Here is a 57671-nt window from a genome sequence, read left to right on the forward strand (position 1 = left end):
GGGGCGCCCAAACGGCGCCCCCACGATCCGATAGTGCTTTGCCTTAGCGCTCGCGCAGTACCTTGAGCATACGCTTGAGCGGCTCGGCGGCGCCCCACAAGAGCTGGTCACCGACGCTGAAGGCGCTGAGGTACTCACCACCCATGTTCAGCTTGCGCAGACGACCCACCGGGATGCTCAGGGTGCCGGTGGCGGCAGTCGGCGTCAGCCCATCGATGGTGGCGTCCTTGTCATTGGGGATGACCTTGACCCACTCGTTGTGGCTGGCGATACGCTCTTCGATCTCGTCGAGCGGCACATCCTGCTTGAGCTTGATGGTGAACGCCTGACTGTGAGAGCGCATGGCGCCGATACGCACGCACAGACCGTCGATGGGGACCGGGCTGTCCTGGCGACCGAGAATCTTGTTGGTCTCGACGTAGCCCTTCCATTCCTCGCGGCTCTGACCGTTATCCAGCTTGGAATCGATCCATGGCAGCAGGCTGCCGGCGAGCGGCGCACCGAAGTTGTCGGTGGGGATGGCGCCAGTACGCATCGCCTCGGTGACCTTGCGGTCGATGTCGAGGATGGCGCTGGCCGGATCCTTGAGCTCGCTTGCCACGCTGTCACGCAGGCCGCCCATCTGGTTGAGCAGCTCGCGCATGTGCTTGGCGCCGGAGCCGGATGCGGCCTGATACGTCATGGAGGTCATCCACTCGATCATGTCCGCCTCGAACAACCCGCCGAGGCCCATCAGCATCAGGCTGACGGTGCAGTTGCCGCCGACGAAGGTGCGCGCACCGGCGTCGAGCTGGGCGTCGATCACCTTGCGGTTGACCGGGTCGAGCACGATGGTGGCGTCATCGCTCATGCGCAGGGTGCTGGCAGCGTCGATCCAGTAGCCCTTCCAGCCGGCACCGCGCAGGTCTTCATAGACCTTCTTGGTGTAGTCGCCGCCCTGGCAGGTGATGATCACGTCCAGCGCCGTGAGCGCCTCGATGTCGAAGGCGTCCTTCAGCGGAGGCACGTCCACACCCACGTCGGGGCCGGCCTGACCGACCTGGGAGGTGGTGAAGAAGACCGGCTCGATGCCGTTGAAATCTCCATCTTCCACCATCCGCTGCATGAGCACGGAACCCACCATGCCACGCCAACCGACGAAACCGACTTTCAACATGTGAAGTCCTCCAGAAATCGAGTGAGGCAATCATTATACAGAAACCGGCAGCACCTTTCAGATGCCACCGGCACAGTCAGGATGGGCGACGCCCGATTGCCGGGCGCCAGCACCACTAACAAAGGCGTTAAAGCGCCGCCAGCACCGCATCCCCCATCTCACTGGTGGACACCTGGCGGGTGCCCGGATAGGCGATGTCGGCGGTGCGCAGGCCCTGATCCAGCACCTTGCCCACCGCAGCCTCGATGCGCTCGGCCATGGCAGGCTCGTTGAGCGAATAGCGCAGCATCATCGCCACCGAGAGGATGGTGGCCAGCGGATTGGCGACACCCTGGCCAGCGATATCCGGGGCGCTGCCGTGGCAAGGCTCGTACATGCCCTGGCCGCTTTCGTTGAGCGAGGCCGACGGCAGCATACCGATGGAGCCAGTCAACATGGCGGCGGCGTCGGACAGGATGTCGCCGAACATGTTGCCGGTCACCACCACGTCGAACTGCTTGGGCGCGCGCACCAGCTGCATGGCGGCGTTGTCCACGTACATGTGCGACAGTTCCACGTCCGGGTACTCGGCGGACAGCCGCTCCATCACCTCGCGCCACAGGATGGTGACCTCCAGCACGTTGGCCTTGTCGACGCTGCAAAGCTTCTTGTCACGCTTGCGCGCCATCTCGAAGGCCACCCGGCCGATGCGCTCGATCTCGCTCTCGCTGTAGACGTAGGTGTTGAAGCCGACGCGCTCACCGTCACGCTCCTCGACGCCGCGCGGCTGGCCGAAGTAGATACCCCCGGTCAGCTCGCGCACGATCATGATATCGAGCCCGGACACCACCTCGGGCTTGAGGGTCGAGGCCTCGGCCAGCTGCGGATAGAGGATGGCCGGGCGCAGGTTGCCGAACAGCCCCAGCTCCTTGCGCAGCCCCAGAAGCCCCTTCTCCGGTCGCTTGGAAAGGTCCTCGATGGTGTCCCACTGGGGGCCGCCTACGGCCCCCAGCAGGATGGCGTCCGCCGCACGCGCCTTGGCCAGGGTCTCCTCGGGCAAGGGCACGCCGTGGACGTCATAGGCGCCGCCGCCTACCAGCGCTTCCTCCACGTCCACGTCGAGCCCCTTGGCCTTGAGCGCCTCGAGCACGCGGCTGGCCTGGGCGGTGATCTCGGGGCCGATGCCGTCACCGGGAAGGACAAGAATCTTGCGGGTCATGAGCTGGGGTTCCTGAAAGCTGGCAGAAAGATGAAGATCGAGAGAATCGTAAGCCCCGCCATCGGGCGGGGCCAGCTGTCGATGAGAGACAGGTCTACGCCTTGGCCGGCTCGCGGAACAGCCAAGGGCGAGCGGTGCGATGACGCGCCTCGAAATCGGCGATGGCGGCCTCGTCCTTGAGGGTGATGCCGATATCGTCGAGGCCTTCGAGCAGGCAGTGCTTGCGGAAGGCGTCCACCTCGAACTCGAGGATCTCTCCGCCAGGGGTCACCACACGCTGGTGCTCGAGGTCGATATCGAGACGGTAGCCCTCGTTGGCCTCGACCTCGGCGAACAGCCGGTCGACCTGCTCTTCGGGGAGAGTAATCAGCAGGATGCCGTTCTTGAAGGCGTTGTTGTAGAAGATATCGGCGAAACTCGGCGCGATGACCGCGCGGAAGCCAAAGTCCTCCAGCGCCCAGGGCGCGTGCTCACGGGAACTGCCGCAGCCGAAGTTGCGCCGTGCCAGCAGCACCTGGGCACCCTGATAACGCGGCAGATTGAGTACGAAATCCGGGTTCAACGGGCGCTGGCTGACGTCCTGACCGGGCTGGCCTTCGTCGAGGTAGCGCAGTTCATCGAACAGGTTGACGCCGAAGCCGGTACGCTTGATCGACTTCAGAAACTGCTTGGGAATGATCAGGTCGGTGTCGACGTTGGCCCGATCCATCGGCGCGACCAGACCCTCAAGGCGTTCGAACTTTTGCATGGCTCAGGCCTCCTGGCGAGCGGTGGTGGAATCAAACTGGCGCACATCGACGAAGTGGCCGGCGATGGCGGCAGCGGCGGCCATGGCAGGGCTGACCAGGTGGGTGCGACCACCGTAACCCTGACGCCCCTCGAAGTTGCGGTTGGAGGTGGAGGCGCAGTGCTCGCCGGCACCGAGCTTGTCGGCGTTCATCGCCAGACACATGGAGCAGCCGGGCTCACGCCACTCGAAGCCGGCCTCGATGAACACCTTGTGGAGCCCTTCCTCCTCGGCCTGACGCTTCACCAGACCGGAGCCCGGGACGACCATCGCCAGCTGGATGCTGTCGGCGACCTTGCGACCACGGGCCACCTTGGCCGCCTCACGCAGATCTTCGATGCGTGAGTTGGTGCAGGACCCGATGAACACCTTGTCGAGGCGGATATCGGTGATCTTCTGGCGCGGTGACAGCCCCATGTACTCAAGCGCCCGGGTGATGCCGGTGCGCGCGGTGTCGTCATCGGCCTCGGCGGGATCCGGGACCTCACCGCTGACACCGGTGACCATCTCGGGGCTGGTGCCCCAGCTGACCTGAGGCTCGATGGACGCAGCGTCCAGCGTCACCACCTTGTCGAACACGGCGTCGGCATCGGAGACCAGCTCGCGCCAGTCGGCCACGGCGGCGTCCCACTGCTCGCCGCTGGGAGCAAAGGGGCGCTCGGCCAGATACTCGATGGTGGTGTCGTCCACCGCGATCAGGCCGACCCGGGCTCCGGCCTCGATGGCCATGTTGCACACTGTCATGCGACCTTCCATCGACAGGCTCTCGATGGCGCTGCCGGCAAACTCGATGGCGTAGCCGGTGCCACCGGCGGTACCGATCTCGCCGATGATCGCCAATACAACGTCCTTGGCGGTGACGCCCTCGCCCAGCTCGCCTTCGACGCGAACCTGCATGTTCTTCATCTTCTGCGCCAGCAGACACTGAGTAGCCAGCACGTGCTCGACCTCGGAGGTGCCGATGCCATGGGCCAAGGCGGCAAAGGCGCCGTGGGTAGCGGTATGGGAGTCGCCACACACCACGGTCATGCCCGGCAGCGTCGCACCCTGCTCGGGGCCGACCACGTGGACGATGCCCTGGCGCGGGTCATTGATGCGAAACTCCTCGATGCCGAAGGCCTCGCAGTTGTCATCAAGCGTCTGCACCTGGATCAGTGATACCGGATCCTTGATCCCGCTGTTGCCCTCGGAACGCTCCTTCACGGTGGTCGGCACGTTGTGGTCCGGGGTCGCCAGGTTGGCGTCCAGCCGCCACGGCTTGCGCCCGGCCAGACGCAGACCTTCAAAGGCCTGGGGCGAGGTCACCTCGTGCAGCAGTTGACGATCGATATAGATCAGCGCGGTGCCATCGTCGCGCTCCTTGACCAGGTGCTGCCGCCACAACTTGTCGTAGAGTGTCTGGCCTGCCATGCGGTGTCTCCTCCGGGGGCTTGGCTCCAGGCGCCACGCTGGCGGTGGGCCTGTCGGTCGTTCTGAAGCCGCCCCTCTCGATTGATCGAAAACGGTCGTTTGCCGGTCCCGCGGGCCTTGCCCGGGGATGGGATAGGTCGAGTGTCGCGCCACTCGCCAATAAAATCAATTCATGTTATTTATTCAAACGATTCCCAAGTGGAATACATCATTACCCGGCAAATCGTCGCCACTTTCCCTCGTCATCCGCCCCGGGAGCACTGCCATGGATACCCAGAGCCTGCAGGCCTTTCTCGCCGTGGCCGACAGCGGCAGCTTCTCCCGCGCGGCGGAGCAGCTGCACCTCACCCAGCCGGCCGTCAGCAAGCGTATCGCCAGCCTGGAGGCACTGACGCGCGCCCGACTGTTCGACCGTATCGGCCGCCGCGTCAGTCTGACCGAAGCCGGGCGGCTGCTGCTGCCGCGGGCACGCCAGATTCTGGTCATGGTCGACGACAGCCGCCGGGCCCTGAGCAACCTGAGCGACGAGGTCAGCGGCGAATTGACCCTGGCCACCAGCCATCATATCGGCCTGCACCGGCTGCCGCCGGTGCTGGGCAGCTACGTCAAGCGCTACCCGGAGGTGCGCCTCGACCTGCGCTTTCTCGACTCCGAGCAGGCCTACCAGGGCGTGCTGGACGGCGATATCGAGGTGGCCCTGGTGACCCTGTCGGCCCACCCCGACCCTCAGCTTCGCGCCACCAGAGTGTGGGTCGACGACATGACCTTCGTTGCCGCCCCGGAGCATCCGCTCGCGCGGGAGAGCCGCGTAACCCTGGCGACCCTGTGCGAGCATGACGCCCTGTTGCCGGGCCCACTGACCTTCACCCGCCAGCTGATCCTCGAGCGCCTGGCCAGGCACGGTCTGACGCCGCGGGTGGGACAGTCGACCAACTATCTGGAAACCCTCAAGATGATGGCCACGGCCGGGCTTGGCTGGAGTCTGTTGCCCGACCCCATGGTCGAGCGGGACATCGCCAGCGAAAGACTGGTCCGGCTGGCCCTCGAGGAGCCTGCGATACAGCGCCCGCTCGGCTACCTGGTGCACCGCGACCGCACCCTGTCCAACGCCGCCCGCTCGCTGCTCGAATGCCTCGACCAGGAAGCCGTGGCAGACCCCGCCTCGCCTTGAGCGCACCACCACAGGGACGTCTGAATGACTCGCATGCCTCTCCCTCCACCGCGACACCGCCTGGCCGGCGCACTGACGTTGGCGGGCCTGCTGACGCAGATCGCGGGCCTGGGCCTCGACGGGCTGCCGAGCTGGAGCGTCAGCCTGCCCTTGTGGGCCGCCAGCCTGCTGATGTGGCCGGACATTCCCCGGCGCAATCAGTGGCAGGCCGGCGTGCTGGCGGTGCTGGGGCTTGCCTTTCTGGCGTTGGCGGTGGTGGGCTTCGACGCCACCCCCGACATCACCACCTTGCTCGATGGAAACGCCTTCGTGGTGGCCATGCTGGTAGGGGTGAGCTTTATCGCCTTGATCGGGCGCCCCTCGGAGGGGCCACCGAACAGCGAACCGGTGACCGGGCGCCGAGGTCTGGCCGGGACCTGGCTGGGGGTGCAGCTGCTCGGGGCCATCCTCAACCTGTCCGCGGTCTTCATGGTCGGCGATCGCCTGGAGCGCCGCGGTCGTCTGCTCGACGTTCAACTACTGGGGCTCAACCGAGGGCTTTCCAGCGCCGCCATGTGGTCGCCGTTCTTCGCCGCCATGGGCGTGGCGGTCTCCCTGGCTCCATCGCTTGAATACACCACGGTGCTGGCCGCCGGACTGCCGCTGGCCTTTGCCGGCGGCCTCTACAGCGTGTTCGAACTGTCACGCCGCTTCGACGTCAGCGAGGTCCCTGGCTTTTCACTGTCCCCCCGCAGTCTGCTGATGCCGGCCAGCGTGGCCGGACTGGTGATGGTGTTTCACTACGTCATCACACCGTCTCTGACCATCGTCAGCATCATCACCTTCCTGATGCCGACACTGGCGCTGGCCGCCAACCTGGCCAGGGGCGCTGCAGCGACCCGAGAACGCCTGGTACGTCACCTTCACTACCGACTGCCGGGCATGCGCGGCGAAATCACCCTGTTTCTGTGTGCGGGACTTCTGACCAAGGGACTCTCGATCCTGGTCGCCGCCGCCACCAACGGTGACTGGACGCTGTTTGCCGACTTTGGTGTGGGGCCCGCCATGCTGAGTTATGTGGCCATCGTTGCCAGCGCCATTGCCGGGTTGCACCCGATCATCGGCATCTCGGTGCTGGCCTCGATGCTGGATCTGGATGGCCCCCACCAGACCCTGTTCGGTTTCGTCGCCCTGGCGTCCTGGGGCGTGGGCACCGCCGTCGGCCCGCTGTCGGGCATCAACCTGTCACTGCAGGGGCGCTACGGGATCAGTGGCTATCGCATGATGAAGCACAATCTACACTACGCTCTGGTCATGTCGGCGCTGGTGCTGGTGGCGATCGCCTGCCTGGCCCAGGCCGTCTCGGCCTGAGCCGCACGCCAGACGATTGCCACCTGATATTGCGCCGACGGCGCGGTCGGCGGACGTCAGCCGACACGTCCAAAGTAGCGATGGCCGCATTGATGGCAGGGCTCGATGCGCTTGACCCCGTGCAATTCGACCACGGCGTCGCAGTGCACGCAGGACATGCGTCCCGGCGCCGCCAGTTCGCCGGCGGTGTAGTCGGCACGGGAGGCCTCAAGGTCGTCCTCGAGCTGCTCGCGCTCGATCACGCTGCGATCGGCGATCGACAAGAGCGAATCGACCACCTTGCGCGACAGGATGGTCAGGTCGATGCCGAGCCAGCTGGCCACGCCCTCGCCGCCGGCAGCCAGGTAGCGGCGCATGTCCTTGAGATCACGCTCGACCCAGGCCCTCAGCAGCGCCAGTTCGTCCTTGGTGTACTCCTCGAGCTCCGCCTCGAACTCCACGGCGTCGTCGAGATCCTTCTGCAGATTGTCCCAGGTGAGGTCCTCGGCCCCTTCCTTGAGCCGGGCCAGTACCCGCTCATAGCCGTCGCGCAGACGATGTTCGCCGGACGAAGAATGTTGATCACTCATGACGGTGTCCTCCTTGATGCAGACAAGGACCGCTCGGGGTAACCCGAACGGAACACTGGCGGCCCACCATAGCCGGACCCCGGGCTGCTGGGGTATCCTTGCGGGCATCATTGCCGCGCCGGTGACAGGGCCGCATCAACCTTGATTCTGCACAACCCTGCCGCCGGACGATACCCATACCCTGCGCGCCGCCTTGGGCGCGCCTTGATTGCAAGGTACTCGAAGACCGCGATGGACGCCCAGTACAAGCCCCACGAAATCGAACACGACGCCCAGCAGTTCTGGAATGAAAACCAGTGTTTCAAGGCGATCGAGGATCAGGATCGCGAGAAATTCTACTGCCTGTCGATGTTCCCCTACCCCAGCGGCAAGCTGCACATGGGGCATGTACGCAACTACACCATCGGCGACGTGGTCAGCCGCTTCCAGCGCATGCAGGGCAAGAACGTGATGCAGCCGATGGGCTGGGACGCCTTCGGCATGCCGGCCGAGAACGCCGCGATCAAGAACCAGGTACCGCCGGCCAAGTGGACCTACGAGAACATCGACTACATGCGTGCCCAGCTCAAGGCGCTGGGCTTCGCCTATGACTGGGATCGTGAGTTCGCCACCTGCGACAGCGACTATTACCGCTGGGAACAGTGGTTCTTCACCAAGCTGGTGGAAAAAGGCCTGGTCTACAAGAAGATGTCCACCGTCAACTGGGACCCGGTGGATCAGACCGTGCTGGCCAACGAGCAGGTCATCGACGGCTGTGGCTGGCGCTCCGGTGCGCCGGTGGAGCGCAAGGAAATCCCGTTGTGGTTCTTGAAGATCACCGACTACGCCGATGAGCTGCTGGCGGATCTGGACAAGGTCGAGTGGCCCGAGCAGGTCAAGACCATGCAGCGCAACTGGATCGGCAAGTCCAAGGGGGTCGAGCTGGCCTTCGACGTCGATGGCGACGAGCCGCTCAGGGTCTACACCACCCGTCCCGACACCCTGATGGGGGTGACCTACGTGGCGGTGGCCGCCGGCCACCCGCTGGCGATCAAGGCCGCCGAGGACAAGCCCGAACTCGCCGCCTTCCTCGAGGAGTGCTCCCACGGCGGCACCTCGGAAGCCGAGCTTGCGACCATGGAAAAACGCGGCATGGCCACCGGCTTCGAGGCCATCCACCCGCTGACCGGCGACCGTGTGCCGGTATATGTCGCCAACTTCGTGCTGATGGAATACGGCACCGGTGCGGTGATGGCGGTGCCCGGCCACGACCAGCGTGACTGGGAGTTCGCCACCAAGTATGACCTTCCGATCCGCGCGGTGATCGCCGACGCCGATGGCCAGGCCCCGGACCTGTCCCAGGGCGCCTGGGTCGAGCACGGCAGCCTGATCAACTCCGGCGAGTTTGACGGCCTCGACTTCCAGGCGGCCTTCGACGCCATCGCCAGCCGCCTCGAGCGCGACGGCCACGGCGAGGTCAAGACCAACTACCGCCTGCGCGACTGGGGCGTGGCCCGCCAGCGCTACTGGGGCGCGCCGATTCCGGTCAAGTACGGCCCCGAGGGCCAGACCGTGCCGCTCACCGACGACGAGCTGCCGGTGGCGCTGCCGCTGGAGGTCACCGTGGACGCTTCCGGCTCGCCGCTCAAGAAGATGCCGGCGTTCAGCGATCTGGGCGATGGCTGGACCCGCGAGACCGACACCTTCGACACCTTCATGGAGTCCTCCTGGTACTACGCGCGCTTCTGCTGCGCCGACAACCCGGAGGCCATGCTGGACGAGCGCGCCAACTACTGGCTGCCGGTGGATCTGTACATCGGTGGCATCGAGCACGCCATCCTCCACCTGCTCTACGCCCGCTTCTTCCACAAGCTGATGCGCGACTTCGGTCTGGTCGACTCCGACGAGCCGTTCCAGCGCCTGCTGACCCAGGGCATGGTGATCGCCGAGACCTTCTACCGCCCCGAGGCCAACGGCGGCAAGGAGTGGTTCAACCCCGCCGACGTCGAGGTCAAGCGTGACGACAAGGGACGCCCGCTCAGCGCCACCCTGATCAGCGATGGCCAGCCGGTGGAGATGGGCGGCATCGAGAAGATGTCGAAGTCCAAGAACAACGGCGTCGACCCCCAGGCCATGATCGATCGCTTCGGTGCCGACACCGTGCGCCTGTTCATGATGTTCGCCGCCCCCCCGGAGCAGTCACTGGAGTGGTCCGACTCCGGCGTCGAGGGCGCCCACCGCTTCCTCAAGCGGCTGTGGCGTCTGGTCGCCGAGCATCTGGAGGCCGGTACGCCGGCAGCGCTGGATGCCGCCGCCATCGCCTCGCTCGACGACGCCCAGCGCGAACTGCGCCGCAAGACCCACGAGACGATCAAGAAGGCCGGCGACGACATCGGCCGCCGCACCACCTTCAATACCGCCATCGCCGCGGTGATGGAGCTGACCAACGCCATCGCCAAGTTCGGCGATACCAGCCCTCAGGGCCTGGCAGTCAGCCGCGAGGCGATCGAGGCCTGCGTGCTGCTGCTGGCACCGATCACGCCCCACGCCTGCCACGCACTGTGGCGCTCACTGGGCCATGACGGCGCGGTCATCGATGCCACCTGGCCGGCGTTCGACGAAAGCGCCCTGGCGCGCGACAGCATCGAGCTGGTGGTGCAGGTCAACGGCAAGCTGCGCGCGCGCCTCGAGGTGCCCGCCGACGCCGACAAGGCCGCCGTCGAAGCGCTGGCATTGGCCAACGACAACGTCCAGCGCCATACCGACGGCAAGACCCTGCGCAAGGTGATCGTTGTGCCGGGCAAGCTGGTCAACATCGTCGCCAACTGACAGCTCGCGGCGGGCGTCTCGCCCGCCGCGTCAGACTGTCGGTGATACCAGGACATGATGCCGAAGGCTGTGCCTTCGGTTTTTCCCTCACGCTGGACAAGGAGTTCCCATGCAGCGTCGTCACTTCCTTGGTCTGACCCTGGCCTCCGGCGCCGCCCTGCTGCTCGCGGGCTGCGGCTTCCACCTGCGCGGCGTCGGCGGCGAGGTGCTGTCCCTGGACAGCCTGGCGCTCGACGGTGCCGACACCCCCTTCGCCGAGCAGTTGACCAAGCGTCTGGAAAGCCTCGGCACCCGCGTCGACGAGACCGCGTCGCTGCGTCTCAACCTGGGTGGCGAAGACGTCAGCATCCGTCAGGTCGGCGTGCTCGACACCGGCTCTCAGGACCAGCAACTGGTGCTGCGGATTCCCTACTCGATCCAGCGCGCAAGCGATGGCGCCTACCTGGCCGATCGCCAGGCGGTGGAGGTGCTCGAAGAGTTCTCGATCACCGACGACAACCTGCTGTCCCAGGATGAGCTACGCGCCGATGCCCTGGAAAACGCCCGCCGCGAGGCCGTACGCCAGATGATCGACCGACTGCGCGCCATCGAGGAAGTCTGATTCACCCATGAAGGTCTTTGCCGACAAGCTGCCGGACGCGCTTTCGAAGTCCGTGCCCCCTGTCATCATCGTCGCCGGTGATGAGCCTCTGCAGCACATGGAGGCCTGCGACCAGGTCCGGGCACGTGCGCGCGAGTCGGGCGTCGAGGAACGTGAGGTGCTCCACGTCGAGGCCAACTTCGCCTGGGGCCGCCTCACCGAGTCCGCGGCGAGCCTGTCGCTGTTCGCCTCGCGCAAGTTGATCGAGCTGCGTCTGGGCAGCGCCAAGCCGGGGCAGGAAGGCGGCAAGGCACTCAAGGAGTACGCCGAACAGGCACAGGGCAGCGACAACATCCTGCTGGTCAGCTGCGCCAAGCTCGACGCCCGCGAGCAGAAGAGCGCCTGGTTCAAGGCGCTCGACAAGCTGGGGCTGTTCGTTCCGGTGTGGCCGGTCGACCCTTCCCGCCTGGGTTTCTGGCTGAGGGACCGCGCCCAGCGCCACGGTCTGTCGATGTCGCTGGACGCCGCCCGGCTGCTGGGTGAACGCACCGAGGGCAACCTTCTGGCCGCCGACCAGGAACTGCAGAAGCTGGCCTTGATGCTTCCTCCCGGCGCTCAGGTATCCCCCCGTGACGTCGCCGGAGGGGTCGAGAACAGTGCCCGCTACGACGTCTTCACTCTGGTCGATGCCTGCCTGAAAGCCGAGCGCGAGCGCGTCCTCCGTATCCTCGCGGGACTGGCCGCCGAGGGTACCGAGCCACCGATCATCCTGTGGGCCCTGACCCGCGAGATTCGCACCCTGCTGTCGCTGCATCAGCACCTGGACCAGGGCCAGAGCTTCGAGCACGCCTGCAAGGCCCAGAAGCCTCCGATCTTCGACCGTCGGCGCCCCGCCTACCAGGAAGCCATCCGTCGCCTGCCACTCAAGCGTCTGCACAAGCTTCTGATGTTCGCCCAACGCCTGGACCTGTCGATCAAGGGCGCAGCGGACCTGCCGCTGGAACAGGGCATTCAGGACCTGGCGCTGACCCTCGCTGGCGGTCGTGGACTGCTGGCAGAAATGGCCTGGTCCTATCGCGTGGCGCCGTAGCCGACGATTCGTCTTCCTTGCTCTCGCATGATGTGGCCTGGCGTCCCCCCTGTGACGCCAGGATGGGATAGGTCAGCCCGGCCAATGGGGGTATGACCCCGCACTGCGGGTACTCTGCGCATAGAATAGGGCAAGCACCTGCATCATTACCCCTTGGGCGCCCAGCGCGTCTGGTCGCCAGCGACCGCGAGTGCCCCCATCATGACCCGTGTCTTCCCGCTGGTTCTGGCCGCCGGCGTCACCTTGCTTTCGACCGCCAGCGCCCTGCTGTTGCTCGGCTACCTGAGCCAGGTGCGCCAGCCCATGGGCGTTGTCCGCGATGCCCTCATCATCGAAACGGCACGGTCTCAGGAAAATGTGGCGAGCATCGCTTCACTCAAGCAGTTTGCCGGCATCGACAACTCGCCCCGGGCTCACGAGCTCACGCAAGTGGCCGATACCCTCCAACACCGTCTGCGGACGCTGGCGGGCACCGCCACGCGACTGCCCACCTCCCAGCGGGACAGCGTGGTCGGCTACCTGCAACGTGCAGAGCACTCGATCGACCTGATCGCTCCTTCGCCTCTCTCTGGCACCACCGCAGACATCACCGACACCTTGCCGGGGCTCGCTTCGACCATCGATGAGCTGGCCATCTATCTGATGGAGACCGAGTCGCACCAGCGAAAGCTCGATCGACGCCTGGCATTGGTGGCCACCGTACTGACGGGACTGGTACTGATGGTCGGCACGGTGCTGTTTGTCGCCCTGCTGCGCCTGGAACGCCACAGCAACGCGCTGCGCTATCTGGCGATGACCGACGACCTCACCCAGCTCTACAATCGTCGCCAGTGGCTCGACCAGGCCCCCCACCTGCTGGCCCTTCGGCGCCCGGCGGATAGTCCAGTGGCGCTGATGCTGCTGGATCTGGACAACTTCAAACGCATCAATGACGGCTACGGCCACCCCACCGGCGACAAGGTATTGAAGTCCTTCGGCGAGATGCTCAAGCGCGTGGCCAGGCGCAGCGATCTGGCGGCGCGTCTGGGGGGCGACGAGTTCGCCCTGCTGATGCCCCAGGCGGACGCCCGCAACGCCGAAACCGTCGGCGAGCGAATTCGCCACGAAACCGAGCACTTCGACCTGACCCAACCGGCGGCCGGCGCCAACCTTACGGTCAGTATCGGCATCGCCGTCTCAAGCCACGCCGATGACGACTTCTCCACCCTGTACCGGCGGGCCGACCAGGCGCTCTACCAGGCCAAGCATCAAGGACGCAATTGCATCCGCCTGGGCTAGAGAAACCAACAACCTGCATGAAATTCCTGTACCACCTTCGTTATACTCCTGTTGTCGCCAACGCATCCGGCGGGCAGGATGCCACTGGATGCATGTCGCCATCACCAAGGATCGAACAATTCCCGACACCATCAACAAGGAAGCCCCCATGACTTCACGACTGCGCCGCTTGCTGTGTACTGTTCTGATGCTGTGCCTGACCCTGGGTGCCGCCAGCGCCGGGGCCGCCACCTCGGTCCCGCTGGCCTCGACCAACGACGTGCTGGCCTCCCAGCAGAGCCAGGACGCCCGAGAACGCATCCATCAGGTACTGGCCCGCGATGACGTACGCCAGCAACTCGAACTCCAGGGCGTCGATCCCGGTGAGGTCGAGGACCGCGTAGCCGCCCTGTCCGACGCCGAAGCTCAGCAGATGGCCGACCAGCTCGACCAGATGCCCGCCGGCGCCAGCGTCATTGGCGTGCTGTTCGCGGTCTTCGTCATCCTGCTGGTCACCGACATCCTGGGTCTGACCGACGTCTACCCGTTCACCCGCTAAGGACATGCGCGTGATGCGCTCATTCGTCTCGAGCGCCCGCCTGGCGGGCGCTCTTTCGTTGGTGATGTGGCTCACGGCCTGTGCCAGCGCCCCCGAACTGGACCACAGCGTCACCGCTACGCTGCCCCAACGCCAGCTCCTCGAAGACGTCCCCTTTCACCCCCAGCGTGACTACCAGTGCGGCCCGGCCACACTGGCCATGGTGCTCAACCATGCAGGGGTCGACGTCGGCGTCGATCAACTGATCCCCGAAATCTACGTGCCCAGTCGCAAGGGCAGCTTCCAGCCCGAGATGCTGGCCGCCAGTCGCCGGCACGGGCGAATCCCGTTCACTCTGGCGCCACGCTTCGCCTCGCTGCTCGAAGAGGTCGATGCCGGCCGCGCGGTGGTGGTACTGCAGAACCTGTCGCTGCCGGCCTTCCCGCTGTGGCACTTCGCAGTGGTCAACGGGTACGATCTCGAGAGCGAAGAGGTATTGCTGCGCACCGGCGTTACCCGTCAGGATGCCACCGATTTCGGGCGTTTCGACGCCACCTGGCAACGTTCCGAGCGCTGGGCCTTCGTGGCACTGACGCCAGGAGAGCTGCCGGTGACGATTGCACCTGAGGCGGCCATCCAGGCCACCTCGGACTTCGAACGGGTCCAGGGACCAGAGCAAAGCCTGCCGGCCTGGCAAGCCCTGGTCGATCGCTTTCCCGAGGAGGCCATGGGGCACTTCGCGCTGGCCAACGCCTACCATGCGGCGGGCCAGCCTGACGCGGCCATCGACGCCTGGCGCAGCGCTGTCGCAAACGATCCGTCGCTGGCGCCGGCCTGGTTGAACCTGGGGCTCACCCTGGCGTCCCAAGGCGATGACGAAGGGGCTCGAGAAGCGCTCAGGCGTGCGGCTTCGCTTGACGGGCCCTGGCAGCAAGGCGCCAGGGAGGCGCTGAACGAACAGCAAGGAGGAGCTCGATGAGCTACGACATCGTGTTCAAGGGCGTCTACCAGGCGCCCGAGCCCGACGACGGCGCCCGAGTACTGGTCGACCGCCTGTGGCCCAGGGGACGCAGCCGCGAGTCCCTGGCGCTTACCGAGTGGTACCGGGAGGCCTCACCCAGCAATGCCCTGCGACGCCAGTATCAGCTCGAGGAGATCAGTTCCAGGGTCTTCGAGATTCGCTATCGCGGCGAGCTACGCGACCACCCCGACCGGCTGTATCCGCTGATGCGCCTGGCCCGGCGTGGCCGCTTGACGCTGGTGACCGCGGCGCGCGATGTCGACAGCACCCATCTGCCCGAGCTGCGCCAGCGCCTGCTCGAGGCACTGTACCAGGAAGATCAGGAAGACGCCCTGCCATCCTCGCCGCCTTGCTTTGCCCACGAGAGCGGCCACTAGAGCTCAGGCACCGGATCCAGCAGGCGCCAATAGTCCGACCCCAGACAAGAAAGGTGCCCAAGGGCACCTTTCTTGTCGGTCGTGCTGGCCGGCTCAGAACACCCGGTTGAGACCATTCTGGGCGGCCACCCGGTAGGCCTCGGCCATGGTCGGATAGTTGAAGGTGGTGTTGACGAAGTACTTCAGCGTATTCGCCTCCCCTTCCTGCTGCATGATCGCCTGGCCGATATGGACGATCTCCGAGGCCTGGTCGCCGAAGCAGTGGATGCCGTAGATCTCCAGGGTATCCTGATCGAACAGGATCTTGAGCATACCGACGGTATCGCCGGTGATCTGGGCGCGGGCGGTGTCCTTGAAGAAGGCATGGCCGACCTCGTAAGGCACCTTGGCCTCGGTCAACTCGCGCTCGGTGCGACCGAAGGAGCTGATCTCGGGAATGGTGTAGATCCCGGTGGGCACCTCGGTGACGTAGCGGAACTCCCGGTCCAGCAGCTCGTCGCAGGCGTTCAGCCCCTGATCGTAGGCGGCGCTGGCGAGACTCGGCCAGCCGACCACGTCTCCGGCGGCGTAAATGTGGGGCAGCGCCGTACGATAGTGCTCGTCGACCTGCAGCTGACCGCGGCCGTTGGCGGTGAGACCGATATTCTCGAGGCCCAGCTGGTCGGTATTGCCGGTGCGGCCGTTGGCCCACAGGAAGGCGTCGGCGCGCAGCCGCTTGCCCGACTTCAGATGCACCGTGACGCCGTTTTCGTCACCCTCGACGCGCTCGTACTCCTCGTTGTGGCGGATCAATACACCATGCTTGCGCAGATGGTAGGACAGCGCATCGCTGATCTCGTCATCGAGGAAGGACAAGAGGCTGCCGCGGTTGTTGATCAGATCCACCTTGAGTCCGAGCCCGGAGAAGATCGAGGCGTACTCACAGCCGATGACGCCGGCGCCGAAGATGATCAGGGTACGCGGGGTGTGCTGCAGACCAAGAATGGTATCGGAGCAGTAGATACGAGGGTGGCGAAAATCGATGTCCGCCGGACGATAGGGCCGTGACCCGGTGGCGATGATCACCTTGTCCGCTACCAGCTCTTCCTGGTTTTCACCACTGCCCCTTACCATCAGGGTGTGTTCGTCCTTGAAGCGTGCGATCCCGTGATACAGGTCGATGCGATTGCGCGCGTAGAAGTTGGTGCGCATGGACACCTGCTGATCGATGGTCACCCGGGAGCGTTCACGCACCTTGGGGAACGAGAACCAGCGCGGCTCGCCGATATCCCGGAACATGCTGTTGGTGTTGAACGACATGATCTGGCGGACCTGATGACGCAGCGCCTTGGAAGGGATGGTGCCCCAGTGGGTGCAATTGCCGCCGACCCGCGCCTGCTTTTCGACCACCGCGACCCGCTTGCCATGCTTGGCCGCATTGATCGCTGCGCTCTCGCCGGCGGGCCCGGTGCCGATCACCACCACGTCATAGTTGTGGACTGCCATCGTGTCTTCCTTCTCCTGGAAACCGACCCGGATGTGAGATGCCGGGCACTGCTTATCATGAGGACGGCGCCTCGAGAGGCGCCGTCATGGTCAGGGGGCGTCGATGCTGCCGCTCAGCGACGAGTCGCGTCGTAGCCCAGGTCCAGTCCGCGATTCTCGTCGGATTGGCGACGCTGACTGGTGGCGCGCTTCTTCGATTCTTCCTCGCACACCTCATCCTTGCCGCCGCAGATCTCGCAGCCGTCCTTCAGGCCAAGCTGGTTGAGCCCGCCGCAGGAGCCGGCGATGGGCTTGCGGCCAAGAATGACACCGATCGCCATGGCGCCGATGATCAGCAGCATGGCACCGAAAACGATAAGGTAGATGGTCATGATGGACTCCTCGCTGGATGGGGCAGGATAGCTCTGGTCACTTTCTCGCGAACACTTTGTCGCGAACACCATCGCCTGCCTTTCTCCCATTGGACAGCGGTTGGACAAGAGATATCCCTGGGCGGAACAACGAATGGCCGTCGCCATACGCCCGAGGCGTTGAAGGTACCGACTCGACAAGGTCCCGTGTCCTCCCAGGAGAGTCCGCGGGGCATTCTCGAGTCGGCGCGACAATTATGCCAGAACTCCTCTCGCGGCAAAATCACAAGGCGCACAAACCAACGAGCCCCGCACGGGGCGGGGCTCGCAAGGTGCCCTTGGGCACACGGACAGGCGCGTGATCAGCCGCCGAAGTCATCCAGCATGATGTTCTCGGGCTCGACGCCGAGATCCAGCAGCATCTTGATGACGGAGGCGTTCATCATGGGCGGCCCGCACATGTAGTACTCGCAGTCCTCGGGAGCCGGATGGTCTTTGAGGTACATGTCGTAGAGCACGTTGTGGATGAACCCGGTCGGCCCTTCCCAGTTGTCTTCCGGCTGGGGGTCGGACAGTGCCAGGTGCCAGTCGAAGTTCTCATGCTCTTCGGCCAGCTTGTCGTACTCTTCGTTGTAGAAGGTCTCGCGCCAGGAGCGTGCGCCGTACCAGAAGGTCATCTTGCGCTCGCTGTTCAGACGCTTCAGCTGGTCGAAGATGTGGCTGCGCATCGGCGCCATGCCGGCACCACCACCGATGAAGACCATCTCGGCGTCGGTGTCCTTGGCGAAGAACTCACCGAAGGGCCCCATCACCGTGACCTTGTCACCCGGCTTCAGGCTGAAGACGTAGGTGGACATCAGGCCAGGCGGGTGGCTGGAGTTGGGCGGAGGCGTCGCGATCCGGATGTTGAACTTGAGAATACCCTTCTCTTCCGGATAGTTGGCCATGGAGTAGGCACGAATGACCTCTTCGGTGTTCTTGTGCGAGACGTCGAACAGACCGAATTTCTCCCAGTCGCCGCGGTACTCTTCCTCGATATCGAAGTCGGAGAACTTGATGTCGTAGGCCGGTGCCACCAGCTGCACATAGCCGCCGGCACGGAAGGCCACTTCCTCGCCTTCCGGCAGCTTCAGGTTCAGCTCCTTGATGAAGGTGGCGACGTTGGGGTTCTCGATGACCTCGCATTCCCACTTCTTGACGCCGAACACTTCCTCGGGGACCTGGATCTTCATGTCCTGCTTGACCGGTACCTGACAGGACAGACGCCAGCCGACCTTCTTCTCGCGCAGGGTGAAGTGGCTTTCCTCGGTGGGCAGGATCGAGCCGCCGCCCTCCTCGACCCGGCACTTGCACTGGGCGCAGGAGCCGCCGCCGCCACAGGCGGAGGACAGGAAGATGCCATTGGCCGCCAGGGTGTTGAGCAGCTTGCCGCCGGCCTGGGTGGTCAGGGTGTTCTCGGGATCGTCATTGATCTCGATGGTCACATCGCCCGAGCTCACGAGCTTGGAGCGGGCCGCCAGGATCACCGCCGTCAGACTGATGACGATGATGGTGAACATGACGACGCCGAGCACGATGACTGTTGTATCAACCATGTCGGTTTCCTATTGCTAGGGTTAGGGCCTGCACCGAGGGCCAGAGCCCCCGGTGCAGGGCACTCAGAGCTGGATGCCGGAGAAGGACATGAAGCCCAGGGACATCAGACCCACGGTGATGAAGGTGATGCCCAGTCCCTGCAGGGAAGCGGGCACATCGCTGTACTTCAGTTTCTCGCGGATACCGGCCAGGGCGGTGATCGCCAGCGCCCAGCCGACACCGGCGCCCAGGCCATAGACCACGGACTCACCGAAGTTGTAGCTGCGCTCGACCATGAACAGGGTGCCACCGAGGATGGCGCAGTTCACGGTGATCAGCGGCAGGAACACGCCGAGGGCGTTGTAGAGCGCCGGCACGAACTTGTCGAGGAACATCTCGAGGATCTGCACCAGTGCGGCGATGACGCCGATGTAGGACAGCAGACCCAGGAACGACAGGTCGATGTTCTCGGCGCCGGCGATGCCGGTCCAGGACAGCGCGCCTTCCGCCAGCAGATACTCGAGGATCAGGTTGTTCACCGGCACGGTGATGGTCAGTACCGCTACCACGGCGATGCCCAGACCGATGGCCGAGGATACCTTCTTGGACACGGCCATGAAGGTACACATGCCCAGGAAGAACGCCAGTGCCATGTTCTCCACGAACACCGAGGCAACGAAAAGGCTCAGATAGTGTTCCATGTTACACGGCCTCCTTCGGCTGGGTGTTTTCCTTCATCACGAACTCGTTGTCCTCGACCTGCTCCGGGTTGAGGCTGCGCAGCACCCAGATGATCAGACCGATGATGAAGAAGGCGGACGGCGGCAGCAGCAGCAGGCCGTTGGGCACGTACCAGCCACCGTTCTGCACGGTTTCCAGGATGGTCACGCCGAACAGGCTGCCGGAGCCGAACAGCTCGCGGAAGAAGCCGACGGTCATCAGGATGAAGCCGTAGCCCAGACCGTTGCCGACACCGTCGAGGAACGACAGCGTCGGGGTGTTGGTCATGGCAAAGCCTTCGGCGCGGCCCATCACGATGCAGTTGGTGATGATCAGACCGACGAATACCGACAGCTGCTTGGACATCTCATAGGCAAAGGCCTTGAGGATCTGGTCCACCACGATCACCAACGAGGCGATGATGGTCATCTGCACGATGATACGGATGGAGGACGGAATGTGATTGCGGATCAGCGAGACGAACATGCTCGAGAACGCCGTCACGAAGATCACGGCCAGACTCATGACCAGCGAGACGCTGAGGCTCGAGGTCACCGCCAGCGCCGAACAGATACCGAGGATCTGCAGGGCGATGGGGTTGTTCTTGAAGATCGGCGTCAGGATGACGCCCTTGGGAGTCGGTGCAGACATCGTCAGGCTCCTTCGCTGTCGTCAGAGGGGCTGGCGTCGGCGCTGGCCTGGCTGTCCACGCCATCGCGGAAGCGCGCCAGGTAGTGACCGAAGCCTTCCTCGCTCAGCCAGAATTGCACCAGCTTGGTCACGCCGCGGCTGGTCAGAGACGCGCCGGACAGGGCGTCGACCTCGGTGGACTCGCTGGCACCACCCTTCACCAGCTGGATGGCCGGCTCCATGGTGTCGCTCGAGGCGTAGATTTCCTTGCCTTCCCACTGCGCCTTCCAGCGCGGGTTGTCGACCTCGCCACCCAGGCCAGGTGTCTCGGCGTGGGAATAGAAGGTGATCCCGCCGATGGTGTTGCCGTCACCCTGTACAGACAGGTAGCCGCGCATCAGGCCCCACAGGCCCTGGCCACGAATCGGCAGCACGATCTGCTCGGGGTTGTTCTCGTCACCGACCAGATAGATGGTGGAGTACTGCTCCTGACGGCCGAGACCGGCGATGTCCTTCTCCCCGGACAGGGTGCGCGACTGGGCCGGATCCTTGGCGGCCTGGAAGCCGTCATAGGTCTCGGGATCGACCTCATCGGTGTACTCCCCGGTGTCGAGATCGACGACCTTGGCGGTCACCGCCTGGGAGAACTCCTTGCCGACGTCCATGCCCGGTTCGTACAGGTCGGCCACGGCCAGGATGTTGGACTTGCGATCCAGCTCCTGGTTGCGCTCCTGGCGCGCCTTGAGTCCCACCGCCGCCGTCGACACGATGATCGAGCAGACGATACACAGGGAGAAGGCGACCGTCAGGATCTTCTTGATGGAGTTGTTACCTTGTGCCATCAGGCGGTCTCCTCGGCCACGACAGCGGTGCGCTTGGCGCGACGCTTGATGTTGGCCTGAACAAAGAAGTGATCGATGAGCGGCGCGAACAGGTTGGCGAACAGGATCGCCAGCATGATGCCCTCGGGGAAGGCCGGGTTGACCACACGGATCAGTACCGTCATCACACCGATCAGGGCGCCGAAGATGAAGCGACCCGGGTTGGTCATGGACGCCGACACGGGATCGGTGGCCATGAACACCATGCCGAAGGCGAAGCCACCCACCACCAGATGCCAGTACCAGGGCATGGCGAACATGGCGTTGGTGTCGGAACCGATCAGGTTGAGAATGGAGCTCATCGCTACCATGCCGAGGAACACGCCGGCAACGATCCGCCACGAGGCGATCTTCATGCCGATCAGCACCACCGCCCCGATCAGGATGGCAAGCGTCGAGGTCTCACCCACGGAGCCGGGAATGAAGCCAAGGAAGGCGTCCCACCAGCTGTACTGGTCCTGCAGTGCGGCCATACCGCTCTGATAGGCGGTAGACAGCGGCGTAGCACCGGTGAAGCCGTCAGCGGCGACCCACACGGCATCACCGGAGATCTGCGCCGGATAGGCGAAGTACAGGAAGGCACGACCGGTCAGCGCCGGGTTGAGGAAGTTCTTGCCGGTACCACCGAAGATTTCCTTGCCGATCACCACACCGAAGGTGATGCCGAGCGCCACCTGCCACAGCGGGATGGTAGCCGGCAGGATCAGGGCGTAGAGCACGGAGGTGACGAAGAAGCCTTCGTTGACCTCGTGGCCGCGCTTGATCGCGAACAGCACTTCCCAGAAGCCACCGATGACGAAGGTCACCAGGTAGATCGGGAGGAAGTAGGTAGCGCCCAGCACGAAGTTGGACCACAGGCTGCCGGCATCGTGGCCACCGGCGAAGGTCAGCAGGATCATCTCGCGCCAGCCGCCCATGGAGTCGTAACCCGCGGCAATGGCCTCGTTGGCCTGCCAGCCAGCGTTCCACATGCCGAAGAACATGGCCGGGAAGGTGCAGAACCACACCGTGATCATCATGCGCTTGAGGTCGATGCCGTCACGCACGTGAGCCGTGGTCTTGGTCACGCTGGGAGGCGCATAGAAGATAGTGTCCACCGCCTCGTACAGCGGATAGAACTTCTCGTACTTGCCACCCTTGTGAAAGTGCGGCTCGAGATTGTCGAGTGTCTGTCGAATACCCATCATCAGGCCTCTTTCTCGATCATGGTGAGGTTGTCACGCAGGATGGGACCGTACTCATACTTGCCCGGGCACACATAGGTGCACAGCGCCAGGTCTTCTTCATCCAGCTCGAGGCAGCCGAGCTCCATCGCCGACTCGATGTCGCCGACGATCAGCGAACGCAAGAGCTGCGTGGGCATGATGTCCAGCGGCATCACCTTTTCATACGCACCCACCGGCACCATGGCGCGCTCGGAGCCATTGGTCGAGGTGGTCGGCGCATAGTTGCGCAGGCCCTTCAGGCTCGACAGGTAGATACCCAGTACCGAGTGACGATTGGCACCCGGCGACAACCAGCCCATGAAGGCACGCTTGTTGCCCTCTTCCAGCAGGGTGATCTGGTTGTGGAAGCGGCCCAGGTAGCGCAGGCTGCCTTCGGCGGTGAAGCCGGAGAACACGCCTCCGCTGATGACGCGGGTGTCATCGGCGGACTTGATCTCGTGATCCAGCAGCTCGTCAGTGCTGGCACCCACACGGGTACGCACCAGACGCGGACGCTCGGCACGCGGGCCGCCTACGGCGACCACTCGGCTCAGATCCAGCTTGCCTTCACTGAACAGCTTGCCGAAGGCGATCACGTCCTGATAGCCGATGTGCCAGACGCGACGCTGCAGCGACACCGGGGAAAGGAAGTGAATGTGGGTACCGACCAGGCCCGCAGGATGGGGACCGGCGAAGCTCTCGTGGTGGACGCCCTTGACCTTGGTGCCCGGAATCTGGGCATCGGTGGCGGTGCACAGGAACACCTTGCCCTCGGTCAGTCGTCCCAGCACCTTGAGGCCGTCCTCGAACGCCTCGGCCTGCTCGTTGATGACCAGCGACGGATCGGCGGCCAGCGGCTGGGTGTCGATGGCGGTGACGAAGATGTCGGTGGGTACGGCGTCGGGCGCCGGGGTACGCGAGAACGGGCGAGTGCGCAGCGCGGTCCACAGACCGGACTCCACCAGTTGGTCGACCACGGTCTGACGCTCGAGGGACTCGAGCGCATCGCGGCCATGGGCCGTGAAGGACTCGGCCTCGGCGCTGTCGTCGACCTCGATCACCACCGACAGAAGCCTGCGCTTTTCCCCGCGATTGATCGCCACTACTTCACCCGAGGCCGGCGAGGTAAAGCGCACGCCCTCGATCTTCTTGTCGGTGAACAGTAATTGGCCCAGCTTGACCTTGTCCCCCTCCTTGACCTCCATGGTCGGCTTCATGCCGATATAGTCGGTCCCCAGGAGCGCCACGTGGCGCACCGGTCGCGCATCCTCGATACGCTGCTCCGGCGCTCCCGTGATGGGGAGATCCAGGCCTTTCTTGACTTCGATCATAGACTCGCCCAGTTGATGGATCGTAGATAATGGACGGAGGTTCGGTGGAAATGAGAGGAATTCTTGTTATAAGCCACGCATCACCAGTCACGCCGAGGCGACATCGAACCACCCCGAAAAATCCCCAGCATTATAAAGACAAGCCAGTGGATTGACCACATGATCGAACGTCGCAGAACTGCGTGATTCTGCAAAACCGCTTCCATCCCAAACAGAAAAACCCCTTGCCAAACAAGGTTGGCAAGGGGTATTCGAGCTACCTCAACGCGAGACTCTCGCCCCGCTCGGCACGGACTAGGCGTGACGCGGCAGCTTACAGAAGGCCACGTTGGAGATCTGCTGCAGGATACGAATCACCTGGCAGCTGTAGCCGAACTCGTTGTCGTACCACACATAGACCACCGCGTGGCGGCCCTGGGCGATGGTCGCCTTGGCGTCGACGATGCCGGCGTGACGGTTGCCGACGAAGTCGGTGGAGACCACCTCCGGCGAGTCGACGAAGTCGATCTGCTTCTGGAAGGCCGAGTCGATGGACATGCGGCGCAGGTAGTCGTTGAGCGACTCGGCGTCGGTCTCGCGCTCGAGCGACAGGTTGAGGATCGCCATCGACACATTGGGCGTGGGCACGCGGATGGCGTTGCCGGTCAGCTTGCCACCCAGCTCCGGCAGTGCCTTGGAAACCGCCTTGGCAGCACCGGTCTCGGTCAGCACCATGTTCAGCGGTGCGCTGCGTCCGCGACGGTCACCCTTGTGGTAGTTGTCGATCAGGTTCTGATCGTTGGTGTAGGAGTGAACGGTCTCGACGTGGCCATGCTCGATGCCGTATTCGTCGTTCATCACCTTCAATACCGGCACGATGGCGTTGGTGGTGCAGGACGCCGCAGAGATGATGCGATCATCCTGGGTGATGTCGCCATGATTGATGCCATAGACGATGTTTTTCAGGTCGCCCTTACCCGGAGCGGTCAGCAGCGCCTTGGACACGCCCTTGCACTCCAGGTGCTGACCGAGGCCAGCCTCGTCGCGCCAGATACCGGTGTTGTCGACCACCACGGCGTTGTTGATGCCGTAGGCGGTGTAGTCCACATCGCTCGGCGAATCGGCGTAGATGACCTGGATCACGTTGCCGTTGGCGGTCAGGGTGCGGGTCTCCGGGCACACGCTGATGGTGCCGTCGAAGGGACCGTGAACGCTGTCACGACGCAGCAGGCTGGCGCGCTTTTCCAGATCCTTGGCGATATCGCCACGACCGCGCACCACGATGGCCTTGAGGCGCAGCAGGTTGCCGCCACCGGCCTTCTCGATCAGCACGCGGGCCAGGATCCGGCCGATCCGGCCGAAGCCGTAGAGCACAACGTCCTTGGGCTCGCCATTGCCGGCGTCAGGATCGTGACAGTCGACGATCTCGGCCAGCTGCTCGCGCATGAACGCCAGCGCATCGCCACCGCCCTGCTTCTTGAATGCCACACCCAGCTTGCCCACATCGACGTGAGCCGGCCCCAGATTCAGCTGGGTCATCGCCTGCACCAGCGGGAAGGTATCCTGCACCGACAACTCGGTACCTTCGATCTTCCTGACGAAACGATGGTCCTTGAGGATGCGGATGACGCTGCGGTTGAACAGCGAACGTCCGAACATGGTGGTGACCACGTTATTGCGACGATACAGGCTGCCGATCAGCGGGATCATCTGCTCGGCCACGGCCTGGTTGTCGTGCCATTGCTGGAAGACGATATCGGGTTGCTGGCTCACGAGAGACCTCTAAGTCTGATGGGGAAACGAGCGTATTATCAGCCCCCCCCTTGAAAGGGGCAATGACTGTATGGTCGCACCTCCTGTAGGCCCGTTACACAAATCGCGGTTTGACTACATGAGCGAGATCGGGCTGGTATGATGCCTGCTCGACCTCTGAACGCCAGCGAAACGACATCCTCTATGCCTACCTTTTCGCCGCTCGATCCGCCGCATCCCCAGGGCGCCCGTGACACCCTGTACCTCACCACGCCCGCCGGCAGCGCCAGCGCCCTGGCGCTTTCGCGCCTGGCTGCCGACGCGCCACTGCTGGTGATTACCCAGGATACCGCCGAGGCACTGAGGCTCGAGAACGAACTGGCCTTCTATGCCGACGTGCCGGTACTGCCCTTCCCCGACTGGGAGACGCTGCCCTACGACAGCTTTTCGCCCCATCAGGACATCGTCTCGTCGCGGCTGCGCACCCTCCGGCATCTGCAGGATGGTGTGCACGGCATCGTGCTGGTACCGATCAATACCCTGATGCAGCGTCTGCCGCCCGTGGACTATATCGCCGGACGGGTGCTGACCCTGGAGGTCGGCGCCACCCTGCAACGGGAGACCTTCCGCGAACAGCTGTCACGGGCGGGCTACCGGGCGGTGGAGACCGTCTTCGAGCCGGGTGAATACGCCCTGCGTGGCGCCCTGATCGATCTCTTTCCCATGGGCAGCGACCATCCGCTGCGCATCGACCTGTTCGACGACGAGATCGACACCCTCAGGAGCTTCGACCCCGACACCCAGCGCAGCCTCGACAAGGTCGAGCGGATCGACCTGCTGCCGGCGCACGAGTATTCGCTGTCACGCTCGGCCATCGCCTGCTTTCGTGAAGGCTTCGAGACCCTGTTCGACGTCGACCCACGCCAGTGCCCGCTTTATGTCGATGCGCTGAAGGGCATCCCCTCACCCGGACTCGAGCAGTATCTGCCGTTGTTCTTCGAGGCCACCGCTTCACTGTTCGACCATCTTCCCGCGGATACCCGCGTCGCCCTGATGTCCGGCTGCCGCGAAGCCGCCGAGCACCACTGGCAGGCGATCACCAGCCGCTACGAAAATCTCGGCGTCGATCCGACCCGCCCCCTGCTGCCGCCCCACCGTGCCTTCATCCCGGAAGCGGAACTGTTCGGGCTGATCAAGACCCACCCCAGGGTCGAGCTGACGGCAGACAGCGAGCATCCCCACGCCCATCCCTCGGATGCCAGCGACGCCCCCCAGGTGGCGATCAATGCCAGGGCAAAGGATCCGCTGGCGGCGCTCAGAGGCTTTCTGAACGAGCACGCAGAGCGCCGGGTGCTGTTCGTGGCCGAGTCCCGTGGGCGTCGGGAAGCGCTGGAGGAGACCCTGGCCCCCGCTACCGGTGCACTGGACGCCGCGGACGGATTTTCCGACTTCCTCGCCGGCAGCTCTCGCCTGGCCATCGCCGAGGGGCAGCTCTCCAGCGGCCTGTCGCTCGGCTCCCCCGCGGTCAGTGTGATCACCGAGACGGAACTGTTCGGCGAGATCGTGCGCCAGACCCGCCGCCAGGCCAAGGCCACCGACGACAACGAACTCGCCGTACGCCATCTTTCCGAACTCAAGGTCGGCGCCCCGGTGGTCCACCAGTCCCATGGCGTCGGCCGCTACCGCGGGCTGGAAACGCTGGAAGCCGGCGGCCAGGCGGCCGAATTCGTCAGCCTCGAGTACGCCGACGGCGCCAAGCTCTACGTGCCGGTGGACAGCCTGCACCTTATTTCCCGCTACGCCGGTGCCGACGATGAACTGGCACCGCTGCATCGACTGGGCTCGGAACAGTGGGAAAAGGCCAAGCGCAAGGCCGCCGAGAAGATCCGCGATACCGCCGCCGAGCTGCTCGACATCTATGCCCGCCGCGAGGCCCGGGAAGGCTTCGCCTGTGCCGCCCCGGATGAAGAGTACGCTCGCTTCGTCGCCAACTTCCCGTTCGAGGAGACGCCGGATCAGCGGGTCACCATCCAGGCGGTGATCCAGGACATGACCGCACCGCGCCCGATGGACCGTGTCGTCTGCGGCGACGTCGGCTTCGGCAAGACCGAGGTCGCCATGCGTGCCGCCTTTCTTGCGGTACAGTCCGGGCGCCAGGTGGTGGTGCTGGTGCCGACCACCCTGCTCGCCCGCCAGCATTTCGAGAACTTCCGCGACCGCTTCGCCGATACCGCGGTGGATATCGAGCTGTTGTCCCGCTTCACCAGCAGCGGCAGTCAGACGGACACCCTCAAGCGCGTTCGCGAAGGCAAGGTCGATATCGTCATCGGCACCCACAAGCTGTTGTCTCGGAAGCTCGACTTCCCGGAGCTGGGGCTGGTCATCATCGATGAAGAACATCGCTTCGGCGTGTCCCAGAAGGAAAGGCTCAAGACCCTGCGTGCCGAGGTCGACGTACTGACCATGACCGCAACGCCGATCCCGCGAACCCTCAACATGGCCATGAGCGGCATCCGCGACCTGTCGATCATCGCCACCCCACCGGCCAGACGCCTGTCGGTGAAGACCTTCGTCCAGCAGCGGGAAGAAGCCGTGATCAAGGAGGCGATCCTGCGCGAGATACTGCGCGGTGGCCAGGTCTATTACCTGCACAACGAGGTCAAGACCATCGAGACAGCCGCCGAGAAGGTCCGCGAACTGGTGCCCGACGCCCGCGTCGCGGTGGCCCATGGGCAGCTGCCCGAGCGCTCGCTGGAGCGGGTGATGTCCGACTTCTATCACAAGCGCTTCAACGTGCTGGTGTGCTCGACCATCATCGAGACCGGCATCGACGTGCCCAGCGCCAACACCATCATCATCGAGCGTGCCGACAAGTTCGGACTGGCCCAGCTCCACCAGCTGCGCGGCCGGGTAGGCCGCAGCCACCACCAGGCCTACGCCTACCTGCTGGCGCCGCCGCCTCGCTCGATCACCCGAGATGCGGTCAAGCGCCTCGAGGCGATCGGCCAGGCCGAGGACCTGGGCGCTGGCTTCACCCTGGCCAGCCACGACATGGAAATCCGCGGCGCCGGCGAACTGCTGGGCGACGAACAGAGCGGCCAGATGGAGGCAGTGGGCTACAGCCTCTATATGGAGATGCTCGACCGGGCGGTGAAAGCCATCCGTGAGGGCCGCACCCCGAATATCGAGGCACCGCTGCAGGAAGGCGTCGAGATCAGCCTAAATCTGCCGGCGCTGATTCCCGACGACTATCTCCCCGATGTCCAGCAGCGTCTGGTGATGTACAAGCGCATCGCCAACGCCGACAACGAGGCCGAGCTCAAGGAACTGCGCGTGGAGATGATCGATCGCTTCGGGCTGCTGCCCGCCCCGGTCAAGACGCTGCTGCGCCAGACCCGCCTCAGGCAGCGCGCCGAAAGGCTCGGTATCGTGCGCCTGGAGGCAGGCGCCGAACGCGGGCGCGTGCTGTTCGGCGGCCAGACCGCGGTGGATCCGCTGACGCTGGTGGGGCTGATCCAGGGGGCGCCGGAACGCTATCGACTGGAGGGCGCCGACACCCTGCGCTTCCAGGCCGATATGGCCGTCGAGGAGACCCGCTTCGAGGCCGTCGAGGCGCTGCTGGACCAACTCAATCGAAAGACTCAGGCGGCCTGAGCCATCCCTTGCAAGGGACTGGCGCAACGCCGCATTAGCGGGCAATCTATGTACATAGGACACCGCAAATTCCGGCCGGGTAATCCCCGGCTTTCACCCATTATCGAGACTGCTGCAATGACTTCGACTTCACTTCGCCGGCCACTCGTCCGCCTCGCCACCCTGTGTGGCGTTGTGGGCGCGCTGGCGGCACCTCTGGCGGCGGCCGACGACCTGCCCCGGGGCCACTACCTGCTGCCCGAAGAAGGCGACCTGATCGGTGAGGTCTACACCGTCGAAGCCGACGAGGAAGACACCCTCATCGATATCGGACACGAGCACGGCATCGGCTTCAACGCCATCACCCGCGCCAACCCCGACATCAGCATCTGGTATCCCGGCGAGGGTACCGAAGTGACCATCCCGGCCCAGTTCATCCTGCCCGATGCACCGCGCAACGGTATCGTGGTCAACGTGGCCGAGATGCGCCTCTACTACTACCCCCCGGCCAAGGAAGGCGAGCCGCGTACGGTGCAGACCTACCCGATCGCCGTGGGCCGCATGGACTGGAAGACGCCGCTGGGCTCCACCACCATCACCCAGATGGTCAAGAATCCGTCCTGGTATCCTCCTGCCTCCATTCGCCGCGAACACGCCGAGGCCGGCGACCCCTTGCCCGGCGTGGTGCCGCCCGGACCCGACAACCCCATGGGCACGCGCAAGATGCGCCTGGGCATCCCCGGCTACCTGATCCACGGCACCAACAAGCCCGAGGGCGTCGGCATGCGCGTCACTCACGGCTGCATCCGCATGCTGCCCGACGATGTCGAGAATCTGTTCGATCAAGTCGCGGTGGGCACCCGTGTCCGACTGGTCAACGAACCGCTGAAGCTCGGCTGGTCCGACGAGCACCTCTATGTCCAGGCCTACCCCTACCTCGACGAAGAAGAAGGCGCGCCGATCGAGGACATGACCGCCGCTATCGAGGAGGTCGAGGCCGCCGTCAAGGACAAGGACTACGATGTCGACTTTGCGCGCCTGCGTAGCGCCATGGAGACGCCCAGCGGCCTTCCGGTCGCCATGCAGACCACCACCCCGGCAGAACCCAAGCCGCTGCCTGGCAGCCTCTATGACCATATCGAGTTGATCGCCGACGAGCCTGCCCTGCTGGGACAGGTCAGCCACGAAGGCTGAACCGGCGACCACAGGCACCACATCAAGCACGTGACGTGCACGGCGCCCCGACAGGGGCGCCTTTTTTTGGCGCCAACATTTCCAGCGGGGGCCTCGCCGGCATGGTGGCGACACCATGATCCAGCTCAAGCGACGCATCCGCAGCAGTCAGCCGTCAGGCAGAGGAGAGGCAGCCGTCAGGCGACAAGCGACAGGACAGGCAGCCGTCAGGCAGAGGAGAGTCAGCCGTCAGGAGACAAGCGACAGGACAGGCAGCCAGACAGGCAGCCGTCAGATGAAGGAACAGGCAGCGGTCAGACGATTGGCTGGCAGCTCCCGCCCACCATCAATCGTCATGCAATGATCACACGCCACAAACGACTGAGGCCCCACCTTTCGGTGGGGCCTCAGCCTATCGTTTCATGACCTGGACGACCTGATTTCGATGAAACCCTGACGTCCTGTCGGTCAATCCCGCGAACGGGATGCGAAACGATTACTTGCGCATGGAGCGCTCGAACATGCGGTTCATCTCTTCGCGGTTCTGCTGAGACAGCTGCAGGGCCGCTTGAGCGTCACGCTGTGCCTGGTTGGCAGTGTTCTGAGCCTGAGTGGCGATGCTGCGAGCTTCTGCAGCGTCGGCCTGAGCGGACTCAGCGGTCATGCGGACTTCTTCCAGAGCGCTGGAAGAAGCACAGCCAGCCAGAACGGCCAGAGAAGCGGCGGCGGCGGTCAGCTTCAGGGTAGTCTTCAGAGTCATGGTGTTCTCCTTGAGTCTTCCTTGGTACTGCGTTGGTGACAGTAACATACCCGATCAGGGTATGTATCCATCAGGCTTCCTGCAAAGGCAGGCCTTTCTTGCAGCGACTTGTGCTGCTAAGCACAGGAGTCAAACGCTGTTTTATAATACACAACGGCGCTTGTCCATAGTCTTGAACGTCCCTTGCGCCCCTAAAGACTAGCGGATGACGACGCGAGTGCCAACATCAATCAAGCCGGAAAGTTCCCGAATTTCATGATTGGTCACGGCGACACATCCGTTGGTCCAGTCAAAGTTGCGATGGATGTCCATGTCCCCATCGCCGACTCCGTGTATGCCGATATAACCGCCCAGGATCGTCTGCTGGGGCGGGCTACGATGCCGGCGATAGTAGTCGAAATAGTCGTCGTAATCCTGCTGACTGTACAGCCCCGTCTCCAGCGCCATCCTGGCGTGGGTGGGCGTCGGATAGTCCAGGCCGATGAAGATGTCGAACTTGCTGTCGAAGTTGAAGCGATTGACGTGGAACTCGCCTCTTGGCGTGGTCTTGTCGCCCATGACCCGCTGGGACTTGGCGCCCCCTCTACCGACCGAAATCGGTGAGTATCGAGCCAGCTCCACCCCCCCGCGATACACCGTCAGGCGAGAGTCCTGGTTATCGATCAGGACCCAGATCTCGCTGGAGGAGTCCGGGACAATGGCACGGCGAAGCTGGTCCTCTACCATGTCCATGCTGGCACTGACACCCAGAGGGAGTAGCAGCATGGCACCAAGTATCATTTGGATGAAACGGCGACGTTGACTCTGGGCGAACATGGATAAACTCACTGTGAATAAACGAAAACATCTGTGACGCAGTGTAATCCCGATTCTGCGGAACTTCACGCGGAACCTGGCCGATTTCACGGCAGGCAAACGAGCTCTGTCGCAGCTATCAAACGACGGCGCACAGAAGCGTCGCCGGCCGACGACACTCTGCCTTTACCATTCCTCACTGGTCTGGCGTAAGGCGGCGATCTCGACCTTGGCCGCCTCGAGGCAATGCTGCAACTCCTGCCCCAGATCCGCCTGCCGGTCCACGGCAATTACCCCGGACAATGCCGGCGAGCGAGGTCGACTCGCACCTTCATCGCCATGCAGCGCCTCGAGATGACCGATGACACGGTATAGCCAACTGCTGCCGTCGCGGGCCAGCTCACGTAGCCGATGAACCTCGGCCACGGCGGGTGGGTCATCACCCAGCAACAGGCTTCGCCAGTCATGTTCCGCCAGATGAGCGTGCTCGCAGACGTCGCGCAGCAGGGCGTCGATCGCCAGCTCGAACAACGCCAGGGCGCCCTCCTCGCTGGCCCTCTTTCTGGCGCCCTGGTGCTCGTCATCACCCGGCGCCACGTCCAGCAGCAACTGCGCCTGATACAACAACTGATTGGTGCGGGCCCGCGGTGTCACTTGCGCTTGTCCTCCACCACCCACTTGTTACCGTCCCAGCTCGCCTTCCAGCCACTGGCCTTGCCATTGTCGCCGTCGGTCATCACGAACTGCTCCTTGAGCTTGCGCGAGAAACGAATTTGAGCCGGGCGCCCATCCGGGTCCTGGTCCGGCGCATCGAGCAGGTGGTGGTACTTCTCCGGCAGCTCGGCGGCGTGGGGCTTCAGTTCCTTGACCAGAGGCGGACGGGTCTCCCGGTTCTTGGGAAACTTGCTGGCGGCCAGGAACAGCCCGCTGGCGCCATCGCGCAGCACGTAGTGGTCTTCCACCTTCTGGCAGGCCAGTTCCGGCATCGGAATCGGATCCATCTTGGGCGGAGCTACTTCACCGTTGCGCAACAGCTTGCGGGTATTCTTGCAGCTGTCACTGGTGCAGCCGAAGTACTTGCCGAAGCGCCCGGACTTGAGCTGCATCTCGGAGCCGCACTTGTCACACTCGATGACCGGGCCGTCGTAGCCCTTGATGCGGAACTTGCCCTGTTCGATCTTGTAGCCGTCACAGTCGGGGCTGTTACCGCAGATATGCAGCTTGCGCCCTTCATCGATCAGGTAGCTGTCCATGGCGGTGGAACACACCGGACAGCGTTCCTTGGCACGCAGGGCATCGGTCTCGGCTTCTTCGCCGGCATCGGCGGCGACAGCTTCTTCACCCGGCAGCAGGTCGATGGTGGTCTTGCAGCGCTCCTTGGGCGGCAGGTTGTAGCCGCTGCAGCCGAGGAAGACACCGGTCGAGGCGGTACGAATCTGCATCTTGCGCCCGCAGGTGGGGCAGTCGATATCGGTGGGTACCGGCTGATTTGGCCGCATCCCCTCGTCGCTCTCGGCCTTGGCCAGCTCCCCGCGAAACTCCTGATAGAAAGCGTCGAGCAGCTCACGCCAGCTACGCTCGCCCTCGGCGATCTCGTCGAGGCTATCCTCCATGCGCGCGGTGAAGGAGTAGTCCATCAGGTCGGGGAACGACTCCTTGAGTCGCTCGGTGACGATGTCGCCCAGCTTCTCGGCGTAGAACCGTCGGTTCTCGAGCTTGACGTAACCACGATCCTGGATGGTGGAGATGATGGCGGCGTAGGTCGAGGGGCGACCGATGCCGCGCTTCTCCAGCTCCTTGACCAGGCTGGCTTCGGTGTAACGGGCCGGCGGCTTGGTGAAGTGCTGCCTGGGGTCCAGCGCGTCGAGGTGCATCGGGGTGCCCTCGCCCAGATCCGGCAGCGCCTGATCCTCTTCCTTGCGCCCCATGGGGGTCATCACTCGGGTGTAGCCATCGAACTTGAGCACCCGGCCCTTGGCCTTGAGCTCGTAGCCGTCCACCACCACGCTCAGGGTCGACGACAGGTATTCCGCCGGGGTCATCTGGCAGGCGACAAACTGCCGCCAGATCAGTTCGTACAAGCGCTCGGCATCCCGCTCCATGCCCGCCAGGTCGGTCGAGCGACGGGACACCTCGGACGGCCGGATGGCTTCGTGAGCCTCCTGGGCGCCTTCCTTGCTGGAATAGCGGTTAGGGGCTTCGGGCAGGTAGCGATCGCCGAACTCCTCACCGATATAGTCACGCACGCTCTCCACTGCCTCGCGGGACAGGTTGGTCGAGTCGGTACGCATATAGGTGATGTAGCCCGCCTCGTAGAGCCGCTGGGCCAGGGTCATGGTCTTCTTCACCGAGAACCCCAGCCGGCCACTGGCGGCCTGCTGCAGCGTCGAGGTGATGAAGGGGGCGTTGGGCTTGGACCGGGTCGGCTTGTCTTCCCGCGAGGTGATCGCAAGACTGGCCTTGCGCAGCGCAGCGATGCGCTCGAGGGTCTCGCTCTCGCTGGTGGGCCTGAACGTCTTGCCATCCTGACGTACCAGCTCGAAGCGGATGGCCTCGCCGTCCGGCGTCACCAGGTCGGCATGAACGTCCCAGAATTCCTCGGGCACGAAGGCGCGAATCTCGCTTTCGCGCTCGCTGATCAGGCGCATGGCCACCGACTGGACACGACCGGCCGAGAGCCCGCGGGCTACCTTGGCCCACAGCAGCGGCGACAGCATGAAGCCCACCACACGATCGAGGAAGCGGCGAGCCTGCTGGGCCTCGACCCTGGGCATGTTCAGCTGACCGGGGTCGGTGAAGGCTTCCTGGATGGCATTCTTGGTGATCTCGTTGAACACCACCCGGCGATAGCGTTGCTCGTCCCCACCGATGGTCTCGCGAAGGTGCCAGGCGATGGCTTCCCCTTCGCGGTCCAGATCGGTCGCGAGATAGACGGTGTCGGCTTTCTCCGCCAGCTTCTTGAGCTCGGCCACGACCTTTTCCTTGCCCGGCAGGATCTCGTAGTTGGCCTGCCAGCCATGGTCAGGGTCGATACCCATGCGTCGTATCAGCTGGCTATGCGCCTTCTGCTGCTTGTAGACCGCCTTTTCCTCAGCCGACATCTTGCGCGTCGCGGCCGCCTGGCGAGCCCGCTCCTTGGGATCGGAAGCCGCCTTGCCAGAGCCGCTGGTCGGAAGATCACGGATGTGACCCACGCTCGACTTCACGATGAACTCGTTGCCGAGGTACTTGTTGATCGTCTTCGCCTTGGCGGGCGACTCGACGATGACCAGAGACTTGCCCATAGTACTCCACAGTAGTCAGGGCGCCGCGCTCCTTGGCGAACGCCAGTATGTGCCACTCCCGCCGATGGTGGACGGGAAAAATGCGCTTACCCTAACCCAGCGCCGAACGTCGCGCCAGTCACATCGGTTCGAGCCCCAGGCAGGCTAGACGCATGCCCAGCCGTTTCCCCACGACTGACGCCCTGGCGTCCACCTGACATCGCCAAGAGACTAGCCCTTACCTCGACGGCCGACAAGCCGCCCCTCAGAACCGACTTGCCCCTGCACGAAGCAGGGGCAAGCGGAATGGTCGATGTCTCACACTCGATCATCGAAGGCGGTCAGGCGCTTGACTAGCGCTTGCGCCGCTGCCCTCGGGGCGATCCAGTGCTGCGCCGACGGGTCGCTGCAGGCGCCTTCTCGGCGTCATTGCCTCCCTCGCGAGAGGCTGGCGTGGCGGCCTGGGCAGCCTTGGGCTCGGCCTCAGCCACAGGCTTGGTCTCGACCTCAGGCTTGGCCTCAGGTTTGGCCTCAGTTTTAGCGTCAGCCGCCGGTTTGGCCTCGGACTTGGCCTCGGACTTGGCCTCGGACTTGGCCTCGGACTTGGTCTCGGGCTTGGCCTCAGGTTTAGTTTCAGGCTTCGCTTCGGCAGCCGGCTTCGCCTCGGTCCTCGCCTGGGCCTTTGCCGCAGGCGCATCAGCAGGCTCGGCGTCGGCCTTGGGCGCGGCCTGGGCCTGCCCTTCGACGCGGGAAGCTTCGCTTGCAGATTGACGAGTGCCGCGCTTGGCTGACGTGCCGCTAGCCGGCGACGTCTTGGCGCTGCTGTTACCACTGGCCCCACCACTGCGGCGGGCCGTACGACGCGTTGCCGGACGGGCCTTGCCAAACAGCGCCTTGATACGCTCGAAACGAGCGGCGGCGTGCTCGCTGAGCTCACCGCTGGCCGCCAGTACATGCTCGATATGCTCGATATGGCCGTCGATCGTCTTGGCATCGAGCCCCTTGAGCAGCTCGGGAATGGCCTCCAGCGCAGCCTCACGATCCTGCTTCAGGATAAAAAACTGATCGCGCATCAGATGCTTGAAGTCTTCCAGCCGCAGCTCCGGCTCAAGCTCGCTGCGTGACGCCTGCAGGCGGCGGAAATTGCGGCCATCGGTAGCAGGAGCACCACCCAGCACGAAGATCACCGAGCGCATCACGGCCTCGTGGGCGCCGCCTTGCGCCACCTGCTCGCGCACCTCCTGCTGGCGACGCTGGATAAAGCGACGACGCTCCGGCTCGGAGCCAGGCACCTGACGCTCACCCTCCACGGCGCCTTTCAGCCCCACCAGCGACTGCAACAGCGGCTGACCGTAGAGGTCAAGGAAGGCCTTCTCGAGGGCGCGATCGCGCAGTACCCGCCAGGCATCCAGACTCCGCGAGATCAGGCTCGACCCGATGTCCTCATACACTCGGAAGATGTTGTCATCACCGAGTTCATGACGATGCTTGCGCACCGACTCCGCCATCACCGGCAACGACGACATCATCGGATTACGATCGGACAGCAGGCGATAGCCCATGCGATTGGGGTGCATCTTGCGCATCCAGCGAGCCGACTCGGGTGTCGACACGGCACGAATCCAGGGTTGCAGGAACTGACGATAGAGCCCCAGATTGATCTCCGAGACCCTGGCCACCGTGGCGAAACGCAGCTCGTCCTCGGGGCTATGCTTGACCACCTGATTCAGGTCGTCGAGGTCCCGGGTAGAGAACTCCAGCAGGTAGTCCCGCTCGATCAATTCGGCGTCGGGCCGCTCGCTGGCCTTGGACACGGTGGTCTCGTAGAGCCCCGGCGGCAGCACGTCGATGTAGTCCATGTTGGCGGTGAACTCGGCGTGTTCCTTGCGCGAGACGCTGCCGGAAACGAAGATGCCGAGGTGGCCGGTCTTGTCATGGACGCAGTAGACGATGGTCTGCTCGTTGGCGATGATGTCGTCGACGCCGTCGTAGAGATCACGCACCCAGCCAAGCGCCTGAGGCGGCGGCGTGATGTCATCACCTTGTGAGCAGAACACCACCACCGGGGAGCGCACGTTGCGAAGATCGATACGGCGCCCGTCGGACGTCACAAGCTGGGCCGTGGACAGGCGATTGCCGACAAACAGGTTGTCGACGATGTACTGGATCTCTTCTCCACCCAGCACCACATGGCCGCCCCACCAGCGCTCGAACTGAAGATAGCGATCGGCTTCGGTATCGACATGGGCGTACAGGTTGTACTGCTTGTCCCACCAGGTGTTGGCCGGATTGAGGCGTTCGAAGTTCTGCACCAGCCAGGCCCCGTCGAACAGGCCATCGCCCATGTCCGAGAGCATATGGGTGGCCCAGCTGCCGCCGGTCATGCCGCCGGTATAGCGCATCGGCGCCTTGCCGCGCTCCCCGGCCCAGTAGGACAGCGGTGCACCGGCGATCAGGATCGGTCCGAACAGCTCGGGCTCGAGCGCTGCCGCCATCATGATCTGCCAGCCCGCCTGACAGTTGCCCACGACCATCGGTTTTTCGCTATCGGGATGCAGCTCCGCGACGTGGCGCAGGAAGGTGACCTCGGCTTCAACCACGTCCTCGACCCGCTGCCCCGGGACGGGATAGGGCATGAAGGCGATGAAGTAGCAGGGATGGCCGGCGCGCAGTGCGATACCGATCTCGCTGTCGGGCTTGAAGCCACCGATACCCGGGCCATGCCCGGCGCGCGGGTCGACCACCACGAAGGGGCGTGCCAGTTCATCGGTCTCTACACCCTCGGGCGGGTGCACGCGCAAAAGCTCATAGTTGACGGGGCGAGGCAGGGTCTCGCCTTCCATCACGATGTCGGTATCGAAGCCAAGTACGGTGGGGCGGGTCTTCTCGATATGTTCGAGGTATTCGTTGCCGCGCTGGCGCATGACATCCCAGTAGAGGATGCTGCGCTCGACGCTGTCACGCCAGTAGTCGGCCGCGGCACGGCCGAAGCCGAAGGGGTCGAACAGTGGAGCAAAGGGTTCCGCCAGCGCGAACAGGGGCGCGGTGGCGCTTGGCATCAACGCATTCATATAGGCTCCCAGGGTTGCGTGATGCGCAGCAGGCGATCCTTGCGTCTGCGCACTTGTTGCAGTGCAATATAGCGCAATAATGCAGGTACTGCGAAGCCCCCTCCTTTCGGAGCTGCACATCGTGTAGGAGATTCACTGTAGAGCGGGTACGCTCAAAAACACAACGCCCGGCAATGCCGGGCGTTGTGGGTAGCTAAAATACCGCTTTCGCTCTACTTCACTTCGATACCGTGTGCCTGCTGATCGGCATGGTAGGACGAGCGCACCAACGGGCCGGAAGCCACGTGGGTGAAGCCCATGGCGCGCCCCTGCTCGGCGAACCAGTCGAACGTGGACGGCGGCACCCAGCGATCCACCGGCAGGTGATTGCGAGACGGCTGCATGTACTGCCCCAGGGTCAGCATGTCCACGTCGTGGGCACGCAGGTCGCGCATCACCTCGATGACCTGCTCGTCGGTCTCGCCGACACCCAGCATCAAGCCAGACTTGGTCATCACTTCGGGACGGCGCGCCTTGTAGCCCTTGAGCAGGTCCAGCGACCACTGATAGTCGGCCCCCGGCCGCACCTTGCGATACAGACTCGGCACCGTCTCCAGGTTGTGGTTGAAGACGTCGGGCGGCGTGGTCTCGAGGATGTCCAGCGCCACCTCCATGCGACCACGAAAGTCCGGCACCAGTACCTCGATCTCGATGCTCGGGCTATCACGACGAATCTCGCGGATGCAGTCGACGAAGTGCTGGGCACCGCCGTCACGCAGATCGTCACGGTCGACGGAGGTCACCACCACATAGTTCAGGCGCATCTCGGCGATGGCCTCGGCCAGTTCGCGCGGCTCGCGCTCGTTCAGGGCGTTGGGACGCCCGTGAGCCACATCACAGAACGGGCAGCGGCGGGTACAGATATCGCCCATGATCATGAAGGTGGCGGTACCGCCGTTGAAGCACTCGCCCAGGTTGGGGCATGAGGCTTCCTCGCAGACGGTGTGCAGGCCATGACGTCGCAGGGTCTCCTTGATACGGGTGACTTCCTTGGACACCGGCATGCGTACCCTGAGCCAGTCCGGCTTGCGCGGAATCTCCTCCGTAGGGATCACCTTGACCGGGATCCGCGCCACCTTGTCGGCGCCGCGAAGCTTCACTCCCCTTTCGCTGCGGGCGTTCTTCTTGGCCTTGGCGGCGGCGGCCGCCGCCTGGATGGCGGAACTGTCTGTCATTTCACTGTCCTGTGAGGATCGCTCGGGAGACACGTTGCTGTGACGGCCTTCGGCGTGCCCTGTGCGATCAGTCAAAATTGTGGGCGTCGAGCACTCCCGGCAAGCCGGGGCGCTCGATCAGTTCGCGTTGTCCCAGTCGCGTCGCCAGCGTGCGCAATAGCCGACGCGCTTCGGCTTCCATGTCCAGCCTCGAAGAGACCAGATCGGCCAGCCGGGTCATCTCGAGTCCAGCGTAGCCACATGGGTTGATAAACGAAAATGGCGTGAGATCGACCTCGAGATTGACCGCGATGCCATGAAAACTGGCACCCCGTCGAATCCTCAACCCCAACGAGGCAATCTTGCGTTCACCGACGTACACGCCAGGCGCGTCAGGCCGGGCGCTTGCCTCGATACCATGCTCGCCCAGGGCATCGACCACGCTGTCTTCCAGCGCACTGACGAGGTCTCGGACCCCCAGTCTGGCACGCTTGACATCGATCAGTGGGTACAGCACAAGCTGACCCGGGCCGTGGTAGGTCACCTGCCCGCCGCGATCGGTCTCCACCACCGGGATCTCGCCCGGCATCAACAGATGCTCGGGCTTGCCTGCCTGGCCCTGGGTGAACACCGGCGGGTGCTGGACCACCCAGATCTGGTCAGGCGTATCGCCATCTCGGGTGTCGGTCAGTTCGCGCATCGCCTGCCACACTGGCCGATAGGGCTTGAGCCCCAGATGATAGACGTCGATCGCCTCCATCACACCACCATGTGCACGCGGCCTGTGGCCTTGAGTTCGTCGAACAACGCCTTGAGCTGGGCTTCACCGGTGGCGCGCATGGTCAACCGCACCGACTGGAAACGCCCATTGCGACTGTCGACCACCTCGAGACTGCTGCCCTCGAAGGTCGGATCATGGCGATGCACGATCTGGCTGACGGTGGCGGCGAAGTCCTCGGCAGCATCTCCGACCACCTTGATCGGATAGTCGCAGGGAAAGGTGATGGTGACATCCGCCGGATCCGGCCCTGCCTGGGTGCGCAGATCGCGAAAGGTCCTGTCGTTCATCCGATGCCCCTTACAATGGATACCCGAGTATTCTACTCAACCTTGGCATCACGACCAAGGACGCCAGCCGAGGCGGCTCACCACGGCCGGCGTCAGGCGACCACAGGGCGCGCATTGACGCCAGGGCCGCACCACAGGGACGATCAGTCGAACCAGCCGCCGACCAGGTCGCTGAAGAAGCGCTGGACCTTGTCGATCATGCGCTTGAACAGCCCACCCTGCTCTACCGCTTCCAGCGCCACCAGGTCACGCTCGCCGACCACCTCGTCCCCGAGGCGCACCTCCATGGTGCCGACCCGCTGGCCGGCGGCGATGGGCGCGGTCAAGCCACTGTCGATGTCCAGGCGCGCGGTGAGCTCGTCATTTCGGTTGCGCGGCACGGTCATGTAGACGCCATTGTCGACGCCCACCTTGAGCTCGTTGGTGCTGCCTTCCCACACCCGCGGCGTGTTGAGTACGGCGCCACGGTCATAAAGCTTCAGTGTCTCGTAGTAGCGGAAGCCATAGCTCAGAAGCTTCTGGGTTTCCTGGGCACGGGCTTCTTCGGAGCTGGTCCCCATCACCACCGAGATCAAGCGCATGTCATCACGCTGGCCCGAGGACACCAGGCAGTAGCCGGCCTCTTCGGTCCAGCCGGTCTTGAGGCCGTCGACGCTGGGGTCGCGCCACAACAGACGGTTGCGGTTGGCCTGTTCGATGCCGTTGTAGGTGAAGTGCTTCTGGCTGTAGATGGCGTAGTGTTCCGGGTAGTCCAGAATGATGTGCCTGGCCAGACGCATCAGGTCCCGTGCCGAGGAGTAGTGATTCTCCGACGGCAGCCCGGTGGCGTTCTCGTAGTGGGTGTTCTCCATGCCCAGCTGGGTGGCGTGCTGGTTCATCAGGTCGGCAAAGGGGTCCTCGCCGCCGGCCAGATACTCGGACATGGCGACGCTGGCGTCGTTGCCGGAGACAATGACGATACCGTGGAGCAGTTCCTCGACGGAGACACGAGTACCGACCTCGACAAACATCTTCGAGCCACCGGTACGCCAGGCCTTCTCGCTGATCGGCACCATGTCGTCGGGCTGGATGTTGCCCCGATCAAGCTCACGTTCGACCAGGTACGCCGTCATCAGCTTGGTCAGGCTGGCCGGCGGCAGGCGCTGGTCAGAATTGTGCTCGGCCAGGACTCGTCCGCTGTTGGCGTCGATCAGGATCCAGGACTTGGCCGCCAGCTGAGGCGGTGCCGGGATCATGACCTGGGGCTCTGGCACGTCCGGTGTCGGCGAGTCGGGCTGCTGAGCACTCGTCAGGGGTGCCACCAGGGCCGCACATACAAAGGCCACGGGCAACCAGCGGCGAGTAAAGGATGACTTAGCGATCATGGTGAAATGTCTCGTTACAACAATCAGGGAAAGCGGTGATCAGGGCCACCGCACAATGCTTCCAACAGCCGGCCTCACTGGAACCGCCGGCATCGACCGGCCGGACGATCAGCGAGGCGTCGGCTGCACTTCGTCGACACCTAGCGAGCATCGACGACAAAGGTCTGCGCGAATCCCGCCTGGCGCAAGCGTTCGCGGACCGGCTCCGCCTGCCCACGACTCGCCAGCGGCCCGACCTGCACCTTGTGCAGACCGGCGGCGCTGGCCACACGCACCTGCTGATTCAACCGCGTCTCCAGATCCGCCTTGAGGTCTCGGGCGCTGTCCGCCGACCCCAGGGCTGCCACTTGAATATAGATGCCGGGAGTCCCGGCCGCGGGCGCCTGCGGGGCGCTCTGGCCTGCTGCCGGCGACGCGGCGGACGGCGCGCTGGGCGCCGCATTGGGTGCAGCACGGGCTGTAGTACTGGCTGTGGTACTGGCCGTAGTTCTGGTCCCAGTACTGGCTGGCGCAGCGCGCACACCCCCGCTGGCCGAGTCGCTCGACGCACCCGCGCCGCGACTGGCCTGCCATTGATCGGGATCGATCACGCTGACCCGCACCCGGCCCGTGCCATGGTCGAGAATATCGAGCCGCGCGGCCGCTGCGTAGGACAGATCGATCTCGCGGTCGTCGTGGAAGGGGCCGCGATCGTTGACTCGCACGATCACCGACCGCCCGTTGTCCAGGTTGGTCACCCGGGCGAAGGTCGGTAACGGCAGCGACTTGTGCGCCGCCGTCATCTTGTACATGTCATAGATCTCGCCGTTGGAGGTCGCGTAGCCGTGGAACTTCTGACCGTACCAGGAAGCGGTACCCTCGCGCTGATAGCCACTCGGGTCATCCAGCACATGGTAGGTCTTGCCCCACACCTCATAGGTCGAGCGGTTGCCGGCGCGTGAGCGTGGCTCGTCGCGCGGCACCGCGTCCGGGACCTGACTGACGTCCGGCGGCGTCTCGGGATAGGCGTCGCCGCTCATGGCATAGCGCCCACCCGCCGTCGCCCGCGAATCCTGAGGCGTCGCGGCCGCCTGCTGAGTGGTCTCCGGGGCGGTCCCGCCACCGCCGGCACAACCGGTCAGGGCCACCAGCAGCGACAGGGTCGGCAACAAGGGCGCGCGCAGGGTCATGAACTCACCTCCGTGTCCAGGGCATGCCACCACTGGGGCTTTCCCAGCGAGCGCACCTCGGCGATGGCCTCCGACAGTTCCGTGACCGCCATGGCGTAGAGGTGGCTGTGGTTATAGCGGGTGATCACGTAGAAGTTGGCCCCACCCAGGCGGTAGTGGGTGCTGCCGTCTTCCATGTCCAAAGCCAGCGGCACCACCTTGGCATCCCCCGGCAGCGGCTCCACCGGCTGGATGCCCTGGGCTTCCAGTTCGGCAACACGGGCGTAGGGCGGATCGGTGCGGTTGAAGCGAATCGAGGACGGCACCGAGCTGGGGCCTTCGGCCTCCCAGTACAGGGTGCCACCCGCCTGCCAGCGGTGCTCGGCGAAATAGTTGGCCACACTGCCGATGGCATCCACCGGATCGGTCCACAGGTTGCGCTGGCCGTCGTCGTTGAAGTCGACCGCGTAGGCCTGGTAGCTGGTGGGAATGAACTGGGGATAGCCCATGGCACCGGCGTAGGAGCCCTTCAAGGCTCCGGGATCGACGTTCTGCTGGTAGGCAATGTCGAGAAAGGCCTCGAGCTCCCCCTCGAAGAACTCACCGCGCCGGGGATGATGAAAGGCCAGCGTGGACAGCGAATCGAGCACCCGATGATCACCGGTGATACGCCCGTAGCGGGTCTCGACGCCGATAATCGCAGCGATCACCTCCGGCGGCACACCATAACGCGCTTCAGCGCGATCGAAGGCGTCACGATGGGCCTCGATAAAGGCCGCGCCCTCGTTGATGCGCTCTTCACCGAGGAAGATGCCACGATAGCGCTCCCAGGTCAGGTGATGCTCGGCGGCACCGCTCATGGCCTCGAGCACCGACGGCTGGAACTCTGCCCTGGCCATGGCGCGCTCCAGCCACTGGCGCGAGACGCCCTGGCGCTCGAGCCGATCCATCATCGCGTCGACCTCCGGCGAGGCGAAATCCTGCGCCTGGGCCGCCAGCGACAGCGAGGCCAGAAGCCCACACAACGCCGCGCCGAGGCCTTTCCTTCCCTGGACCAGGGGTACTGTCATCGATCTTCTCCCTTGGGGAACCCGCAGGCGCCGCCGCCCCTGCAAAGCCGGCAAGCGCTTCGCTCGCCGGCCCCACCGTGGCCACTGTCGCCGCCTCTCTCCGGGCTCCCGTTAGCCTGGTCGCCAGCCCCTAGGGCTTGTCTGAAAAGTGCCTGCGCTCGGTAATACGGCGTTAAAAATCGGATCAAAATGCTCATTTACGCCCCGTAAACTGCGCTTTCTCACCGATTTTTGCCTTGTCTAACCTTCGCTCGTCGACTTTTCGGACAGCGCCTAGCGTGGCAGCAACCGGCGATGTGCATTGACCGCCATGAGAATACCGAAACCGGCCATCAAGGTCACGCTGGACGTCCCCCCGTAGCTCACCAGGGGCAGCGGTACGCCGACCACCGGCAGAATGCCGCTGACCATGCCGATATTGACGAAGACGTAGATAAAGAAGGTCAGCATGATGCCGCCTCCCAGCAATCTGCCGAAGGTATCCTGGGCGGCGCCCGCCAGCCACAGTCCACGTGCGACGATCAGCAGGTAAAGCAGCAGGAAGGCCAGCATGCCGACCAGCCCGAATTCCTCGCCCAGCACGGCCACGATAAAGTCGGTGTGCCGCTCCGGCAGGAACTCGAGCTGCGACTGGGTGCCTTCGAGCCAGCCCTTGCCCCAGACGCCCCCGCTGCCGATGGCGGTGGTCGACTGGATAATGTTCCAGCCGGCGCCCAGCGGGTCGCTTTCGGGGTCGAGAAAGGTCAGCACGCGCTGACGCTGATAGTTGTGCATATTCATCCACAACAGCGGCAGCGCTGCCCCCGCCAGCGCCACCATGACACCGATAAAGCGCCAGGACAGCCCCGCCAGCAGGATCACGAAGACCGCCGCTGCCGCCACCAGCAGCGAGGTGCCAAGGTCCGGCTGGCGCGCGATCAGGCCCACCGGCAGAGCGATCAGCAGCGCGCAACCGGCCAGCGCACGCCAGTTGGGTGGCAGCTCGTGGCGACTGAGCCAGGCCGCCACCATCATCGGCATGGCGATCTTCATCATCTCGGAAGGCTGAAAGCGCACCACGCCGGGAATCACCAGCCAGCGCTGAGCGCCCATGCCGACGTCACCGAGGATCTCCACCGCCACCAGCATCACCAGGCCGGCCAGGTAGGCCGGCAACGCCCAGCGCATCAGCGTCGCCGGTGAAAACTGCGCCAGCACCAGCATGACCGCCCAGGCCACGCCGAAGCGAATCGCCTGGGCGGTGACCACGTGAACGTTCTCGCCACTGGCGCTGTAGAGCACCGCCAGGCCACTGCCCATCAGCACCAGCAGCATGCCGAGCAACCAGGGATCGACGTGCATCCGTTGCCAGAACGAGGTGCGTCGGGCGATACCGCTGGCCGGGGGACGCACCGGGTGACCGCGCAACGAGCGCACAAAATCGATGGCCATCAGTCTTCCTCCTCGGCGGCAGTCTCGTCGGTGCGCGGACGACCGGCGTTGTGGTCGAGAATCCAGGCATCGGCCATGGCCCGAGCCAGCCCCGCGGCGTGGGTCGACCCGCCACCGGCGTTCTCGACGATGACCGAAATGGCGATTTGAGGGTCCTCCACCGGCGCAAAGGCCATGAACAGCGCATGGTCGCGCAGACGCTCGCGCAGTTCGGCGGCGTTGTACTTCTGGTTCTGCCCCAGCGAGAACACCTGGGCGGTACCCGACTTGCCGGCCATGCGATACTGAAGGCCTGCCCCGGTGCGCCGTGCCGTGCCCTCGCGCCCGGACAACACCTTTTCCATGCCGTTGAAGACCCGGGTCCAGTAGTTCTCGGGGGCCTCGATATCCGGCGGCGTGTCGGGCAGATCCACCGGCACCGGCTGGTCGCCGATACGTTTGGCCAGCCGCGGGCGCACCCAGTGGCCGCGATTGGCGAGCACGGCGGTCGCGGCCGCCAACTGCAGCGGAGTGATCTGCAGATACCCCTGGCCGATACCCACCGACAGCGTCTCGCCGGGATACCAGGGCTGATTGAAGCGTGCCTTCTTCCAGTCTCTGGATGGCAGCAGACCATCCCCCTGCCCGGCCACGTCGGCAGCGACCCGGGTGCCGAAGCCAAAGGCCCCCAGGTTCTCGTCGATACGATCGATGCCGAGCTCGTGGGCCAATGAATAGAAATAGGTGTTGTTGGACACCGCCAGGGCGCGCTCGAGATTCACCCGCCCATGACCCCAGCGCAGCCAGTTGCGGTAGCGCCGGTCGTCATTGGGCAGCTGATAGTAGCCCGGGTCGTAGATGACCTCGTCCGGGGTAACGGCCCCTTCGATCAACCCGGCCATGGCCATGAACGGCTTGATCGTCGACCCCGCCGGATAGCTGCCCCGGGTCGCCCGATCGAACAGCGGCAGATCGATATCGCTCTGCAGCCCGCGGTAGGACTTGACGTCGATGCCGGTGACAAACTGGTTGGTGTCGAATCCAGGCACCGAGGCCATCGCCAGAATTTCGCCGGTCTGGGGCGCAATGGCGACGATGGCGCCACGCCGACCATCGAGCAGATCCACAGCGAGCTGCTGCATGTCCATGTCCAGGGTCAGGGTCAGGTCCTGACCCGGCTCGGGGTCGGTGTGCCCCAGCTCACGCAGCACCCGCCCACGGGCGTTGGTCTCGACCTTTCTCAGTCCCGCACGACCGTGCAACTGATCCTCGTAGAAGCGCTCCACCCCGGTCTTGCCGATAAAGTGGGTACCGGCGTAGTTGCCCGGATCCAGGCTCTCGAGCTCTTCGGCGTTGATCCTGCCCACGTAGCCAAGCGCATGGGACATGATCTCGGCGTCGGGATAGAAGCGCAGCAGCTGGGCCTGCACCTCCACTCCCGGCAAGCGGTGGCGATTGACCGCGAGCCTGGCGATCTGCGACTCGGTCAGATCACTCATCAACAGCGCCGGCTGGTAGGGACGCTGACGCTGGCGTGAACGCACCTTGAAGGCGTCCACCTCTTCGTCCGGCAGATCCAGCAGCTCGACCAGCAGCTCCAGGGTGGCATCGAGATCATCGACCCGCTCACGCACCAGGGTCAGGTTGTAGGTGGGACGATTTTCGGCCAGCAATTGGCCGTTGCGGTCGTAGATCAGCCCGCGGGTCGGGGGCAGCGGCTCCACCCTCACCCGATTCTTCTCGGATCGGGTGCTGTAGACCTCGTGCTGGACGATCTGCAGATAGCACAACCGTCCCACCAGCAGGCCGGACAGCAGTACCACGACCACCCCGGCAAGCGTCGCACGCACACGAAAGATGCGCAGCGCGTTCTCGGGGTTCTTGAGGGTTTCGCGACGCTTACGCATGCGAGAGGCAATCCTTGTCTGACGCAGGAGCCATCATCGGTGGTAGGGGTGTCCCACCATCAGGGTCCAGGCACGGTAGAGCTGCTCGGCCAGCACCAGCCGCACCAGTGGATGGGGAAGGGTCAAGGGTGACAGCGACCAGCGCTGGTGGGCGCGGGCCGACAGCGTCGGGGCCAGGCCATCCGGGCCACCCACCAGCAGCACCACATCACGCCCGGCATGACGCCACTGATCGGCCTCATCGGCCAGCCGCTCGGTGGTCCAGGGCTTGCCGAGCACCTCCAGCGCCACCAGATGCTCATCACCCTTGAGGCGTGCCTCGATGCGCTCGGCTTCCTGGGCCACGGCACGCGCGGTATCCGCGTTCTTGCCGCGATGGCCCGGGGCGATCTCTTCGACCTCCAGGCGAAAATCCCGCGGCAGACGCTTGCGGTACTCTTCGACACCGTCGGTCACCCAGCCTGGCATGCGTGTTCCCACCGCCAACAGGCGGACCTTCATGCCTTGGCCTCTTCCTCTGATGCCGGTGCATCGCTGGGAAGGTCCGACCACAGTCGCTCCAGGTCGTACAGCGCACGGGTGTCCGGCATCATCACGTGGACCACCACGCCGCCGAGATCGACCAGCACCCAGTCCGACCCGTTTTCACCCTCGACGCCCAACGGCTGAACGCCATTGTCCTTGGCGTTGGTAATGACGCTGTTGGCCAGCGCCGACACATGTCGTGTCGAGGTCCCGCTCGCCACCACCATCCAATCGGTCACGCTGGTCAGCCGAGACACGTCGAGCACCTCGACGTCCTTGGCCTTGATATCGTCAAGCGACTCGATCACGAGCGCCTTCAATGCTTCAATCTGCATAGCCCCTCATCACTGGGTAGTCATCGACCTCCCATTGTACCTGTTGGGAAGCCGAGTGGCAGCGCCAATCCAGCGCCTGATCGAATTTCTCGGACCGTGTTGCCTTGGCTGCCGCGCTCAGACCGCGCGGTACAGGCGTTGCGCCTGGATGCGCTCTTCCACCGCCGGCGGCAGCAGGTAGCGCACGCTCTTTCCCTGCATCAGGCTATGCCTGACGAAGGTGGCCGAGATCGCCATCCGCGACGGCAGCGACAGGCGCAGCAGTCGGCCCTGGGGCTTGGCCATCAGGGCATCGCCATGCTCGACCTCGCGCCCCTCGATCAGCGCCTGAAGCGCTTCGGGCAAGGGCGCTTCGTGATCGGGGCGTTCGACCACCACCAGATGGGCAAGCGCGAAGATCCTTTCCGGGTTGTGCCAGTTCGCCAGCTTGAGAAAGGCGTCGTGACCAAGCGCCATGACGATGCGCGCCTCGTGGCCGTAGCGCTCACGCAGGGACTCGAGCGTCTGCACGCTGAACGACGGGCCCTCCCGTTCCAGCTCGCAGGGGTCCGCCGCCAGCCCCGGGGTATTGCCGATCCCCAGGCGCAACAGCTCGAGCCGTTTTTCGGCGGTGACCTGGGGCTGATCGCGCAACGGAGGCTGAGCCGCGGGGATCATGTGCACGCCATCGAGCGACAGCGCAGCGCGAAGCTCAAGCGCGGTGCGCAGGTGGCCTAGATGGACGGGATCGAAGGTGCCGCCAAGCATGCCGATGTGCGCAGGACGGCCCTCGACGTCAAAGCGAACGGCGCCACTCACTGTCGAATCTGGCCATCGCCGAAGACCACATACTTGCGCGTGGTCAGCCCTTCGAGCCCCACCGGCCCCCGGGCATGCAGTCGGTCGGTGGAGATGCCGATCTCCGCACCGAGCCCGTATTCGAAGCCATCGGCAAACCGGGTCGAGGCGTTGACCATGACCGAACTCGAGTCGACCTCTGCCAGAAAGCGGCGTGCCAGGCTGTAGTTCTCGGTGACGATGGACTCAGTGTGACGCGAGCTGTAGCGCTCGATATGCGCCATGGCCTCGTCGATGTCATCGACTACCCTGACCGACAGCACCGGCGCAAGGTACTCGGTGGCCCAGTCCTCGTCACTCGCCGTGAGCCAGTGATCGACGATCGCCCGGGCGCGGGCACACCCCCTCACCTCGACGCCCTTTTCCGCGTAGTCAGCGGCCAGGGTCGGCAGCAGTGCCTGCGCTACCTGTGCATTCACCAACAGCGTTTCCATGGCGTTGCACACGCCGTAGCGATGAGTCTTGGCGTTGACCGCGATGGCACGGGCCTTGTCCAGATCGGCGGCGGCGTCCACATAGACGTGACAGATGCCGTCCAGATGCTTGATCACCGGCACCCTGGCCTCACGCGAAATACGCTCGATCAACGATTTGCCACCACGGGGAATGATCACATCGACAAATTCGTCCATGCTGATCAAGCGACCCACGGCGGCACGGTCGGTGGTCGCCACCAGTTGCACGGCGCCCTGGGGCAGTCCGGCTTCGGCCAGCCCAGAGGCAATGCAGCGGGCCAGCGCCTGGTTGGACGCGCTGGCCTCGGAGCCCCCGCGCAGAATGCAGGCATTGCCCGATTTCAGGCACAGGCTGGCGGCTTCCATGGTGACGTTGGGGCGAGATTCGTAGATGATACCGATGACACCCAGGGGCACGCGCATCATGCCGACCTGGATGCCGCTGGGCCGAGTGCTCAGGCCATCGATCTCACCGACAGGGTCGGGCAAGGCAGCGACCTGGGTCAGGCCCTCGATCATGGCGTCGATGCGGCCGTCATCCAGGGCTAGGCGATCAAGCAGAGCCTCGTCGAGCCCCTTGTCGCGACCGCGCGCCAGATCCTGCCGATTGGCCGACAGGATCTCTTGACGAGACGCGTCCAGCGCCTGAGCCATCGCCTTGAGCGCCTGGTTCTTGCGCGCGGGTGGCAGGCGACGCATATCGGTGGCAGCAACACGGGCCGCCTGGCCCATGGCGGTCATGTAGGCGTCGATATCGGCGACGCACTCGGCGGTGGCATTGGCGGATGAGTCGGACACGGTGAAACGAGTCTCCTGGTAGAACGAGGTCCCCGGTCAAAGAAAGAAGCTTGCACCGGGATGACAACGCGGACGTGATGCGGATCGTGAACCACAGAAAGGATCATATTAAGACAGCATGCGGAACAAGTACAAAGTCGGCCTGTTCAAGCTGAACCTGTTCGCCGCGGCCGCACTGCTGGCCCTTTGCGCGGCGACCTCGGCGCGGGCGCTGGACACCACGCTGCTTGGTCTGGCCGCGCTATGGCTCGGGATCACCGGCATCGTCATCGAGTTCAGCCACCGCCGCCATGCCTACCGCGCCTGGCTGGTGGTGGCCAGCGTGCTGCTTGCCGCCCTGGTGATACTCTCGCCCGACGCCAACGGTGCCTGGCTGTGGGCCTGGCCTTTCCTGTTGATCCTGCCCCAACCCCAGTGGATGCTGATACTCAACGCCAGCCTTGCCGGGATAAGCTGGTGGAGCCTGATCACCCAGATGAGCCTTCACCATTGGGGCCTGGCTGGCGCGCTCTTGCTGTGTCTGTGCTTTCTTGCGATCGGACGTGCGCTGCCGGGCGGACATTCGCAACGCCTGATGCGCAGGAGAGCCCGTCTGGCGCCCGGACTGCCGCTGTGGTCGGCCAGCCAGCTGGAACGCGACCTGGCTCGGGAAAACAGCCGCGCCACCCGTGACGGCGTCCACGCCGAACTGGTGGTGATCCAGATCCATGGACGTTCTCTGTGGCGGGTCGCCCAGGACATCTGCACACGCATCAAGCGGTTCGAGAACGCCTATCGTCTCAACGGACGTACCGTCGCCGTGATGCTGACCAGTCGAGACGCCGTGCAGGCCAGGCAACGACGCCAGGAACTGCTGGAAGACATCGCCGTGCCGATCACGGTACGCACCGTTTCGATTGCCAATCTGGACAACCTGCCCATGGTGCTGGCGGCCCTGGACAAGCAGTGCCCTGTCACCCAGGTGGTGGAGGACGACGCATGATCGAGCCACCCCAGTGGGTCCGTTCCTGGCGCGTCTGTGCCGATGTCATGGGGACCTTGCTGCTGGCGTCACTGGCCCTGTGGCACTATCTGCTCGGGCAATACGAGAGCATCCTGCTGCCGGCGTCCCTGAGTTGCCTGATGGCCGTGATCACGGTCTTCGATACCAGAAGAGCCTCGCGCGTCTCGAACTATCTGCTGCTGCTGTGCGGCTGCCTGGCCCTTTATGACCAGACGGTGCTGCAGGCATCGTTCGACGCCTTCTGGATCAGCGTACCTATCACCCTGATCCTGCTGGTACTGCCCTTCGGCCCTGCTCTGGTGCTGGCGCTGGCCGTCATGCCGATCTGGCTCATGGTGGTCGGCCAGTCTTCGCCAAGCCTCGATCAAATCAAGTTTCTGCTGACCTTCCTTGCGGTCACCTCCCTGGCCGGCTGGGAATACCTGCGTCAGCGCGACCTGAACCGGGCCACCGACCCCAGCGACGTCGACTGCGATGCGATCAATCGCGCCACCCTGCACGAGCGCCTGAACGGGGAGTTCGAGCGCGCCCAGCACCTGGACCAGCGGCTGGCGGTGGTGATCCTGCACCTGCCACAACTGGAAATCGCCAGTGAGCAGTACGGCTCTCGCACTCAGCTAACGCAACTCGACCAACTGTGCCAGGCGGTACGCCTTCACTGCCGTGACCACGATATTCTGGGACGGGAATCCCATGACACCTTCTGGCTGGTACTGCCCAACACCACCGAAAGTGGTGCCATGCTGGTGATCAAGCGACTGGAACAGGCGCTGTCCGAGGTTCGCCTGTCGGACATCGGCCCCTTGACCCTACGCTCACGGCTCTGCGCCCTGAACGCCAAGGAACCCTGGCAGCATTTCGAGCAGCGACTGGCTCGCCGCAGCGAGGCACTGGCCGTCACTCCCCTCCCACCCGGTCGCTCCTGACCACCCTGTCTGTGGCAGAATGCCGAAACATCACGACGGCCCAACGCAAAGGAGAACAGGGTGGGAAATGCCGGGGACTGGTTGATTCAGTGGGCGCCTTCGCCCGGACTGTTGCTGCTGCTGATCTTTACCATCGCGCTGGTGGAGTCGCTTGCCCTGATCGGCGTGGTGGTGCCCGGCGTCGTTCTGATCACCGCCGGCGCCTCCCTGGCCGGCCACTACGACATCGCGGTTGGCTGGGTCATCGCCTGTGCCTTTGCCGGTGCCGTGGTGGGAGACGGCGCCAGCTACGCCATCGGCTATCGCTACCGTGAACAGGTCACCGCCATGTGGCCGCTGTCGCATCACCCGGAGTGGCTGGCCCGGGGTGCACGATTCTTCCAGCGTCATGGTCCTCTTTCAGTGCTGCTGGGGCGATTCGTCGGACCGGTCCGCCCCATCGTGCCGCTGGTGGCGGGCATTCTGCGCATGCCGCCGACGACCTTCACCTGGGCCAATCTTGGCTCCGCCCTGCTGTGGGCACCGGCCTACATCCTGCCCGGTTATCTGCTGGGTCGAACCTGGCAACAGTGGCTGGCATTGCCGGACGACCTGCACCCCTGGCTGACAGCGCTCGGCGTCACCGTGGCGGTGCTGGCGCTGCTGTTCTCGCTGGTCCGCCACCACGCCTCGCCTCAGGGCCTGCTGTACCGTAGCTTCGCCTGGTTCAGCCATCACCTGCCCGGCGGGAGGCGCCTGTGGCAGGCCCTGGCCCCCCACCACGAGGAAGAGCCTCCCCTGGCCAGTTGGCTGTTGCTCCTGGGTGCACTGACCGCGCTGAGCGCCTGGACGCTGGTCGTGCTCCAGGCAGACGGACCGCTGATGATGGATACGCGGCTTCACGCCTTGATCGGCGGGCTCGAGCTACCCGGACTTCTGGCGCTGTCCGAGACACTGGCCGAGGCGGGAGATACCCTCGGCGTGGCGGCATTGGCACTGCCCTGGCTGGTGTGGCTGGCCAGCCGCCGTCACTGGGCGGCACTGGGCCACGTGAGCGCTGGACTGATTGCCATCGCCACGCTCAACACCCTGGGCAAGGAGGTGATCGGCCGCCTTCGTCCGGATGCCCCTGACTATCTCGCCCACTCTCTGTCCTATCCCAGCGCCCACACCTCGACGGCGGTGGTCCTGTACGGCATGGCGGCCGCCTTTATCGCCCAGACGCTGCCACGCCGCCAACGCTTCTGGCCCTACTGGGTGGCGATCGCCATCGTCGTGCCCATGGCATTGTCACGTATCGTGCTGGGCGTGCACTGGCTGAGCGATCTCGTCGGGGGTGCCCTGCTTGGCCTGGTGGTCTGCGCCATGGTTCAACTGGCCTGGCTCAGGCGGGACCGGACGGCCCTGACGCCGTGTCCATTACCGGCACTGCTGCTTGCCTCGCTGGCCCTGGTCAGCGCACGCATCCTGTGGCTGCCGCCGGTATAGGAAGGTGACACGCCCCCGAACCGACACCTCTGGCAAGGCGGGCCCGGGGCCTTGTCCAGACAGCGATGAGTGCCGGCACTTTCCAGCCAGGCCCTAGCCCAGCGCCAGCCACAGGCCCACACCAATCATCAAGGTCCCGGCGATGCGGTTGAGCAACCGTACACTGCCCCCACGTGCGAGCAGGTGACGCAGACTCTTGCCGCCGCTGGCGTACAGCAGAAGGCAGGTGAACTCGAGACTCAGGATCACCAGAATCAACCCCGCCAACTGGGTCAGCACCGGCCGCGCCGGATCGATAAAGGGCGGCAGCAATGCCACGAAAAAGGCCCAGCCCTTGGGGTTGGCGACCGCAGTGACAAAGCCCTGCATGGCCAGCTCCCGTCGCTTCGGCGGCGCGGTATCCTCAAGATTGTCAGGGATCGCCATGCGCCCCCGTGAGCGCCACATCAGCCACCCCAGATAGACCAGGTAGGCCCCGCCCAGCCACTTGAACAAGGCAAACAGCGCCGGCAGCTTGAGCATCAGTGCCGCCACCCCCGCACCGGCGGAGAAGGCCACCAGCCCCACGCCAACCAGCTCCCCCAGCATCATCCACAGCGCCCGCTTCACCCCCTGGGTCATGCCCAGCACCATGGCCAGGGTCATGCACATGCCTGGCGTCAGCGAGACCAGAAAGAAGGTCGGAACGAACACAGAGAGAACGGACAGACTGGGCATGGATTTCCTTATCCCGAGCAGCGCTGGAGAGGTGTCTGACGGCGCGAGGTGATGATGGTGCCAGGTGATGATGGTGTCCTGTGATGACGATGCCAGCTACGCACTCAGTCGCCGACGGTGGACCCGGAGGACCCCTCGCCCCACCTTGGCATAAGCTGATGATCGATACCCAGCTGATTGAGGATGCGCGCCACGATGAAGTCGATCAGATCATCGATGCTCTGCGGCTGGTGGTAGAAGCCGGGTGCTGCGGGCAACACCACCGCCCCCATACGGGTCAGACTGAGCATGTGCTCCAGGTGAATCGCCGAGAATGGCGTCTCCCGGGGCACCAGCACCAGGCGGCGGCGTTCCTTTAGCGCCACATCGGCGGCGCGCTCGATCAGATTGTTGCTGGCGCCACAGGCCACCGCCGACAGTGTTCCCGTCGAGCACGGGCAGATCACCATGGCACTGCTGGCGCCGGAGCCCGACGCCACCGGGGCCATCCAGTCCTCACGGCCAAAGCAGCGGATCTGGCCCTCGGCCGCCGAGAACCGCTCGCTGAGCGCCTCGGCCAGCAGCGCCGGGCGTGGCGGCAACGACACCTCGGTCTCGGTGGCGATGACTAGATGGGCGGCCTTGGAGATCATCACCCACACCTCGTGTCCCGCCGACACCAGCGCCTCGATCAGCCTGAGTCCGTACTGGGCGCCGGAGGCGCCGGTCAGGGCCACGGTCACCGGGGGGTTGAAGCCTTCAGCCATGAGCGGCCTCCAGCGCCTTGAGCAGGCGCTCATGGATGCCGCCGAAGCCGCCGTTGGACATCACCACGATACGATCATAAGGGCGCGCCTGTGCCACCAGATCGGCGACCAGCGCATCGATGTCACCACGACGGTGCGCCGGTATCGGCGAGGCCTCGACCAGCGCCTCCACCGACCAGTCCAGCCCCTCGGGCTGGTACCACCAGACCTGGTCGGCCTGGGCCACGCTGTCCGCCAGGCGATCGCGCAGGGTACCCAGACGCATGGTGTTGGAACGCGGCTCGATCACCGCCAGCAGGCGACCGCGCTGGGTCGAAGCGCGCAGCCCGGACAGCGTCGCCGCGATGGCGGTGGGATGATGGGCAAAGTCGTCGATCACCTGGACGCCGCCGACCTCGCCGCGCACCTCCTGGCGACGCTTGGGCGTCTCGAAACGCGACAGCGCAGCGGCGCCGCGCGCCAGATCCACGCCGAACACGCTGGCGGCGGCCAGGGCGGCCAGGGCATTGCGGGCGTTGTAGTCACCGGTCAACCCCCAGTCGACCACTGCGTCCTCGTCGACCCCGTCCGGCCGCCGCTGGATCACCCTGAAACGACTGGCATCGTCACGCTCTAGCTCGATGCGCCAGGCCGAGTCCTGCTGCTGCCCCATGCGCGACACCGGTGTCCATGCGCCCTGGGCCAGCACCCGGTCCAGCGCCGGCGCGTCGTCCGCCACCAGCAACTGGCCACGCCCGGGCACCGTACGTACCAGGTGATGAAACTGGCGTTCGATGGCAGCCAGGTCGGGAAAGATGTCCGCGTGGTCATACTCGAGGTTGTTGAGGATGGCGACCAGCGGGCGGTAGTGCACGAACTTGGAGCGCTTGTCGAAGAAGGCGGTGTCGTACTCGTCGGCCTCCACCACAAAGGGCGCCTGCTCGCCGCCCAGTCGCGCCGATACGCCAAAGTTCCTCGGCACCCCGCCGATCAGAAAGCCAGGGGCCAGCCCAGCGCTTTCGAGCAGCCAGGCGGTCAGGCTGGCCGTGGTGGTCTTGCCGTGGGTGCCCGCCACCGCGATCACCGGGCGCCCCGGCAGCACGTGCTCGGCCAGCCACTGGGCACCGGACACGTAGGGCAGGCCACGATCGAGCACCGCCTCGACTTCAGGGTTGCCCCGCGACAGGGCGTTGCCGATCACCACCAGGTCCGGTGTCGTCGTCAGATTGTCGGCGGCGTAACCGCGCATCAGGGCGATGCCGGCCGTTTCCAGCTGGGTGCTCATGGGGGGATAGACGCTGGCATCCGAGCCGCTGACCTGGTGGCCAAGCTCCCGCGCCAACAGCGCCAGGCTGCCCATGAAGGTGCCGCAGATACCGACGATATGAAGATGCATGGCGCCTCCGGTGCGCTGCTGCTGCCCCGTCCCCGAGTCGACGCGCACGGCGCCCCCGGCAGACAACGGCACTCAAGGTTGGCGGCAGCCTAGCATGCCCCGACAAAGGCCTCCAGAGGCGGCGTCACGCCCTCGTCGCTGTTGCCGATCGCCCACTGTTTTACTTCGACGTCGGCGCTCGGCTGCGCCGGGGCATGCCGGTCGGATGCAGGCACCAGGCCGATGGGCTAGAATCGCCGACCATGTTCCGGCGCTGTCCCGGCGATGGTTGCCACGCGATGGCTTGCCACACGATGGCTTTAGTCCGCGAAGGCTTTAGTCCGCGAAGCCCTTCCCGACGAAGGCCTGGCCGACCGCGACGCGCCCACCGATCCTTTCCCTTCGCCACGCCGCGTGGGGACGTTGTTCGTTTCACCGTATTCACGATCCAGAACCAGGAGCCCCACGCCCCATGGCCCAGCACAACGCCTTCTACGCCCAGTCCGGCGGCGTCACCGCCGTGATCAACGCCAGCGCCTGCGGCGTCATCGAGACCTGCCGCCAGAACAGTGATCGCATCGGCAAGGTCTACGCCGGCCACAACGGTATCATCGGCGCCCTGACCGAGGACCTGATCGACGTAAGCCAGGAGTCCGATGACACCATCGCCGCCCTGCGCCACACGCCCGGCGGTGCCTTCGGTTCCTGTCGCTACAAGCTCAAGGACATCGAGAGCCATCGCACCCAGTACGAGCGCCTGATCGAGGTGTTCAAGGCTCACGATATCCGCTACTTCTTCTACAACGGCGGCGGCGACAGCGCCGACACCTGCCTCAAGGTCTCGCAGCTGTCCGAGAAGATGGGCTACCCGCTGACCGCCATCCACGTGCCCAAGACCGTGGACAACGACCTGCCGATCACCGACAACAGCCCCGGTTTCGGCAGCGTGGCCAAGTACATCGCCACCTCGACCCTCGAGGCCTCCATGGACATCGCCTCCATGTGCGCCACCTCCACCAAGGTGTTCGTGCTCGAGGTCATGGGTCGCCACGCCGGCTGGATCGCCGGCGCCGGTGGCCTGGCCGGCCAGGGCGAGGGTGAGCCACCCCACCTGGTGATCTTCCCCGAGATTCCCTTCGACCGTCGCCAGGTGATGGAGCGTGTGGAATACGCGGTCAAGAACTACGGCTACTGCGTGATCGTGGTTTCCGAGGGCGCACGCTACGAGGACGGCACCTTCCTCGCCGACTCGGGTAACACCGACGCCTTCGGACACCGCCAGCTCGGCGGCGTGGCCCCGACCCTGGCCGGCATGGTCAAGCAGGACCTGGGCTACAAGTACCACTGGGCGGTTGCCGACTACCTGCAGCGCGCCGCGCGCCACCTTGGCGCCAAGACCGACGTCGAGCAGGCCTACGCGGTCGGCGTCAAGG

At 64.6% G+C, this 57671-nt stretch carries 49 protein-coding genes (1 of these 49 running past the window's edge); 15 read left to right on the forward strand and 34 right to left on the reverse strand.

Annotation, left to right across the window (positions count from 1 at the left end):
• Positions 1-43: 43 nt before the first annotated feature.
• The 4 genes from asd to leuC form a co-directional block, all read right to left on the reverse strand.
• Entirely contained in the window at positions 44-1156 is a 1113-nt protein-coding gene (asd, locus tag RBB39_RS09845; protein WP_253028619.1) for an aspartate-semialdehyde dehydrogenase, read from the reverse strand.
• Positions 1157-1283: 127 nt separating this feature from the next.
• Entirely contained in the window at positions 1284-2354 is a 1071-nt protein-coding gene (leuB, locus tag RBB39_RS09850; protein WP_045992649.1) for a 3-isopropylmalate dehydrogenase, read from the reverse strand.
• 94 nt (positions 2355-2448) lie between these two features.
• A complete protein-coding gene (gene leuD / locus RBB39_RS09855) occupies positions 2449-3102 on the reverse strand; it encodes a 3-isopropylmalate dehydratase small subunit (RefSeq protein ID WP_253028620.1) in 654 nt (217 codons plus the stop codon).
• A 3-nt stretch (positions 3103-3105) separates the two neighbouring features.
• On the reverse strand, positions 3106-4551 hold the full coding sequence (gene leuC, locus RBB39_RS09860) for a 3-isopropylmalate dehydratase large subunit (RefSeq protein ID WP_045992651.1): 1446 nt from the start codon (positions 4549-4551) through the stop codon (positions 3106-3108).
• A 265-nt stretch (positions 4552-4816) separates the two neighbouring features.
• On the opposite strand from leuC, the gene RBB39_RS09865 reads away from it, so the two are divergent.
• Both RBB39_RS09865 and RBB39_RS09870 read left to right on the forward strand, forming a co-directional pair.
• On the forward strand, positions 4817-5722 hold the full coding sequence (locus RBB39_RS09865; RefSeq protein WP_253028621.1) for a LysR family transcriptional regulator: 906 nt from the start codon (positions 4817-4819) through the stop codon (positions 5720-5722).
• Between the two features lie 24 nt (positions 5723-5746).
• Positions 5747-7072, forward strand: coding sequence for a hypothetical protein (locus tag RBB39_RS09870; protein ID WP_371931869.1), 1326 nt, complete (start codon positions 5747-5749; stop codon positions 7070-7072).
• A 56-nt stretch (positions 7073-7128) separates the two neighbouring features.
• Here the strand turns inward: RBB39_RS09870 and RBB39_RS09875 are convergent, their stop codons facing one another.
• Positions 7129-7641 (reverse strand): zinc ribbon-containing protein, encoded by a 513-nt coding sequence (locus RBB39_RS09875; RefSeq protein ID WP_045992653.1) that lies wholly within the window; start codon positions 7639-7641, stop codon positions 7129-7131.
• A 231-nt stretch (positions 7642-7872) separates the two neighbouring features.
• On the opposite strand from RBB39_RS09875, the gene leuS reads away from it, so the two are divergent.
• The 7 genes from leuS (at position 7873) to RBB39_RS09910 (ending at position 15312) form a co-directional block, all read left to right on the forward strand.
• Entirely contained in the window at positions 7873-10449 is a 2577-nt protein-coding gene (leuS, locus tag RBB39_RS09880) for a leucine--tRNA ligase (RefSeq protein WP_253028622.1), read from the forward strand.
• A 109-nt stretch (positions 10450-10558) separates the two neighbouring features.
• On the forward strand, positions 10559-11050 hold the full coding sequence (lptE, locus tag RBB39_RS09885) for an LPS assembly lipoprotein LptE (RefSeq protein ID WP_124803682.1): 492 nt from the start codon (positions 10559-10561) through the stop codon (positions 11048-11050).
• Between the two features lie 7 nt (positions 11051-11057).
• A complete protein-coding gene (holA, locus tag RBB39_RS09890; RefSeq protein ID WP_045992656.1) occupies positions 11058-12119 on the forward strand; it encodes a DNA polymerase III subunit delta in 1062 nt (353 codons plus the stop codon).
• A 201-nt stretch (positions 12120-12320) separates the two neighbouring features.
• Entirely contained in the window at positions 12321-13397 is a 1077-nt protein-coding gene (locus RBB39_RS09895; protein WP_052704339.1) for a GGDEF domain-containing protein, read from the forward strand.
• Between the two features lie 148 nt (positions 13398-13545).
• Entirely contained in the window at positions 13546-13935 is a 390-nt protein-coding gene (locus tag RBB39_RS09900; protein WP_045992681.1) for a PA2779 family protein, read from the forward strand.
• A 13-nt stretch (positions 13936-13948) separates the two neighbouring features.
• Complete coding sequence (locus RBB39_RS09905; protein ID WP_045992657.1) at positions 13949-14893, forward strand: PA2778 family cysteine peptidase; 945 nt, start codon at positions 13949-13951, stop codon at positions 14891-14893.
• Positions 14890-15312 carry a DUF488 domain-containing protein gene (locus RBB39_RS09910; protein WP_045992658.1) on the forward strand — a complete coding sequence of 141 codons (423 nt, stop codon included), beginning with the start codon at positions 14890-14892 and terminating at the stop codon, positions 15310-15312. The genes RBB39_RS09905 and RBB39_RS09910 overlap by 4 nt, the downstream gene beginning before the upstream one ends.
• Before the next feature lie 93 nt (positions 15313-15405).
• On the opposite strand, the gene sthA is transcribed toward RBB39_RS09910, so the two are convergent.
• The 9 genes from sthA to RBB39_RS09955 all read right to left on the reverse strand — a co-directional run bounded on the left by sthA (position 15406) and on the right by RBB39_RS09955 (position 25241).
• Positions 15406-16797, reverse strand: a complete 1392-nt coding sequence (sthA, locus tag RBB39_RS09915; RefSeq protein ID WP_253028623.1) for a Si-specific NAD(P)(+) transhydrogenase — start codon at positions 16795-16797, stop codon at positions 15406-15408.
• Positions 16798-16910: 113 nt separating this feature from the next.
• Positions 16911-17168 (reverse strand): (Na+)-NQR maturation NqrM, encoded by a 258-nt coding sequence (nqrM, locus tag RBB39_RS09920; protein ID WP_045992660.1) that lies wholly within the window; start codon positions 17166-17168, stop codon positions 16911-16913.
• A gap of 341 nt (positions 17169-17509) precedes the next feature.
• A complete protein-coding gene (gene nqrF / locus RBB39_RS09925) occupies positions 17510-18742 on the reverse strand; it encodes an NADH:ubiquinone reductase (Na(+)-transporting) subunit F (RefSeq protein ID WP_045992661.1) in 1233 nt (410 codons plus the stop codon).
• A 63-nt stretch (positions 18743-18805) separates the two neighbouring features.
• The gene (nqrE, locus tag RBB39_RS09930; RefSeq protein ID WP_045992662.1) at positions 18806-19423 is read right to left on the reverse strand and encodes an NADH:ubiquinone reductase (Na(+)-transporting) subunit E; all 618 of its coding nucleotides are present in this window, start codon (positions 19421-19423) and stop codon (positions 18806-18808) included.
• Between the two features lies 1 nt (position 19424).
• Positions 19425-20093: an NADH:ubiquinone reductase (Na(+)-transporting) subunit D gene (locus RBB39_RS09935; RefSeq protein ID WP_045992663.1), complete on the reverse strand. Its 669-nt coding sequence runs from the start codon at positions 20091-20093 to the stop codon at positions 19425-19427.
• 2 nt (positions 20094-20095) lie between these two features.
• Positions 20096-20914 carry a Na(+)-translocating NADH-quinone reductase subunit C gene (locus RBB39_RS09940; RefSeq protein ID WP_045992664.1) on the reverse strand — a complete coding sequence of 273 codons (819 nt, stop codon included), beginning with the start codon at positions 20912-20914 and terminating at the stop codon, positions 20096-20098.
• Positions 20914-22140 (reverse strand): NADH:ubiquinone reductase (Na(+)-transporting) subunit B, encoded by a 1227-nt coding sequence (locus RBB39_RS09945; RefSeq protein WP_045992665.1) that lies wholly within the window; start codon positions 22138-22140, stop codon positions 20914-20916. Before RBB39_RS09945 ends, RBB39_RS09940 begins: the two co-directional genes overlap by 1 nt.
• On the reverse strand, positions 22140-23489 hold the full coding sequence (locus RBB39_RS09950) for a Na(+)-translocating NADH-quinone reductase subunit A (protein WP_108132831.1): 1350 nt from the start codon (positions 23487-23489) through the stop codon (positions 22140-22142). The genes RBB39_RS09945 and RBB39_RS09950 overlap by 1 nt, the downstream gene beginning before the upstream one ends.
• 294 nt (positions 23490-23783) lie before the next feature.
• Entirely contained in the window at positions 23784-25241 is a 1458-nt protein-coding gene (locus tag RBB39_RS09955) for a glyceraldehyde-3-phosphate dehydrogenase (RefSeq protein ID WP_045992667.1), read from the reverse strand.
• 183 nt (positions 25242-25424) lie between these two features.
• Between RBB39_RS09955 and mfd the strand changes: the two genes are divergently transcribed.
• Both mfd and RBB39_RS09965 read left to right on the forward strand, forming a co-directional pair.
• Positions 25425-28874 carry a transcription-repair coupling factor gene (mfd, locus tag RBB39_RS09960; protein ID WP_253028624.1) on the forward strand — a complete coding sequence of 1150 codons (3450 nt, stop codon included), beginning with the start codon at positions 25425-25427 and terminating at the stop codon, positions 28872-28874.
• Between the two features lie 117 nt (positions 28875-28991).
• The gene (locus RBB39_RS09965; RefSeq protein WP_108132833.1) at positions 28992-30047 is read left to right on the forward strand and encodes a L,D-transpeptidase family protein; all 1056 of its coding nucleotides are present in this window, start codon (positions 28992-28994) and stop codon (positions 30045-30047) included.
• Positions 30048-30522: 475 nt separating this feature from the next.
• Here RBB39_RS09965 and RBB39_RS09970 read toward each other — a convergent pair whose 3' ends face one another.
• The 17 genes from RBB39_RS09970 to RBB39_RS10050 all read right to left on the reverse strand — a co-directional run bounded on the left by RBB39_RS09970 (position 30523) and on the right by RBB39_RS10050 (position 49968).
• A complete protein-coding gene (locus RBB39_RS09970) occupies positions 30523-30786 on the reverse strand; it encodes an Lpp/OprI family alanine-zipper lipoprotein (RefSeq protein WP_045992670.1) in 264 nt (87 codons plus the stop codon).
• A 198-nt stretch (positions 30787-30984) separates the two neighbouring features.
• Entirely contained in the window at positions 30985-31551 is a 567-nt protein-coding gene (locus RBB39_RS09975; RefSeq protein WP_253028625.1) for a murein L,D-transpeptidase family protein, read from the reverse strand.
• Positions 31552-31767: 216 nt separating this feature from the next.
• Positions 31768-32235, reverse strand: coding sequence for a DUF6586 family protein (locus RBB39_RS09980; RefSeq protein WP_045992672.1), 468 nt, complete (start codon positions 32233-32235; stop codon positions 31768-31770).
• Complete coding sequence (gene topA / locus RBB39_RS09985) at positions 32232-34865, reverse strand: type I DNA topoisomerase (RefSeq protein ID WP_253028626.1); 2634 nt, start codon at positions 34863-34865, stop codon at positions 32232-32234. Before topA ends, RBB39_RS09980 begins: the two co-directional genes overlap by 4 nt.
• A 332-nt stretch (positions 34866-35197) precedes the next feature.
• On the reverse strand, positions 35198-37915 hold the full coding sequence (locus RBB39_RS09990; RefSeq protein WP_371931870.1) for a DUF3141 domain-containing protein: 2718 nt from the start codon (positions 37913-37915) through the stop codon (positions 35198-35200).
• 212 nt (positions 37916-38127) lie between these two features.
• Positions 38128-39129 carry a lipoyl synthase gene (lipA, locus tag RBB39_RS09995; protein ID WP_045992674.1) on the reverse strand — a complete coding sequence of 334 codons (1002 nt, stop codon included), beginning with the start codon at positions 39127-39129 and terminating at the stop codon, positions 38128-38130.
• A 67-nt stretch (positions 39130-39196) separates the two neighbouring features.
• Positions 39197-39868 (reverse strand): lipoyl(octanoyl) transferase LipB, encoded by a 672-nt coding sequence (gene lipB, locus RBB39_RS10000; RefSeq protein ID WP_045992675.1) that lies wholly within the window; start codon positions 39866-39868, stop codon positions 39197-39199.
• Positions 39868-40176 carry a YbeD family protein gene (locus RBB39_RS10005; protein ID WP_045992676.1) on the reverse strand — a complete coding sequence of 103 codons (309 nt, stop codon included), beginning with the start codon at positions 40174-40176 and terminating at the stop codon, positions 39868-39870. The genes lipB and RBB39_RS10005 overlap by 1 nt, the downstream gene beginning before the upstream one ends.
• Before the next feature lie 143 nt (positions 40177-40319).
• Positions 40320-41540, reverse strand: a complete 1221-nt coding sequence (locus tag RBB39_RS10010; protein ID WP_083970391.1) for a D-alanyl-D-alanine carboxypeptidase family protein — start codon at positions 41538-41540, stop codon at positions 40320-40322.
• Between the two features lie 140 nt (positions 41541-41680).
• On the reverse strand, positions 41681-42709 hold the full coding sequence (locus RBB39_RS10015) for a septal ring lytic transglycosylase RlpA family protein (RefSeq protein WP_213227286.1): 1029 nt from the start codon (positions 42707-42709) through the stop codon (positions 41681-41683).
• Positions 42706-43758 (reverse strand): lytic murein transglycosylase B, encoded by a 1053-nt coding sequence (mltB, locus tag RBB39_RS10020; protein ID WP_045992678.1) that lies wholly within the window; start codon positions 43756-43758, stop codon positions 42706-42708. The genes RBB39_RS10015 and mltB overlap by 4 nt, the downstream gene beginning before the upstream one ends.
• 273 nt (positions 43759-44031) lie before the next feature.
• The gene (gene rodA / locus RBB39_RS10025) at positions 44032-45189 is read right to left on the reverse strand and encodes a rod shape-determining protein RodA (RefSeq protein ID WP_213227184.1); all 1158 of its coding nucleotides are present in this window, start codon (positions 45187-45189) and stop codon (positions 44032-44034) included.
• Entirely contained in the window at positions 45189-47075 is a 1887-nt protein-coding gene (gene mrdA / locus RBB39_RS10030) for a penicillin-binding protein 2 (protein ID WP_108448861.1), read from the reverse strand. Before mrdA ends, rodA begins: the two co-directional genes overlap by 1 nt.
• Before the next feature lie 33 nt (positions 47076-47108).
• Entirely contained in the window at positions 47109-47576 is a 468-nt protein-coding gene (gene rlmH / locus RBB39_RS10035; protein WP_108132839.1) for a 23S rRNA (pseudouridine(1915)-N(3))-methyltransferase RlmH, read from the reverse strand.
• Positions 47573-47935, reverse strand: coding sequence for a ribosome silencing factor (gene rsfS, locus RBB39_RS10040; RefSeq protein WP_108132840.1), 363 nt, complete (start codon positions 47933-47935; stop codon positions 47573-47575). Before rsfS ends, rlmH begins: the two co-directional genes overlap by 4 nt.
• Before the next feature lie 117 nt (positions 47936-48052).
• Positions 48053-48682: a nicotinate-nucleotide adenylyltransferase gene (nadD, locus tag RBB39_RS10045; RefSeq protein WP_045994184.1), complete on the reverse strand. Its 630-nt coding sequence runs from the start codon at positions 48680-48682 to the stop codon at positions 48053-48055.
• Between the two features lie 47 nt (positions 48683-48729).
• Positions 48730-49968 (reverse strand): glutamate-5-semialdehyde dehydrogenase, encoded by a 1239-nt coding sequence (locus RBB39_RS10050; RefSeq protein ID WP_083970559.1) that lies wholly within the window; start codon positions 49966-49968, stop codon positions 48730-48732.
• A 175-nt stretch (positions 49969-50143) separates the two neighbouring features.
• Here RBB39_RS10050 and RBB39_RS10055 point away from each other — a divergent pair, with 175 nt between their 5' ends.
• From RBB39_RS10055 to RBB39_RS10065, 3 genes are read left to right on the forward strand one after another with little or no spacing between them, the layout of a single operon-like run.
• Positions 50144-51007, forward strand: coding sequence for a hypothetical protein (locus RBB39_RS10055; RefSeq protein ID WP_045994178.1), 864 nt, complete (start codon positions 50144-50146; stop codon positions 51005-51007).
• On the forward strand, positions 51004-51954 hold the full coding sequence (locus RBB39_RS10060; protein ID WP_045994177.1) for a diguanylate cyclase domain-containing protein: 951 nt from the start codon (positions 51004-51006) through the stop codon (positions 51952-51954). The genes RBB39_RS10055 and RBB39_RS10060 overlap by 4 nt, the downstream gene beginning before the upstream one ends.
• Positions 51955-52014: 60 nt before the next feature.
• The gene (locus RBB39_RS10065) at positions 52015-53421 is read left to right on the forward strand and encodes a bifunctional DedA family/phosphatase PAP2 family protein (protein WP_045994176.1); all 1407 of its coding nucleotides are present in this window, start codon (positions 52015-52017) and stop codon (positions 53419-53421) included.
• A 93-nt stretch (positions 53422-53514) separates the two neighbouring features.
• Here RBB39_RS10065 and RBB39_RS10070 read toward each other — a convergent pair whose 3' ends face one another.
• The 3 genes from RBB39_RS10070 to mpl form a co-directional block, all read right to left on the reverse strand.
• Positions 53515-54138 carry a LysE family translocator gene (locus RBB39_RS10070; RefSeq protein ID WP_045994175.1) on the reverse strand — a complete coding sequence of 208 codons (624 nt, stop codon included), beginning with the start codon at positions 54136-54138 and terminating at the stop codon, positions 53515-53517.
• 104 nt (positions 54139-54242) lie between these two features.
• The gene (locus RBB39_RS10075) at positions 54243-54884 is read right to left on the reverse strand and encodes a flavin prenyltransferase UbiX (RefSeq protein WP_045994174.1); all 642 of its coding nucleotides are present in this window, start codon (positions 54882-54884) and stop codon (positions 54243-54245) included.
• Entirely contained in the window at positions 54877-56259 is a 1383-nt protein-coding gene (mpl, locus tag RBB39_RS10080; RefSeq protein WP_045994173.1) for a UDP-N-acetylmuramate:L-alanyl-gamma-D-glutamyl-meso-diaminopimelate ligase, read from the reverse strand. Before mpl ends, RBB39_RS10075 begins: the two co-directional genes overlap by 8 nt.
• A 451-nt stretch (positions 56260-56710) precedes the next feature.
• Here mpl and RBB39_RS10085 point away from each other — a divergent pair, with 451 nt between their 5' ends.
• Positions 56711-57671, forward strand: partial view of a 6-phosphofructokinase gene (locus tag RBB39_RS10085; RefSeq protein ID WP_045994172.1) — the 5' portion only. Its footprint extends 299 nt past the window's final position; 961 of the gene's 1260 nt are visible here — the first part of the coding sequence; its start codon is at positions 56711-56713; its stop codon lies off the right edge, out of view.

Source organism: Halomonas sp. MMSF_3323, from assembly GCF_030733595.1.
Taxonomy (GTDB): domain Bacteria; phylum Pseudomonadota; class Gammaproteobacteria; order Pseudomonadales; family Halomonadaceae; genus Halomonas; species Halomonas litopenaei.

What these genes read in the sequence shown, in the direction of transcription:
- leuC (WP_045992651.1), bottom strand. Translation starts at nt 4,551, where the DNA reads ATGGCAGGCCAGACACTCTACGACAAGTTGTGGCGGCAGCACCTGGTC.
- leuB (WP_045992649.1), bottom strand. Translation starts at nt 2,354, where the DNA reads ATGACCCGCAAGATTCTTGTCCTTCCCGGTGACGGCATCGGCCCCGAG.
- mfd (WP_253028624.1), top strand. Translation starts at nt 25,425, where the DNA reads ATGCCTACCTTTTCGCCGCTCGATCCGCCGCATCCCCAGGGCGCCCGT.
- RBB39_RS10005 (WP_045992676.1), bottom strand. Translation starts at nt 40,176, where the DNA reads ATGAACGACAGGACCTTTCGCGATCTGCGCACCCAGGCAGGGCCGGAT.
- nqrE (WP_045992662.1), bottom strand. Translation starts at nt 19,423, where the DNA reads ATGGAACACTATCTGAGCCTTTTCGTTGCCTCGGTGTTCGTGGAGAAC.
- topA (WP_253028626.1), bottom strand. Translation starts at nt 34,865, where the DNA reads ATGGGCAAGTCTCTGGTCATCGTCGAGTCGCCCGCCAAGGCGAAGACG.
- RBB39_RS09900 (WP_045992681.1), top strand. Translation starts at nt 13,546, where the DNA reads ATGACTTCACGACTGCGCCGCTTGCTGTGTACTGTTCTGATGCTGTGC.
- nadD (WP_045994184.1), bottom strand. Translation starts at nt 48,682, where the DNA reads ATGCTTGGCGGCACCTTCGATCCCGTCCATCTAGGCCACCTGCGCACC.
- leuD (WP_253028620.1), bottom strand. Translation starts at nt 3,102, where the DNA reads ATGCAAAAGTTCGAACGCCTTGAGGGTCTGGTCGCGCCGATGGATCGG.
- RBB39_RS09865 (WP_253028621.1), top strand. Translation starts at nt 4,817, where the DNA reads ATGGATACCCAGAGCCTGCAGGCCTTTCTCGCCGTGGCCGACAGCGGC.
- RBB39_RS09975 (WP_253028625.1), bottom strand. Translation starts at nt 31,551, where the DNA reads ATGCTGCTACTCCCTCTGGGTGTCAGTGCCAGCATGGACATGGTAGAG.
- RBB39_RS09990 (WP_371931870.1), bottom strand. Translation starts at nt 37,915, where the DNA reads ATGAATGCGTTGATGCCAAGCGCCACCGCGCCCCTGTTCGCGCTGGCG.
- lipB (WP_045992675.1), bottom strand. Translation starts at nt 39,868, where the DNA reads ATGGAGGCGATCGACGTCTATCATCTGGGGCTCAAGCCCTATCGGCCA.
- RBB39_RS10055 (WP_045994178.1), top strand. Translation starts at nt 50,144, where the DNA reads ATGCGGAACAAGTACAAAGTCGGCCTGTTCAAGCTGAACCTGTTCGCC.
- RBB39_RS09905 (WP_045992657.1), top strand. Translation starts at nt 13,949, where the DNA reads ATGCGCTCATTCGTCTCGAGCGCCCGCCTGGCGGGCGCTCTTTCGTTG.
- RBB39_RS10075 (WP_045994174.1), bottom strand. Translation starts at nt 54,884, where the DNA reads ATGGCTGAAGGCTTCAACCCCCCGGTGACCGTGGCCCTGACCGGCGCC.
- nqrM (WP_045992660.1), bottom strand. Translation starts at nt 17,168, where the DNA reads ATGACCATCTACCTTATCGTTTTCGGTGCCATGCTGCTGATCATCGGC.
- RBB39_RS09965 (WP_108132833.1), top strand. Translation starts at nt 28,992, where the DNA reads ATGACTTCGACTTCACTTCGCCGGCCACTCGTCCGCCTCGCCACCCTG.
- sthA (WP_253028623.1), bottom strand. Translation starts at nt 16,797, where the DNA reads ATGGCAGTCCACAACTATGACGTGGTGGTGATCGGCACCGGGCCCGCC.
- RBB39_RS09910 (WP_045992658.1), top strand. Translation starts at nt 14,890, where the DNA reads ATGAGCTACGACATCGTGTTCAAGGGCGTCTACCAGGCGCCCGAGCCC.
- asd (WP_253028619.1), bottom strand. Translation starts at nt 1,156, where the DNA reads ATGTTGAAAGTCGGTTTCGTCGGTTGGCGTGGCATGGTGGGTTCCGTG.
- lipA (WP_045992674.1), bottom strand. Translation starts at nt 39,129, where the DNA reads ATGACAGACAGTTCCGCCATCCAGGCGGCGGCCGCCGCCGCCAAGGCC.
- RBB39_RS10015 (WP_213227286.1), bottom strand. Translation starts at nt 42,709, where the DNA reads ATGACCCTGCGCGCGCCCTTGTTGCCGACCCTGTCGCTGCTGGTGGCC.
- mpl (WP_045994173.1), bottom strand. Translation starts at nt 56,259, where the DNA reads ATGCATCTTCATATCGTCGGTATCTGCGGCACCTTCATGGGCAGCCTG.
- mrdA (WP_108448861.1), bottom strand. Translation starts at nt 47,075, where the DNA reads ATGCGTAAGCGTCGCGAAACCCTCAAGAACCCCGAGAACGCGCTGCGC.
- lptE (WP_124803682.1), top strand. Translation starts at nt 10,559, where the DNA reads ATGCAGCGTCGTCACTTCCTTGGTCTGACCCTGGCCTCCGGCGCCGCC.
- RBB39_RS09875 (WP_045992653.1), bottom strand. Translation starts at nt 7,641, where the DNA reads ATGAGTGATCAACATTCTTCGTCCGGCGAACATCGTCTGCGCGACGGC.
- RBB39_RS10060 (WP_045994177.1), top strand. Translation starts at nt 51,004, where the DNA reads ATGATCGAGCCACCCCAGTGGGTCCGTTCCTGGCGCGTCTGTGCCGAT.
- RBB39_RS09970 (WP_045992670.1), bottom strand. Translation starts at nt 30,786, where the DNA reads ATGACTCTGAAGACTACCCTGAAGCTGACCGCCGCCGCCGCTTCTCTG.
- mltB (WP_045992678.1), bottom strand. Translation starts at nt 43,758, where the DNA reads ATGACAGTACCCCTGGTCCAGGGAAGGAAAGGCCTCGGCGCGGCGTTG.
- RBB39_RS09870 (WP_371931869.1), top strand. Translation starts at nt 5,747, where the DNA reads ATGACTCGCATGCCTCTCCCTCCACCGCGACACCGCCTGGCCGGCGCA.
- RBB39_RS10010 (WP_083970391.1), bottom strand. Translation starts at nt 41,540, where the DNA reads ATGATCGCTAAGTCATCCTTTACTCGCCGCTGGTTGCCCGTGGCCTTT.
- rlmH (WP_108132839.1), bottom strand. Translation starts at nt 47,576, where the DNA reads ATGAAGGTCCGCCTGTTGGCGGTGGGAACACGCATGCCAGGCTGGGTG.
- leuS (WP_253028622.1), top strand. Translation starts at nt 7,873, where the DNA reads ATGGACGCCCAGTACAAGCCCCACGAAATCGAACACGACGCCCAGCAG.
- RBB39_RS10070 (WP_045994175.1), bottom strand. Translation starts at nt 54,138, where the DNA reads ATGCCCAGTCTGTCCGTTCTCTCTGTGTTCGTTCCGACCTTCTTTCTG.
- RBB39_RS09935 (WP_045992663.1), bottom strand. Translation starts at nt 20,093, where the DNA reads ATGTCTGCACCGACTCCCAAGGGCGTCATCCTGACGCCGATCTTCAAG.
- nqrF (WP_045992661.1), bottom strand. Translation starts at nt 18,742, where the DNA reads ATGGTTGATACAACAGTCATCGTGCTCGGCGTCGTCATGTTCACCATC.
- RBB39_RS09940 (WP_045992664.1), bottom strand. Translation starts at nt 20,914, where the DNA reads ATGGCACAAGGTAACAACTCCATCAAGAAGATCCTGACGGTCGCCTTC.
- RBB39_RS09895 (WP_052704339.1), top strand. Translation starts at nt 12,321, where the DNA reads ATGACCCGTGTCTTCCCGCTGGTTCTGGCCGCCGGCGTCACCTTGCTT.
- holA (WP_045992656.1), top strand. Translation starts at nt 11,058, where the DNA reads ATGAAGGTCTTTGCCGACAAGCTGCCGGACGCGCTTTCGAAGTCCGTG.
- rsfS (WP_108132840.1), bottom strand. Translation starts at nt 47,935, where the DNA reads ATGCAGATTGAAGCATTGAAGGCGCTCGTGATCGAGTCGCTTGACGAT.
- RBB39_RS10050 (WP_083970559.1), bottom strand. Translation starts at nt 49,968, where the DNA reads ATGACCGCCATGGGCCAGGCGGCCCGTGTTGCTGCCACCGATATGCGT.
- RBB39_RS09950 (WP_108132831.1), bottom strand. Translation starts at nt 23,489, where the DNA reads ATGATCGAAGTCAAGAAAGGCCTGGATCTCCCCATCACGGGAGCGCCG.
- RBB39_RS09945 (WP_045992665.1), bottom strand. Translation starts at nt 22,140, where the DNA reads ATGATGGGTATTCGACAGACACTCGACAATCTCGAGCCGCACTTTCAC.
- rodA (WP_213227184.1), bottom strand. Translation starts at nt 45,189, where the DNA reads ATGGCCATCGATTTTGTGCGCTCGTTGCGCGGTCACCCGGTGCGTCCC.